56 protein-coding genes and 4 tRNA genes (1 of these 60 cut by a window edge) are annotated in these 55,953 nt (G+C 48.2%); 30 read left to right on the forward strand and 30 right to left on the reverse strand.

Going from position 1 to position 55,953, the window contains the following annotated elements; all coding sequences use genetic code 11:
- Positions 1–277: 277 nt before the first annotated feature.
- The 5 genes from QZZ54_RS07970 (at position 278) to QZZ54_RS07990 (ending at position 1,854) form a co-directional block, all read left to right on the forward strand.
- Positions 278–1,345 carry an AraC family transcriptional regulator gene (locus QZZ54_RS07970; RefSeq protein ID WP_290701263.1) on the forward strand — a complete coding sequence of 356 codons (1,068 nt, stop codon included), beginning with the start codon at positions 278–280 and terminating at the stop codon, positions 1,343–1,345.
- A 126-nt stretch (positions 1,346–1,471) separates the two neighbouring features.
- Positions 1,472–1,562 (forward strand) — tRNA-Ser (locus tag QZZ54_RS07975).
- A gap of 16 nt (positions 1,563–1,578) precedes the next feature.
- Positions 1,579–1,654 (forward strand) — tRNA-Asn (locus tag QZZ54_RS07980).
- A 3-nt stretch (positions 1,655–1,657) separates the two neighbouring features.
- Positions 1,658–1,733: transfer RNA gene (locus tag QZZ54_RS07985), tRNA-Lys, on the forward strand.
- 45 nt (positions 1,734–1,778) lie between these two features.
- Positions 1,779–1,854 (forward strand) — tRNA-Lys (locus tag QZZ54_RS07990).
- 436 nt (positions 1,855–2,290) lie between these two features.
- On the opposite strand, the gene greB is transcribed toward QZZ54_RS07990, so the two are convergent.
- Positions 2,291–2,815 carry a transcription elongation factor GreB gene (gene greB, locus QZZ54_RS07995; RefSeq protein ID WP_290701266.1) on the reverse strand — a complete coding sequence of 175 codons (525 nt, stop codon included), beginning with the start codon at positions 2,813–2,815 and terminating at the stop codon, positions 2,291–2,293.
- 291 nt (positions 2,816–3,106) lie between these two features.
- On the reverse strand, positions 3,107–4,090 hold the full coding sequence (locus QZZ54_RS08000) for a YeiH family protein (protein WP_290701269.1): 984 nt from the start codon (positions 4,088–4,090) through the stop codon (positions 3,107–3,109).
- 128 nt (positions 4,091–4,218) lie between these two features.
- On the opposite strand from QZZ54_RS08000, the gene QZZ54_RS08005 reads away from it, so the two are divergent.
- Together QZZ54_RS08005 and QZZ54_RS08010 are read left to right on the forward strand one after the other, a co-directional pair.
- Positions 4,219–5,115, forward strand: a complete 897-nt coding sequence (locus tag QZZ54_RS08005; protein WP_290701272.1) for a LysR family transcriptional regulator — start codon at positions 4,219–4,221, stop codon at positions 5,113–5,115.
- Between the two features lie 91 nt (positions 5,116–5,206).
- Complete coding sequence (locus tag QZZ54_RS08010) at positions 5,207–5,632, forward strand: hypothetical protein (RefSeq protein WP_290701275.1); 426 nt, start codon at positions 5,207–5,209, stop codon at positions 5,630–5,632.
- A gap of 25 nt (positions 5,633–5,657) precedes the next feature.
- Here QZZ54_RS08010 and QZZ54_RS08015 read toward each other — a convergent pair whose 3' ends face one another.
- The 7 genes from QZZ54_RS08015 to dapC all read right to left on the reverse strand — a co-directional run bounded on the left by QZZ54_RS08015 (position 5,658) and on the right by dapC (position 11,110).
- The gene (locus QZZ54_RS08015) at positions 5,658–6,044 is read right to left on the reverse strand and encodes a hypothetical protein (RefSeq protein WP_290701278.1); all 387 of its coding nucleotides are present in this window, start codon (positions 6,042–6,044) and stop codon (positions 5,658–5,660) included.
- On the reverse strand, positions 6,037–6,342 hold the full coding sequence (locus QZZ54_RS08020) for a hypothetical protein (protein ID WP_290701280.1): 306 nt from the start codon (positions 6,340–6,342) through the stop codon (positions 6,037–6,039). Before QZZ54_RS08020 ends, QZZ54_RS08015 begins: the two co-directional genes overlap by 8 nt.
- Positions 6,343–6,345: 3 nt before the next feature.
- Positions 6,346–7,182 carry a putative RNA methyltransferase gene (locus tag QZZ54_RS08025; RefSeq protein ID WP_290701282.1) on the reverse strand — a complete coding sequence of 279 codons (837 nt, stop codon included), beginning with the start codon at positions 7,180–7,182 and terminating at the stop codon, positions 6,346–6,348.
- 6 nt (positions 7,183–7,188) lie between these two features.
- The gene (gene dapE, locus QZZ54_RS08030; RefSeq protein ID WP_290701284.1) at positions 7,189–8,340 is read right to left on the reverse strand and encodes a succinyl-diaminopimelate desuccinylase; all 1,152 of its coding nucleotides are present in this window, start codon (positions 8,338–8,340) and stop codon (positions 7,189–7,191) included.
- A gap of 83 nt (positions 8,341–8,423) precedes the next feature.
- A complete protein-coding gene (dapD, locus tag QZZ54_RS08035) occupies positions 8,424–9,455 on the reverse strand; it encodes a 2,3,4,5-tetrahydropyridine-2,6-dicarboxylate N-succinyltransferase (protein WP_290701287.1) in 1,032 nt (343 codons plus the stop codon).
- Positions 9,456–9,537: 82 nt separating this feature from the next.
- Positions 9,538–9,882, reverse strand: coding sequence for an ArsC family reductase (locus QZZ54_RS08040; RefSeq protein WP_290701290.1), 345 nt, complete (start codon positions 9,880–9,882; stop codon positions 9,538–9,540).
- A gap of 10 nt (positions 9,883–9,892) precedes the next feature.
- On the reverse strand, positions 9,893–11,110 hold the full coding sequence (dapC, locus tag QZZ54_RS08045; protein WP_290701293.1) for a succinyldiaminopimelate transaminase: 1,218 nt from the start codon (positions 11,108–11,110) through the stop codon (positions 9,893–9,895).
- 180 nt (positions 11,111–11,290) lie between these two features.
- Here dapC and QZZ54_RS08050 point away from each other — a divergent pair, with 180 nt between their 5' ends.
- Complete coding sequence (locus QZZ54_RS08050) at positions 11,291–11,647, forward strand: PilZ domain-containing protein (RefSeq protein ID WP_290701295.1); 357 nt, start codon at positions 11,291–11,293, stop codon at positions 11,645–11,647.
- Positions 11,648–11,710: 63 nt separating this feature from the next.
- On the opposite strand, the gene QZZ54_RS08055 is transcribed toward QZZ54_RS08050, so the two are convergent.
- Entirely contained in the window at positions 11,711–14,857 is a 3,147-nt protein-coding gene (locus QZZ54_RS08055; RefSeq protein WP_290701298.1) for an efflux RND transporter permease subunit, read from the reverse strand.
- Positions 14,858–14,860: 3 nt separating this feature from the next.
- On the reverse strand, positions 14,861–16,159 hold the full coding sequence (locus tag QZZ54_RS08060; protein WP_290701300.1) for an efflux RND transporter periplasmic adaptor subunit: 1,299 nt from the start codon (positions 16,157–16,159) through the stop codon (positions 14,861–14,863).
- Between the two features lie 173 nt (positions 16,160–16,332).
- Here QZZ54_RS08060 and QZZ54_RS08065 point away from each other — a divergent pair, with 173 nt between their 5' ends.
- The 3 genes from QZZ54_RS08065 to QZZ54_RS08075 are packed head-to-tail and all read left to right on the forward strand — an operon-like array spanning position 16,333 to position 18,888.
- Complete coding sequence (locus QZZ54_RS08065; protein ID WP_290701302.1) at positions 16,333–17,202, forward strand: alpha/beta hydrolase; 870 nt, start codon at positions 16,333–16,335, stop codon at positions 17,200–17,202.
- A complete protein-coding gene (locus QZZ54_RS08070; protein ID WP_290701304.1) occupies positions 17,199–18,197 on the forward strand; it encodes a hypothetical protein in 999 nt (332 codons plus the stop codon). The genes QZZ54_RS08065 and QZZ54_RS08070 overlap by 4 nt, the downstream gene beginning before the upstream one ends.
- Positions 18,198–18,240: 43 nt before the next feature.
- Positions 18,241–18,888, forward strand: coding sequence for a DUF2959 domain-containing protein (locus tag QZZ54_RS08075; protein ID WP_290701306.1), 648 nt, complete (start codon positions 18,241–18,243; stop codon positions 18,886–18,888).
- 71 nt (positions 18,889–18,959) lie between these two features.
- Here the strand turns inward: QZZ54_RS08075 and QZZ54_RS08080 are convergent, their stop codons facing one another.
- From QZZ54_RS08080 to QZZ54_RS08095, 4 genes are read right to left on the reverse strand one after another with little or no spacing between them, the layout of a single operon-like run.
- Positions 18,960–19,664 (reverse strand): hypothetical protein, encoded by a 705-nt coding sequence (locus QZZ54_RS08080; RefSeq protein WP_290701309.1) that lies wholly within the window; start codon positions 19,662–19,664, stop codon positions 18,960–18,962.
- On the reverse strand, positions 19,664–22,306 hold the full coding sequence (locus tag QZZ54_RS08085; protein ID WP_290701312.1) for an MlaD family protein: 2,643 nt from the start codon (positions 22,304–22,306) through the stop codon (positions 19,664–19,666). The genes QZZ54_RS08080 and QZZ54_RS08085 overlap by 1 nt, the downstream gene beginning before the upstream one ends.
- Positions 22,303–22,968: a paraquat-inducible protein A gene (locus tag QZZ54_RS08090; RefSeq protein WP_290701315.1), complete on the reverse strand. Its 666-nt coding sequence runs from the start codon at positions 22,966–22,968 to the stop codon at positions 22,303–22,305. Before QZZ54_RS08090 ends, QZZ54_RS08085 begins: the two co-directional genes overlap by 4 nt.
- Positions 22,961–23,596 carry a paraquat-inducible protein A gene (locus tag QZZ54_RS08095; protein WP_290701318.1) on the reverse strand — a complete coding sequence of 212 codons (636 nt, stop codon included), beginning with the start codon at positions 23,594–23,596 and terminating at the stop codon, positions 22,961–22,963. Before QZZ54_RS08095 ends, QZZ54_RS08090 begins: the two co-directional genes overlap by 8 nt.
- Before the next feature lie 39 nt (positions 23,597–23,635).
- Here QZZ54_RS08095 and QZZ54_RS08100 point away from each other — a divergent pair, with 39 nt between their 5' ends.
- From QZZ54_RS08100 to QZZ54_RS08120, 5 genes are read left to right on the forward strand one after another with little or no spacing between them, the layout of a single operon-like run.
- Entirely contained in the window at positions 23,636–24,514 is an 879-nt protein-coding gene (locus tag QZZ54_RS08100; RefSeq protein WP_290701321.1) for a fructosamine kinase family protein, read from the forward strand.
- 28 nt (positions 24,515–24,542) lie between these two features.
- A complete protein-coding gene (gene pdxH, locus QZZ54_RS08105) occupies positions 24,543–25,196 on the forward strand; it encodes a pyridoxamine 5'-phosphate oxidase (RefSeq protein WP_290701324.1) in 654 nt (217 codons plus the stop codon).
- Between the two features lie 38 nt (positions 25,197–25,234).
- Positions 25,235–25,930: a dienelactone hydrolase family protein gene (locus QZZ54_RS08110; protein ID WP_290701327.1), complete on the forward strand. Its 696-nt coding sequence runs from the start codon at positions 25,235–25,237 to the stop codon at positions 25,928–25,930.
- Positions 25,931–26,395, forward strand: a complete 465-nt coding sequence (locus QZZ54_RS08115; protein WP_290701330.1) for a peptidylprolyl isomerase — start codon at positions 25,931–25,933, stop codon at positions 26,393–26,395.
- Between the two features lie 24 nt (positions 26,396–26,419).
- On the forward strand, positions 26,420–26,614 hold the full coding sequence (locus QZZ54_RS08120) for a YqaE/Pmp3 family membrane protein (protein WP_290701333.1): 195 nt from the start codon (positions 26,420–26,422) through the stop codon (positions 26,612–26,614).
- A 232-nt stretch (positions 26,615–26,846) separates the two neighbouring features.
- Here the strand turns inward: QZZ54_RS08120 and QZZ54_RS08125 are convergent, their stop codons facing one another.
- Together QZZ54_RS08125 and QZZ54_RS08130 are read right to left on the reverse strand one after the other, a co-directional pair.
- Complete coding sequence (locus tag QZZ54_RS08125) at positions 26,847–27,104, reverse strand: hypothetical protein (protein ID WP_290701336.1); 258 nt, start codon at positions 27,102–27,104, stop codon at positions 26,847–26,849.
- A gap of 423 nt (positions 27,105–27,527) precedes the next feature.
- Positions 27,528–27,716 carry a hypothetical protein gene (locus tag QZZ54_RS08130; protein WP_290701340.1) on the reverse strand — a complete coding sequence of 63 codons (189 nt, stop codon included), beginning with the start codon at positions 27,714–27,716 and terminating at the stop codon, positions 27,528–27,530.
- A gap of 276 nt (positions 27,717–27,992) precedes the next feature.
- Here QZZ54_RS08130 and QZZ54_RS08135 point away from each other — a divergent pair, with 276 nt between their 5' ends.
- The gene (locus QZZ54_RS08135) at positions 27,993–28,115 is read left to right on the forward strand and encodes a hypothetical protein (RefSeq protein ID WP_290701343.1); all 123 of its coding nucleotides are present in this window, start codon (positions 27,993–27,995) and stop codon (positions 28,113–28,115) included.
- A gap of 74 nt (positions 28,116–28,189) precedes the next feature.
- On the opposite strand, the gene QZZ54_RS08140 is transcribed toward QZZ54_RS08135, so the two are convergent.
- Together QZZ54_RS08140 and QZZ54_RS08145 are read right to left on the reverse strand one after the other, a co-directional pair.
- Entirely contained in the window at positions 28,190–29,302 is a 1,113-nt protein-coding gene (locus QZZ54_RS08140; RefSeq protein ID WP_290701365.1) for a GGDEF domain-containing protein, read from the reverse strand.
- A gap of 219 nt (positions 29,303–29,521) precedes the next feature.
- Positions 29,522–30,064: a carboxymuconolactone decarboxylase family protein gene (locus QZZ54_RS08145; RefSeq protein WP_290701367.1), complete on the reverse strand. Its 543-nt coding sequence runs from the start codon at positions 30,062–30,064 to the stop codon at positions 29,522–29,524.
- Positions 30,065–30,187: 123 nt separating this feature from the next.
- Between QZZ54_RS08145 and QZZ54_RS08150 the strand changes: the two genes are divergently transcribed.
- The 5 genes from QZZ54_RS08150 (at position 30,188) to QZZ54_RS08170 (ending at position 34,397) form a co-directional block, all read left to right on the forward strand.
- A complete protein-coding gene (locus QZZ54_RS08150; protein ID WP_290701370.1) occupies positions 30,188–30,775 on the forward strand; it encodes a TetR/AcrR family transcriptional regulator in 588 nt (195 codons plus the stop codon).
- Positions 30,776–31,084: 309 nt separating this feature from the next.
- Positions 31,085–32,191: a GGDEF domain-containing protein gene (locus QZZ54_RS08155; protein ID WP_290701374.1), complete on the forward strand. Its 1,107-nt coding sequence runs from the start codon at positions 31,085–31,087 to the stop codon at positions 32,189–32,191.
- Between the two features lie 124 nt (positions 32,192–32,315).
- Positions 32,316–32,819, forward strand: a complete 504-nt coding sequence (locus tag QZZ54_RS08160; RefSeq protein ID WP_290701377.1) for a hypothetical protein — start codon at positions 32,316–32,318, stop codon at positions 32,817–32,819.
- Between the two features lie 198 nt (positions 32,820–33,017).
- Positions 33,018–33,935: an SPFH domain-containing protein gene (locus QZZ54_RS08165; RefSeq protein WP_290701380.1), complete on the forward strand. Its 918-nt coding sequence runs from the start codon at positions 33,018–33,020 to the stop codon at positions 33,933–33,935.
- 3 nt (positions 33,936–33,938) lie between these two features.
- Positions 33,939–34,397, forward strand: a complete 459-nt coding sequence (locus tag QZZ54_RS08170) for an NfeD family protein (RefSeq protein ID WP_290701383.1) — start codon at positions 33,939–33,941, stop codon at positions 34,395–34,397.
- Between the two features lie 151 nt (positions 34,398–34,548).
- On the opposite strand, the gene QZZ54_RS08175 is transcribed toward QZZ54_RS08170, so the two are convergent.
- Entirely contained in the window at positions 34,549–35,007 is a 459-nt protein-coding gene (locus QZZ54_RS08175) for a group 1 truncated hemoglobin (protein WP_290701386.1), read from the reverse strand.
- Positions 35,008–35,136: 129 nt separating this feature from the next.
- Complete coding sequence (locus tag QZZ54_RS08180; protein ID WP_290701389.1) at positions 35,137–36,063, reverse strand: LysR family transcriptional regulator; 927 nt, start codon at positions 36,061–36,063, stop codon at positions 35,137–35,139.
- A 114-nt stretch (positions 36,064–36,177) separates the two neighbouring features.
- Between QZZ54_RS08180 and QZZ54_RS08185 the strand changes: the two genes are divergently transcribed.
- Entirely contained in the window at positions 36,178–37,479 is a 1,302-nt protein-coding gene (locus tag QZZ54_RS08185) for a cytochrome c peroxidase (protein WP_290701391.1), read from the forward strand.
- A gap of 163 nt (positions 37,480–37,642) precedes the next feature.
- On the forward strand, positions 37,643–38,587 hold the full coding sequence (locus QZZ54_RS08190) for a DUF6635 family protein (protein WP_290701394.1): 945 nt from the start codon (positions 37,643–37,645) through the stop codon (positions 38,585–38,587).
- Positions 38,588–38,608: 21 nt separating this feature from the next.
- Here QZZ54_RS08190 and QZZ54_RS08195 read toward each other — a convergent pair whose 3' ends face one another.
- The 3 genes from QZZ54_RS08195 to QZZ54_RS08205 all read right to left on the reverse strand — a co-directional run bounded on the left by QZZ54_RS08195 (position 38,609) and on the right by QZZ54_RS08205 (position 42,384).
- On the reverse strand, positions 38,609–41,029 hold the full coding sequence (locus QZZ54_RS08195) for an EAL domain-containing protein (RefSeq protein WP_290701397.1): 2,421 nt from the start codon (positions 41,027–41,029) through the stop codon (positions 38,609–38,611).
- 33 nt (positions 41,030–41,062) lie between these two features.
- Positions 41,063–41,809, reverse strand: a complete 747-nt coding sequence (locus tag QZZ54_RS08200) for a transporter substrate-binding domain-containing protein (RefSeq protein WP_290701400.1) — start codon at positions 41,807–41,809, stop codon at positions 41,063–41,065.
- 206 nt (positions 41,810–42,015) lie between these two features.
- Complete coding sequence (locus QZZ54_RS08205) at positions 42,016–42,384, reverse strand: YacL family protein (protein WP_290701403.1); 369 nt, start codon at positions 42,382–42,384, stop codon at positions 42,016–42,018.
- A gap of 481 nt (positions 42,385–42,865) precedes the next feature.
- On the opposite strand from QZZ54_RS08205, the gene QZZ54_RS08210 reads away from it, so the two are divergent.
- Entirely contained in the window at positions 42,866–43,999 is a 1,134-nt protein-coding gene (locus QZZ54_RS08210; protein WP_290701406.1) for a DUF6765 family protein, read from the forward strand.
- A 68-nt stretch (positions 44,000–44,067) separates the two neighbouring features.
- On the opposite strand, the gene QZZ54_RS08215 is transcribed toward QZZ54_RS08210, so the two are convergent.
- Positions 44,068–44,682 carry a dienelactone hydrolase family protein gene (locus tag QZZ54_RS08215; protein WP_290701409.1) on the reverse strand — a complete coding sequence of 205 codons (615 nt, stop codon included), beginning with the start codon at positions 44,680–44,682 and terminating at the stop codon, positions 44,068–44,070.
- A 349-nt stretch (positions 44,683–45,031) separates the two neighbouring features.
- Here QZZ54_RS08215 and QZZ54_RS08220 point away from each other — a divergent pair, with 349 nt between their 5' ends.
- On the forward strand, positions 45,032–46,090 hold the full coding sequence (locus tag QZZ54_RS08220) for a cytochrome-c peroxidase (protein WP_290701412.1): 1,059 nt from the start codon (positions 45,032–45,034) through the stop codon (positions 46,088–46,090).
- Positions 46,091–46,283: 193 nt separating this feature from the next.
- On the opposite strand, the gene QZZ54_RS08225 is transcribed toward QZZ54_RS08220, so the two are convergent.
- Positions 46,284–47,447: a twin-arginine translocation pathway signal protein gene (locus tag QZZ54_RS08225; protein WP_290701414.1), complete on the reverse strand. Its 1,164-nt coding sequence runs from the start codon at positions 47,445–47,447 to the stop codon at positions 46,284–46,286.
- 158 nt (positions 47,448–47,605) lie between these two features.
- Here QZZ54_RS08225 and QZZ54_RS08230 point away from each other — a divergent pair, with 158 nt between their 5' ends.
- A complete protein-coding gene (locus tag QZZ54_RS08230; RefSeq protein ID WP_290701417.1) occupies positions 47,606–48,067 on the forward strand; it encodes a MarR family winged helix-turn-helix transcriptional regulator in 462 nt (153 codons plus the stop codon).
- A gap of 109 nt (positions 48,068–48,176) precedes the next feature.
- Here the strand turns inward: QZZ54_RS08230 and QZZ54_RS08235 are convergent, their stop codons facing one another.
- Positions 48,177–48,623 (reverse strand): hypothetical protein, encoded by a 447-nt coding sequence (locus QZZ54_RS08235; protein WP_290701421.1) that lies wholly within the window; start codon positions 48,621–48,623, stop codon positions 48,177–48,179.
- 554 nt (positions 48,624–49,177) lie between these two features.
- Between QZZ54_RS08235 and QZZ54_RS08240 the strand changes: the two genes are divergently transcribed.
- Positions 49,178–49,351, forward strand: coding sequence for a hypothetical protein (locus tag QZZ54_RS08240; protein ID WP_290701424.1), 174 nt, complete (start codon positions 49,178–49,180; stop codon positions 49,349–49,351).
- 133 nt (positions 49,352–49,484) lie between these two features.
- On the opposite strand, the gene QZZ54_RS08245 is transcribed toward QZZ54_RS08240, so the two are convergent.
- Positions 49,485–52,355: a valine--tRNA ligase gene (locus QZZ54_RS08245; RefSeq protein WP_290701427.1), complete on the reverse strand. Its 2,871-nt coding sequence runs from the start codon at positions 52,353–52,355 to the stop codon at positions 49,485–49,487.
- Between the two features lie 368 nt (positions 52,356–52,723).
- Here QZZ54_RS08245 and QZZ54_RS08250 point away from each other — a divergent pair, with 368 nt between their 5' ends.
- Positions 52,724–53,065: a four helix bundle protein gene (locus QZZ54_RS08250; RefSeq protein ID WP_290701430.1), complete on the forward strand. Its 342-nt coding sequence runs from the start codon at positions 52,724–52,726 to the stop codon at positions 53,063–53,065.
- A 74-nt stretch (positions 53,066–53,139) separates the two neighbouring features.
- On the opposite strand, the gene QZZ54_RS08255 is transcribed toward QZZ54_RS08250, so the two are convergent.
- A complete protein-coding gene (locus QZZ54_RS08255) occupies positions 53,140–53,574 on the reverse strand; it encodes a DNA polymerase III subunit chi (protein WP_290701433.1) in 435 nt (144 codons plus the stop codon).
- 148 nt (positions 53,575–53,722) lie between these two features.
- Positions 53,723–55,228, reverse strand: a complete 1,506-nt coding sequence (locus QZZ54_RS08260) for a leucyl aminopeptidase (protein ID WP_290701437.1) — start codon at positions 55,226–55,228, stop codon at positions 53,723–53,725.
- A gap of 178 nt (positions 55,229–55,406) precedes the next feature.
- On the opposite strand from QZZ54_RS08260, the gene lptF reads away from it, so the two are divergent.
- Positions 55,407–55,953 carry the start of an LPS export ABC transporter permease LptF gene (gene lptF / locus QZZ54_RS08265; RefSeq protein ID WP_290701440.1) on the forward strand. Its footprint extends 557 nt past the window's final position, so the window shows 547 of its 1,104 coding nt (coding positions 1–547); it begins with the start codon at positions 55,407–55,409; the stop codon falls past the right edge of the window.

Consider the following 55,953-nt stretch of genomic DNA (forward strand, 5'->3'; position numbering starts at 1 on the left):
ATTTTTGTCGTTCAGCTAATCCGGTTGGGCCGGAGTCACTTGTCTTCTGATCTGTACTTATCTGGCCAATCATCAGAGCAGGAGAACACTCGTGAATTGAATATAAGGTAGGATAGATAATCCTTTATCCGTAGCTATATTCACAATAACAATAGCTGTCATTTTTACTGACAAAAAATGTCTTGGCTGTTTTTTTGCTTTTTAATGATATAAGTTAAAAGAATAGCTTATAACTGTATTCTAAATACAAAAACAATAACGAAGCAGAGTGTAAACGATGGAAAAAACCATCACAGTGCCGACTGGCTATGTCAGATACCTTCTCTCACAGGTTGAGAAACAGGGGTATAATCTGGAGGAGTTGTTAGCAGAAGTCGGCATCGATCCTACCGAAATTGAGCAGCGAACAGAGTTTTCTGCTATCAAATTCGGTCAGCTATATCAGCGAATAATGTGGACAGCTCAGGATGAGTCCTTCGGTATGGTGTCAGGAGGACGGGTGCCAAACGGTACTTTTAGAATGATGTGTCATTCTATAATCCACTGCCCAACGCTGGAACGGGCGATCTATCGTTGCAGTGCTTTTTATGAGATCTGCCGCGGCACCAAGGTAAAACCCTACCTGGTCCGTAAGGGGCGCTATGCAAAGCTCTCTTTTGCTCCCATCAGTTCTGTACCGGGGAAGGAGGTACGGGAGATGTTGCAGAATGAGGCGCCGGCTATTGTTCGAACAGGTTTGTCGATGTGGCATCATTTTATTAGTTGGCTAATCGGTTCTCGATTGGATTTGAAGGCCGCTTATTTCACCTTTCCCAGGCAAGAAGACAGTTATCATTATGAGACACTGTTCCAGTCAGAAGTTAAATTTGATCAGCATGATAATGCGATTGTGTTCCCGGCTCGTTTTCTCGACTATCCCATTATTCAAAATGATGAAAGCTTGCGAGCCTTTCTACAGACTGCGCCTTATCAGTTAATCGTTATGGTGGATAACGATCAGAGTCTGCGTTCCCAGGTTAAAGTGATGCTGGGTAAGGACTTTAGCCGGGAACTGCCTGGCGCCGAAGAGGTGGCTTTTAAACTTAACATGTCTGTTTCTACTCTGCGCCGGCGTTTGGCGGATGAAAATAGCTCTTATCAGAAGATTAAAGATGATTGTCGTAAGAAGGCGGCAGTTAACTATATGGACTCACCTCAGCTATCGATTAATGACGTGGCTGCCCTGATGGGCTTCGATGAGCCGTCGGCTTTTTTTCGATCATTTAAAAAGTGGACCGGGATGACCCCAGGGGAGTATCGCAGGAGTGAAACCTATGGTCAGAAGTACAGTTTGGGAATGAACTGACAGCCGGATAGATGGCAGGGTATATACTCAGTGATTACTATCTGAGAAAAAGCGGTAGTTTTTTAAATTTTCCCTTTCTAAGCTATTGACACAAACACGGAATCCTTTAATATACGCCACCTCACTGGAGGGGTGGCTGAGTGGTCGAAAGCACTGGTCTTGAAAACCAGCGAGGGTTAATAGCCCTCCCAGGGTTCGAATCCCTGCCCCTCCGCCATAAGTGAGAATAGTGTTCCTCGATAGCTCAGTTGGTAGAGCAGTAGACTGTTAATCTATTGGTCGCTGGTTCGAGTCCAGCTCGAGGAGCCAGAAGGGCCGTTAGCTCAGTTGGTAGAGCAGTTGGCTTTTAACCAATTGGTCACTGGTTCGAATCCAGTACGGCCCACCACTTCCTTTTAGGAGGTCGTGGACAGGGGAAAAAGAAGTTCGGCGTGGGCCGTTAGCTCAGTTGGTAGAGCAGTTGGCTTTTAACCAATTGGTCACTGGTTCGAATCCAGTACGGCCCACCACTTCTTTGCATAAGCCGCTTTATTGCGGTTTTTTTGTGCCTGAAATTTGTGGTACGGATAGGATGAGAGCTAAGCTCTTATCGAGAGTGAGTTTGATTCGAGTCTGCGACGACGGCCCGAAGGGCAAGCGCCTGGCGCGCAGTAATTCAGTACGGCCTACTACTTCTTTGCATAAGCCGCTACTCTTGATTAGAGATTAGGCGGTTTTTTTGTGTCTGAAATTTGTGGCAGAGATAGGATGAGAACCAGCTGGTTTGATTCGAGCCTGTTTTTTGGCGACAAACGTCGGAGCCTGCGACGACGGCCCGAAGGGCAAGCGCCTGGTGCACAGTAATCCAGTACGGCCTACTACTGCTTTGCATAAGCCGTTACTCTTGATTAGAGATTAAGCGGTTTTTTTGTGCCTGGAGTTTGTGAAAATAATTGCCGTTGCTCGTTAATTCTTGGGCTGGCTGTCTTCTTCCCGATACTCTATACCGATAATCTCGTACCAGGTTTCGTTGCCGTCGGGGCGCTGGATATAAAACTCATCACCGGGATGCTTTTTCAGTAATTGGCGCGCCATAGGGGAATCCATACTGATATATCCAGGGATGTCGCCGATCTCATCTGGGCCAACAATACGGTAACAGGCTTCTTTGTCGTGTTCATCCAGCACTGTCACCCAGGCACCAAAGAAAATCGTGTTGCGGTCTTCTGGTAGTCGGTCGACAACGGTTAGTATGTCCAGTCGTTTGGATAGGTAGCGAACCCTTCCGTCGATCTCTCGCAGCTGTTTCTTACCGTAGATATATTCAGCATTCTCGGAGCGATCACCCTGTGCTGCCGCTTCTTTAACCGATTGAGTGATAGCCGGACGTTTCACCTTCCACAGATATCTCAATTCATCATCCAGGCGCTTTGCCCCAGGAGCAGTGATATAGGGTGATTTAGGTTGGCCCGGAGGTCGATATCGTCCCATCTTAGGTTATTAGCTCTCAGAAAATATTAAAAAAAGGTAGTTGAACCGACATACGCTGATTCTACTTTAATTCGTATCAGAGGGCTCGGGAACTCGTGTGTGGAAATGGCTTTCTGGAGGGGAAGGGGAGTGTAAAGCTACTATTTTAGCGTATTCATTTAATCAGCCGCGTTAATTTTCTTAATTATTGGGTGCCAAGTATCAAGATTAAGACGACTAAACCCTAGTTGCTCTGCGCAGAGGGCGTGGTTTTGATAGCCTAAGCCAGCTGATCAGCTGGGCTCTGAGTAATTAAGTGGTGATCAGTAACAGGTTGAGAAAGTATCCCCCAAATATCAGCATCAGGAATAGTATCAGAGCGAGTATTAGTGGTTTAGGCCCCGCTTGTTTGATGGTGTGCCAGCGGGTTTGTAGACCCAGAGCGGCCATCGCCAGTGCCAGACAGAACTGGCTTGCCAGTTTTAGCAGGTTGAGCAGAGGCTCAGGTAGTGCCACCAGGCTATTGATGCCTGTCGCAGCGATAAAGCCCAGCACGAACCAGGGGATGATGATGTTTCGGCCTGATGTATCGTTGGCAGTTCTGCTAAGGTGCGAGCTTAGTAGCAGAATGAAAGGCGCTAGCATCATCACCCGAATCAGCTTTACTACCACGGCGGTTTGCAGTGTTTCTCCGCTGATCGCTTCACCGGCGGCAACGGCTTGTGCCACTTCATGTACAGTGCTGCCGATATAGATACCGAAGGCCTGCTCGCTCATTCCTGAAAATTGATAGATTAGCGGGTAACTGAACATGGCCAAAGTGCCAAACAGTACCACTGTGGCGATGGCGACGGAGACATGTTGCTGTTTTGGTTTAAGTACTGATTCGGTGGCTAGTACTGCTGCAGCGCCGCAAATAGCACTGCCCACAGAGGTCAGAATGGCGACATCTCTGTGTAATTTAAACACACGTACGCCAATCCATGTACCAAGGCTGAAGATAGTACAGATCATTAGCGCATCCAGCAGTAGAGCTTGCCAGCCCACAGCGAAAATCTGCTCCATGCTGAGGCTAAAGCCGAACAGAACGATACCACTGCGGAGTAATCTTTGTTGGCAGAATAGCGTAATCCGGGTATCGCTATTGCTGAGGGGGCGGTGGTCGAAGTGTCCCCAGATCATGCCTATGAGAATTGCCAGGGGTAGTGCGCTCAGACCGAACTGTGCAATGGCTTCTAGGCTGGATAGTCCGATCGCGAGTACGGCAATAATTGGCAGTAGCATGAGTCTGGACATAGTCGCGGCCTTGTTCTGTGCTGGTCAATCAGATTGATATGAGTTATCGGGAACAGGGTTATCTTCCATTTTTTATATAGTTAAGTAAAATGGATGTTTTTAACATCTAATATAAGAAAAACCGAATAATGAGTCTGTCCCTGAAACAACTGAAGATCTTCGAGGCTACCGCCCGTCTGGGCAGGCTGACTGCGGCTGCCGATGAGCAGGCTCTAAGTCAATCGGCTGCCAGTCAGGCGCTAAAGGAGTTGGAGTCGTCGCTCGGGTACCGATTGTTCAGCCGCAGTGGTCGTGATCTGGTCATTACCGATCTGGGTCAGGATGTGCTGCCTCGTGTGCGTGATATTCTGAGTAATGTAGAGAGCCTGAGTGCGCCCTACAGTAGTGGCGTTAGCGGAGCGTTTCGGGTTGCCGCCAGTGTGACTATTGCCAGCTATCTGTTTCCTGCGATCATGGCCGACTTTTTAGCACGCTATCCTGATGTGGAGCCGGATCTGCAGATCAATAATACCGGTCAGGTTATCGAGCGTTTGGAGAAGCAACAGGCGCATGTTGGCCTGATAGAAGGGCCTGCTTCTCATCATCAATTACAGATTATTCCCTGGCGTGATGACTCGCTGCAGATTTTTTGTCATCACAGTCATCCACTGGCACAGCGGGGTGTGCTGGGTATCGAACAGATGGCTCAACAGCGCTGGATTCTGCGAGAGCAGGGCTCAGGTACGCGAGCGGTCTTTGATAGGGCGATTCAGCAGGCTGGTGTGAACGTTAATACGGTGATGGCCCTCAATCGCCAGGAAGCGATTAAGCAATCGGTAAAGGCCGGCCTTGGTATCGGCTGTCTGTCCCAGTTAGCGGTTGTTGAAGAGTTAAGGCGGGGGGAGTTGGTTGAGCTGGAGACCTCGCTTGAGCTATCTCGTCAGTTGTCGGTAGTCGTGCGTCCGGAAACTCGCTCCAGCAAGTTGGTACAGGCTTTTTTACAGCTGTTAGGTATAGAAACGGATCAGGCCATGGTTGGTCGATAAATATCTTTTAAATACCAGAAATTACTCAATAAATTGACCTGCTGGCCGAAGTAGAAGTAGTCCTTACTTAAAACCGGTAGAAAGATCGATAATGCAAATTGAACGGATTGAACAGCGGATAGAAACCTATACGTCGTCGTTGGCCCATGCGGTTAACGAGGGGCGAGGTGCGCAGTTTTCTATGCTGTTAAGTCTGATCAATACCGCTGAGGATCTGGCGCAGAAGAAGCAAACTTCATCTAGTGGCTTTAGTCTGCCGGAAGCTCAGTCGCTTGAATATCCTGATCCGGATAGCCTCTACGACGGTGCCGTGGTGGAACGATTGAATACGGCAGTTCATGATGTGCATCAGGGTGACTTTGCTTATTTGCTAAGCCATATTGCGTTTAAGACCGATACACCGACAAATATTTCGACCACTGAAGATCATTTTGCCAGAATTGGATTAGCTTCTGCAGGGCGATTGATGCTGGATGAAATTGATCGTTCGGGTCAGCAGTTCAGCGCTCAGGCTTAACGGCTAACCTGTTTGTTGGGTAGGATTAGGTCCGCCACTGAATTTTTTCACTTTCTCCCTGCTCTATCTTCCACCACTCATCGGGGTCATCTCCGGTACTCCAACCGCTGGCGATACAGCGAATCTGTGTGTCCAGTTCCTTCGAGGCTTGTATTGCACAGTCCAGGTCTTTAATCCATGGGGTTTGATCTGAATTAAACCAGACGCTGGTCCAGGCTTTGCCAGAAACTTTCTCGTGGACCATGACCGGAATTTCCTGATCGTTCATCAGGCCGATGAAGTGATGTATCTGCCCCTGTGCAAAGTCCCGTTTAAGGGGCTGACAGTGAGTTTCAAGCCATTCGGTGATCCGCTCCAGAGAACGGTCTTTAACATAGATCTCAATATCGGGGTGGCGCTGCTCTTCAGTCATGGCTCTGATCAGGTCGTTTGGTGTCGGTTAATAGAAAACGAAAAATTCGCAGGATGCTAAGGCTAATATAGCCGAATGCGGCGATGATTACCCCGCAAATTGCTAAAATCAGGCCGATCAGTGCTATCAGGTCCCGCTGCAGGCTGTCCAGTAGCAGGAATTGAGCGAGGATAAGGATAACAAAGCCCAGCAGAAAGATGCCCAAACCAATCAACAGAATAATCAGGTTCTGTTTGACCTTATCTGCGCGACGAATCAGGCGTAAGCGCAGATTGTCTCTTAAGCGGGGCTTTGTCATCGTTCAGCGTCGTTTAAAGCGAGCTAATGACACGTCCAGCGTTAGCTCTAAACTGTTTAGCTTAGCTAAGCGATCACGTGCTGCCTGGTTGATACGCCAACCATGGGGGGTCATCGCTAATAGCTGACTGATCTGAATTTCATCGGGTAATGTGAAGGAGTATTTCACCGGTTCCGTGGAAACTAATTCGAACTGCTCTCCCAGTACTGACTCAGGCTTAAAGCCGGAGTGGCGTACCTCATCATAAATGAGATCTCGTAGTTCTATCAGATGATCCTCGCCGGGATAAGCTATTAGCAGTTCTGCGCCCGGTTTCAGGATTCGGCTGAACTCTTCCGGCATTAGCCGGCTAAAGAGGACGGTTAACAGATCCAGAGAAGCGTCAGCAACGGGCATCCGCGCGCCAGAAGCAACCATCCAGGTAAGCGCTTTAGTTTGGTTACAGGCAGCTTTGACGGCATGCTTTGAAATATCCAGTCCGGCTAATTGATAGTCGTTGCCGGTTATTTCAAGTCGCTGCTGCATGCGATGAGTGTAATAACCTTCGCCACAACCCATGTCGAGTATACGGGGTGTATCTTGTTGAGCCGCTAAATCTGCCAGCCGTTCAGCAATCGTATCTGCCAGAGGTTGATAATGACCCAGTGCAAGGAACTTGCGCCTTGCCTGTACCATCTCTGCATTGTCGCCGGGATCTTTAGAGCGCTTCTGGTTTGCTAATAGCAGATTCCAGTAGCCTTGCTTGGCTGCGTCGTAACTGTGCCGGTTAGGGCACTCCAGGTGTTTCTTGTCCCCTTGCAGGGGCTCTAGACAAACGGGGCAATTTAGTTGGAAGGTCATGATTAGTTACCGCACCAGCAGGCGAGCCATGATGTTCTCATACAGTGATGACAAAGTATTGAGGTCATCCGCTTTGACTCGCTCGTTCACTTTATGAATAGTGGCATTAATCGGCCCCAGTTCAATAACTTGTGCACCCGTTGGCGCGATAAAACGTCCATCTGAAGTGCCCCCAGAGGTAGAAAGCTCTGTGTCTAAGCCGGTAATCGCTTTAATTGAATCAACGCAAGCCTCGACCAGATCGCTCCGATCAGTAATAAAGGGGTTGCCGCTGAGGGTCCAGTTAATATCGAAATTCAGGCCGTAGCGATTAAGAATTTCATAGGTTCGCGCTTTGATCTGATCAGCGGTTACCTCAGTAGAAAATCGCAGGTTAAACTGTACGTCGATATGTCCAGGAACAACATTGGTTGCCCCGGTTCCAGCGTGAATGTTGGAGATCTGTAAGCTGGTTGGAGGGAAAAACTCATTACCTTCATCCCAGAGTTCAGAGGCTAGATCGTTCAGCGCAGGCGCTGCCAGATGGATCGGATTTTCAACCAGATGCGGATAGGCCACATGGCCCTGCACGCCCCGGATGATCAGATCACCACTGATTGAGCCTCGACGCCCATTTTTGATTACATCGCCGACTTTTTCAGTACTGGACGGTTCGCCCACGATGCACCAGTTGATCTTTTCGTTACGGGCTTCCAGGTGGTCTATGACCCGGGTGGTGCCATTAACGAAAGGGCCTTCCTCGTCGCTGGTAATGAGCAGGGCGATAGAGCCGTCATGATCAGGATGGTGCTCAATAAATCGTTCCAGCGCAGTCATAAAGGCTGCGATGCTACCTTTCATATCGGCAGCGCCGCGACCGCAGAGAAAGCCATCTTGGATAATCGGATCGAAGGGGGGGTGATCCCAGTTCTCTTCCGGCCCAGTGGGGACTACATCGGTATGGCCTGCAAAGCAGAATACCGGCCCGGTTGTTCCCCGGCGAGCCCAGAGGTTAGTGACCTCTTCAAACTGAAGGCGTTCGATATGAAATCCCAGTGCTTCCAGGCGTTCTATCATTAGCTCCTGGCAGCCACCATCTTCAGGGGTCACTGATCGACGGGAAATCAGCTCTTTGGCGAGCTCAATGGTAGGGGATAGTGGCGAAGAGAGTGGCGACATTGGATTTACCTTAAAGCCGGATGGCAATGGGTGGAAGCATAAACAGGGGCTGCAATCAGCAGCCCCTAATAACTGACAACCGCTTAGTTGTGAGCGTGTAGCTCTTCATTCAGTTCGATCGCAGACTTGTTAGTCTTTACTTCAACGCGACCGGACTGTGAGTTGCGGCGAAACAGTAAGTCAGGCTTGCCCGCCAATTCCGCGGCTTTTACTGTGCTGACTTCATTGTTTTGATCATCCAGAACCGTCACTTTAGAGCTGGCAGTAATATACAGCCCAGCTTCAATAGTACAGCGATCACCCAGAGGCAAACCCAGACCTGCATTGGCACCTAGCAAGCAGTTTTCGCCTACAGAGATAACCACGTTGTTACCACCGGACAGCGTCCCCATAGTAGAGCAGCCACCACCAAGATCAGAACCGTTGCCAACGACTACACCAGCAGAGATACGACCTTCAACCATGCTGACACCCAGTGTGCCGGCGTTGAAGTTGATAAAGCCTTCGTGCATGACGGTAGTGCCTTCACCTACGTGTGCGCCCAGACGGATGCGCGAGGTTGCCGCCAGACGTGTGCCTGCGGGCACTACGTAGTTAGCCATTTTCGGAAACTTATCAACCGAGTGAACGTCGATAATACGTCCCTGAGCGCGGGCAGCTAGCTGACGTTTAGGCAGGTCAGCCAGAGAGATAGCGCCTTCGTTAGTCCAGGCAACATTGGGCAGTTTACCGAACATGCCGTTCAGGTTCAGGCCATGTGGCTTCACTAAACGATGAGATAGCAGGGATAGTTTGAGATAAACTTCAGCGGTAGTTTCAGGGTCAGCATCGGTTTCCAGAACTGTCAGAATCATTGGCTGATGAGTGCCTTTGCAGATCTCAACGATCTCAGCCTGGTCTTCGGCATCGATCGCCAGAAAAGCCGCTTCAAGATCGTTTAGCTGAGCTGCAGTCAGCTCGATCGCCTGATTACCGCCGCTATAGCCCGCTTTGTCGGCTGCGGCTTTGATCAGTGCGTCGGATGGGTTCAGCAGAGGGGTGTTAAAGTATACTTCCAGTAACTCACCGTCTGAAGACTTGGTGCCGATACCCAGACCGAATGCAAATGTACTCATTGTTTGTAACTCCATAGAACTTGAAATAAAAATTTTATATAAGAGCTTTATATAAAATTTTAGAATCAGAATTTAAATTAATTTATTTGAATAGAGCGCTGTAGTCGCTCTCTTTAAAGCCCACCTGGTAACGTCCCTCGAGGCTTAACACCGGGCGTTTAATCAGCGTGGGGGTCGCAAGCATTTCGCGGACGGCCGCTGCTTCGTCAATACTGTTTTTTATATCATCGTCCAGCTGTCGCCAGCTGGTACTGCGTTTATTTAGCAGGGTTTCCCAGCCCAGGGCTGAGACCCATTCGCGTAACTGCGTTTCGGTCAGACCGTCTTTACGGAAATCATGGAAGCTGAAGTTGATGTTATTTGCGTCCAGCCAGCGCTGCGCTTTTTTCACTGTATCGCAATTGGGAATGCCGTATAGCGTCGTCATGATCTGCTCCTTAATCCTTGAGTGATTCGACATACCGGCGGATCCGCCAAGCGCCTTCGATACACTCATCCAGAGTAGCAACCAGTGCCATGCGTACACGGCCAGCACCGGGAAGGTTACCTTCCTGATCCTCTCTAGAGACGTAACTGCCCGGTAATACGGTCATATTTTGCTGCTCAAACAATCCTTGTGTGAAAAGGTCATCAGCAATAGGCGTTCCTGCCCAGAGATAGAAGCCTGCATCCGGGGATTTAACATCCATGACGGGTTCCAGAATTTCAACCACGGCGGCAAACTTTTCGCGATACATATCGCGGTTTTCCAGCACATGGGCTTCATCGTTCCATGCAGCAATGCTCGCTAGCTGGATTGGCAGAGACATGGCGCTACCATGATACGTCCGGTAGCTGGCGAATGGCTTAATTAGATCGGCATCTCCGGCGACAAAACCAGATCTGAGGCCCGGTAGATTAGAGCGTTTAGACAGGCTGTGGAATACCATGCAGTTCTTATAGTCATGACGGCCCAGTTGAGCACAGACTTCCAGCAAACCAACCGGTGGTTGCGCTTCGTCGAAATAGATCTCGGAATAGCATTCATCGGAGGCGATTATAAAATCATGCTGATCCGATAGTGCAATTAGCTTAGCCAGTGTTGCCGCATCTGTCACTGCCCCGGTAGGGTTGCTGGGAGAGCAGAGAAATAGCAACTGACAACGCTGCCAGACTGCGTCAGGTACTGCGTCAAAATCGGGTACAAAATTGTTATCCGCGGTACAACTCAGATAGTGGGGTTCAGCGCCGGACAGATAAGCGGCTCCCTCATAGATCTGATAGAACGGGTTGGGCGCCAGTAATAGAGGTGTTTCACCGTCGGCTGGAGCCCGGTCTATCGCGCATTGGGTAAAGGCGAAGATCGCTTCGCGGGTACCGAGAACTGGCAAAACATTATCGGCTCCGGTCAGACTGCCGGACTGCAGTTTGAAACGTCGGGTTGCCCAGTCGGCGATAGTTTGGCGCAGCTCTATTGTCCCGGCCGTGGTTGGGTAATTCGCCAATTTATCCAGATTGCGGGTGAGCTCATCCATCACAAAGGCAGGAGAAGGATGCTTTGGTTCACCTATCGAAAAAGCGATATGGTCAAGGTCGGTCGGAGGCGTTACTCCGGCTTTCAGCTTCGCCAGTTTTTCAAAAGGGTATGGCTGAAGCTTGTGCAGATCTGAATTCATTGAAAAGCCTTGTGATTAGCCGCTGTCAAAAGATCGGAAATTATACCGGATGGAAGCCCGCAGGCCAATGAAACCGCGAATCTATTGAAGTTTATCTGAAATGGCCGATCACATAAGTGACAATTTCGAATGAACGTCATAGTCTTAGATTAACTGATTGGTAGTTGGGAGTTGGTAAGCGTGCTTACAGATAGTCGAATACATCCTAGGGTTGAAACTGATTTTGAGGTGAAGGTGGGTATTCCTGGCGACAATAGTGGTGCCCGGATTGTCAGTATGAGTGTGGGTGGGATCGCCATCCTGGGTAACCATCAACTGGAGGATATACTGAAGCTGGATAAGGCGGATGCCAACGGAGTGTTAGAGCATATAGTCAGCTTCAGTATGCCCGGAGGCGAGTTAAGCGAAATCTGCCGGTTAGTTCATGTGCGCAGACTTTCGCAGGAAAACTATGAGTTTGGCCTGAAGTTTATCGACCTGAATCCTCAGGATACGGTAATCATAGCGGATTATGTTGATCGTCATAGGCGTGGATGATTGAGGTTAAATATAAGTAGAAAAGCCCGGCTTAGCCGGGCTTTTCTGTCGTTACAGTCAGTGTTAAGTATTCTGATGGGCTGCTTTTCGGGAGGTGGCAGACTTGAAAGTCGCCTTGCCGTTCTCCAGCATCACCAGCAGTGAGGGCACGACCAACAAAATAAGCAGAGTACCAAACGCCAGTCCGAATACCAGGGAGGTTGCCATCGGGATCAGGAACTGGGCCTGCAGTGAGGTCTCAAACAAAATTGGTGTTAGGCCTGCAATAGTGGTGAGTGATGTTAGCAGAACGGCTCGTAGACGCTGACAGGCGGCTTCTACTATCGCTTTATGCACGCCCATGCCCTGATTGCGCAATTTCTGATAGAAGGTGATTAGTACGATTGAGTCATTAATAACGATACCCGAGAGTCCAAAAAAACCAAAGATAGACAGAATCGTCAGGTTTTGTCCTGTTAGCAGATGCCCCGCAATAGCGCCTGTCAGTCCGAGAGGGATCGCCAGCATGACGGCCAGTGGCCAGCTGTATGATGAGAACACCCAGCTGAGAATAATAAAAATCAGCAGCAGTGCGATCAGTAATCCCATTTTCATATCGGCCAGGGTTTCACGCTGGTTTTTATTACGACCTTCAAAACTGGCCTGTACGCCAAACTCTGAGATGATCTCTTGCAACTTGCCTGCACTCAGATCGGCGATTATCTCGTTGGCATTGGCGACTGCTTCGTCCAGATCTGTGGTGACTTTAATGGCCAGCTGTCCGTCGACCCGCTGTAGTCGATCTAGACCCTGTTTATCAGAGAATTTGATCACGTTTGCGAGTGGCGCGCTGCTGCCATCGGGTAGCAAAATGGGTAAGTTTTCCAATGCACTGAAACGGTCTCGTTCACTGTCTGGCAGCACCACTCTGACCTCAATTTCGTCTTCGCCCTGGTTAAATAACTGTACTAGCTGGCCATCAAAAGATGCCCGTAACTGACGTCCAACAGAGTTGAGTGTCAGGCCTGAGGTCTTACCTGTAGGGGTCAGCTCATAGATCAACTGCGACTTACCGAACGGCAGGTCATCATCGACATTACTGACACCGTTATACTGTCGCAAGCTGTCCTGTACGGCGAGAGAGGCCTGCTTCAACTTTTCTACATCAGAGCCAACTAATTTTACCTCAAGCGATTTACCCGGAGGGCCGGAACGGTTTAGGTCGATGGTGAACTTTTCAATGCCCGCAGGGAGAATTACTTTACTGCGCCATTTTTTGATAATTTGACTGTTAGTGACTTCACGGCTGTCGATGGTGGTGAGCTGCACATAAAGTGCGCCAAATTCATCGCCCTGACTGGAGCCCTGGCTGGTACGGCTACTATTGGTTTTACGATGTATCTGCAATGCCATCTTAACCAGGTTGCCACCTAATTCTTCTTCTGTCTGCCGCAGAGTTTGGTCCAGATGCTGGAGGAAATTATCGACCTGATCCGGGCTGCTACCGGAAGTGAACTGAATATTGGCGTTCAGGGTTTCCATCTCAACCGCAGGGAAGAAGTTAAATTTTATCCGTCCACTGCTGACCAGGCCGATCGCAATAATGAAAGCCGCCAGGGCGATGGTCACGGTTATCCAGCGAAACTCGATGGCATTTTCAACCCACCGGCGAAAGCGGCCGTTTTTAAAGTTATTGAAAGCGGTATCTAGTTTAACCCGGGTTTTGGATGGGTGAAGATCAGTGGCTTTGTGCAGACTATGGTGTAGATGGCCGGGAAGAATCAAAAAGCATTCCACAATTGATGCGGCAATGACACAGATAACCACGGTGGGAATGTCGATCAGAATATTACCGATGGTTCCGCCAATTAACAGAAGAGGCAGAAAAGCAGCAATGGTGGTGAGGGATGAAGCCATGACCGGTGCAAGCATTCGGTGCGCGCCACCGATAGCGGCCTGAAGCCCCGGTTCACCCATCTGCAGGTGGGTTAGTGTGTCCTCTCCCACCACGATGGCGTCATCAACAATGATACCCAGAGCCATGATCATGCCGAACAGGCTGATCATATTGATACTGCCGCCAATGCCGTAAAGTACCGCCAGTGTGGCCATAAATGAGATCGGGATGCCCACGGTAACCCAGAAAGCAACTCGGGCGTTCAGGAATAAAAAGAGGGTGGCGATGACCAGTACCAAACCGCCCAGCCCGTTTTTTACCAGTAGATTAATACGGTCCTGAATCGCGACATAGCGCTCATCGAATGCGATCAACTGAATGTCAGGGGGCAACGTTGGCTGACGCTCTTCCATCCATTCACGCATTAATCCGGCTGCTGTAAGGGTGTCGTCGTTTTCAGTCCGGCGTAACAGTAGCTGAATAGCGGATTGACCCCGATAGGTGAGAAAGGTTTGATTATCCTGGTTGCGCCAGTCAATAGATGCAACATCCCCCAGGCGAAGTAGCTGACCATCCTTATTGGTAATTAGCGGTAGTTGACTGAAACCCTCAACATCCCGTTGCTGGCTGAGGCTGCGAATCTGTCGCGAGCCGTCGCCCTGTGCGGCAGTACCGGCAGGCAGATCAACGCTGCGCTGATTGATAATCGTAGCAACGTCACTCAGGCTGAGTCCCAGTTCATGTAATCGGCCGGATGAGATCTGAATGGCGATCTCTTCTGCGGGCAGGCCGACAAAGTCGATCTTTCGAATCCCTTTCTGTAGCAGTTCCCGCTCGAATTGACGGGCCAGAACCCTTAGTTCCTGTTGAGTTGCGGCGGTGCTGGTGATTAGTATTCTGGCAATATTATCGTAACGGATCACCTGTTGAACGATTGGTTTTTCAGAATCGGCTGGCAAGTTGGTAATGCCATCGACTTTCTGTTTTACCTCGTCAAGGATGTAGGCGATATCGCTGTTCTCTTCCAGCTCGAGACGGATTGAGGCAGATCCCTGAGTCGCTGTTGAATACAGGGAATCTATCCCATTAACCGATTTCAGTTCCCGTTCAATAGGTAGAATTATTGAGCTTTCTACATCCTCTGCTGCCGCACCGCTCCAGGGCACGGCGATGGTGATAATGTCCAGTTCAAAGCTGGGGAAAAACTGAGTGTTGAGTTTTTTCAACCCCCATATTCCGGCCAGAATCATAAGCATCATCAGAAGGTTAGATGCGACTCTGTGTTCAGTAAACAGGGTGATCAGGTTCTTGAGTGGCCCATGGCTTTGCGACATAACTTACTCCGCCCCAGCTGCAACAGGGACGGGTTGGCGGCCTGCAACTTCAACCAGAAGACCGGTGATGGCATTGGGCAGCTGAGTCACCAGAATTTGATCGCCGGGTTGAATGACAGTACTACGCACCAACACTTTTGACTGACCGTTGCTGTCACGGATATCGCCTACTCTTTCTACAGTACTGGCCTGTAGCCGGCTTTCATTCAGGGTATAGACTCTCTCTGTTCCAAAGATGGCCTGGGGCGGCAATGCTAGAAGGTTTTCCTGCTCGGGCATGGTCAGATTAAGGGATAAAGCGCGTCCTGGCTCGCCGCGATAGTCATCGGAATTGATACGAAACAGTGCATCAACGCCAGCACTGCCGCTATTGACCGCAGCGGCAAGGCGCTCGAGGGTGAGAGACAGGGGTTGGCCGTCGAGTATCGCGGTGGCGATAATCTGTTCGCCTTTATTCAGTTGTTGATGAATTTGTGGCAGGTAGCGGCTTGGAATCTGGGAACGTACCTCCAGAGAGCTAAGATCATAGATCGTTAGTAGAGTATCACCACTACGAACTCGCTCACCTGCGGCCACTTTGATCTCTGCTATTCGCCCGGTAAACGGAGCTTTTATCTGGCTCCGTTCCAGATCCAGTGCCGCACTGTCTCGTTGTGCCGTCGCTTGTTTAAGCTGAGCTGCCAGTTGTGCCAGCTGATTGGGGTGATCATTGATGGACTGTTGGCGGCTGTTTAGGGAAAGTGCCTGCTGTTGTGATGTTCTGCGGGCATCATCCAGCTGATTCTGGCTGGCTAATTTGCGCGTGCTAAGGTCCTGATAACGTTCTAGGGTTCGTTGCGTAAGACGAACCAGTTCCTTCTCGATCTTGAGCGCTTTAAGATTAGACTGGTAGCGTACCTTTTCGGCTTCAATGGAGGCTTCAATACGATCAACATCGGCTTGTTTTTGGGTCAGTGCAAGAGAAGCATCACGGTTATCCAGTTGTATGAGCAGTTGTCCAGCGGCTACTTTTTTGCCTTCTGAGGTATGACGGCTTTCAATATAGGCATTTATCGACGAAGAGAGAGTGCTACTGGAAGGGGACTCTATTCGACCATATAGTGACAGTTGGGGGGAGAACGTTGCGAACTCTGCTTCAATAACTTTTACAGTCCATACTTTTTCTTTTATGGGCTGGGATGGCGCGGTGGGCTTGGTTGCCTTTAATGCGATAAATATCAGCACAGCACCCATTATTATCAGTATTGGGAGCATCCAGTGCTTATTGCTGTGGTAAAAAGATCTATCTGTCTGTTCAGCCATTACTTGTCCATCTGTATGCCGGAATTAGGTACATTCAGAAATCATAATACATATCTTTGAGCGCGTAAGTAGAATTGTTCGTCCTTTACAATTCTTTACTAGATGGTAGCGTTAGGGACTTACATCTACCTTCCTTACGTAATAAGCATGATTTCAGATGACAGGAGATTGCAATGCGAACCAGATCGGTGATGGCGCTCGACCCTCTTGGATTTCATCGGGTTGTATATCACGAATGGGGTAGTGCAGATAATGACCGGGTGCTGGTCTGTGTGCATGGCCTGGCCCGTAATAGTCGTGATTTTGATGAACTGGCGCGGGCTCTTTCCCGTGATTACCGGGTGATCTGCCCTGATATGCCGGGGCGGGGAGAAAGCGATTGGCTTTCTCCGGGAGTTAATTACGACATCCCCCGCTATATGAGTGATATGGCTACTCTGTTAGCTCGCCTGGATGTAGATCAGGTGGATTGGATCGGTACCTCTATGGGAGGCATTATAGGCACCTGCCTGGCAGCTCTGCCAAACTCCCCCATTCGAACGTTGGTGCTGAATGATATTGGCAGCTTTATCAGTAAGGAGTCATTACAAAGGATAGCCGGCTATGTTGGTGATCATCGTTTCGGCTCATTGGCAGAACTTGAGCAGTATATGCGCTCGACCTATACCGCATACCGGAATTTAAATGATACTCAGTGGCAACATCTGGTTAAGTATGGTCACAGAGTGACTGGCGAAGGGGAGTTTGGTCTGCATTATGACCCTCGTCTGGCAGAGGGTACTCAGGAAGCACAGCATCAGGATATAGATCTGGAGCCTTTATGGGCGCAGGTGAAGTGTCCGCAAATGCTGATTTGGGGAGATCAGTCAGACGTATTAACCGCTGATACAGTTGAGCGGATGCAAACCTTGCGTCCCGATCTTGATCTTTATCAGATACCGGGAATAACTCATGCTCCTTCGCTGATGGAAGCTGAACAGATCGTAGCGATACAGCAATGGCTACGTAATAACCGAGCCCACAAGCCGGATGAGGTGTCATGAGTTCATTGACCCGATGGCCTTCTGATCAACTATGCCTGAGCGATGAAGAACGTGAGCAGGCAGTAAGTAAAGTTGAACAAGCGTTCGCTTCAACTCTTGAATCTCTTAAGGTCGATATTGGACTGGTGGAGATGCTAGAGTCGATTTATGTACCTTTAGGTGCCTGGCTAGTGGCGCAAAAGAATCAACATCAAGGTCCGCTGGTGGTGGGCATTAATGGTGCTCAGGGGGCAGGAAAATCGACGCTGTTTAACCTGATAGAGGTGATACTTGAGGAAGGGTTTGGTCTGAAAGTGGTGGGTTTGTCTATAGATGACATATACAAAACCCGCAGTGAGCGTGAAGAGATGGCTCATTCGATTCACTCTTTACTGAAAACCCGGGGTGTTCCCGGTACCCACGATGTTGATCTGGGTATTGAATTGATTCGCGGGCTTAAAGGTGAGTTCGGTGAAGAGGGACGTAACGTAAAGATACCGGTTTTTGATAAGTCGATAGATGATCGTTGTCCTACGGCGCTTTGGCAGGAATGGACCGGTGAAGCGGATGTGATTGTTTTGGAAGGCTGGTGTGTCGGTGCTACGGCACAGGATGAGAGTCAGCTGGCTGAATCGGTTAACGATCTTGAGCGTAGCGAGGACCCTCTGGGTGTTTGGCGCAGTTATGCGAATAAACAGTTAGAAGGCAGTTATAAAGAACTGTTTGGGCTGATGGATGTACTGATTATGCTGAAAGTACCCAGTATGGAATCAGTATTCGAGTGGCGCTCTCAACAGGAGAAAAAACTCGCAGAGAGAGTGCGTTATTTCTATGATACCCAGCAACCCACCCAGCATCTCCGGATTATGAATGAGCGGGAGATCAGGCGCTTTATTCAGCATTATGAACGACTTACCCGTAATATGCTGGAAGAGATGCCGGGCCGTGCAGATGTCTGCCTGGAGCTGAATGAGAACCATAAAATCGGTAAGATCCGGATTAATAAACCGCTGTAAGTCTGTGTAAACTCGTAGATAAGCTCTTATGTAAGGAATTTTGATGAAACGTATTGTTTTAGTCTGTGTGATGTTGCTATCCATGCCGCTGATCAGTGGTTGTCAGAGTGCATACTATTCAGCGATGGAAAAAGTGGGTGTCCATAAGCGAGACATTCTGGTGGATAGGGTCGAAGACACCCGTACGGCTCAGGATGAAGCTCAGGAGGAATTTGTATCTGCTTTAGAGCAATTCCGAAAAGTGGTGGGTTTTGAAGGAGGTAAACTGGAGTCGGTCTATAACGATATGCAGTCTGCGTACGATGATAGCGAAGCGGCGGCAGAATCGGTCAGTGATCATATTCGTCAGGTTGAAGATGTTGCAGAGGCTCTGTTTGATGAATGGAAAGAAGAACTTGATCAATACAGTAGTGCAAAATTGCGCCGTCAGAGTGCTCAAGCGCTTAAAGATACCCAAGCCCGCTACCGCTCGCTGCATACCAGTTTGAAACGTACGGAGGCTAAGATGCGGCCGGTGTTGTCTGCGTTGAAAGACAACACACTATTTCTCAAACACAATCTCAATGCCCGTGCGATAGGCTCGTTGAAAGGCGAGTTTGGTGGTATTAAAAGGGATATAGATCGTTTGGTGGTAGAGATGAAACGCTCGATTCAGGCCTCGGATAAGTTTATCAAAGAGATGAAACAATAAAACATCTAGTGGTAGCGGCTTCCAGCCGCGAGATACCTATCGCTGCTGGAAGCAACTCCTACAAAATCCTATCAAATAGGCAGGAAGGTCATTGATGCGGCGCTTTGGACTACACGGGTGATGGTGCGGTTGGTTCGGTCGGCGACTAGCAGTGCCATCATGTCCTGTAGGCTGATCAGTTTGCCGAAGATTCGCTCATAACTTAGATTGCGGATGCCGGTTGCTGAAATACTATTGCTAAGAATATAGGGTTCATTCCGGCTATTCTTTCTATTATTCAACTGCCAGGCGATGATCTCCAAATTTCGGGCGCTGTTATAAAGTTTCTGTTGGTCTATCTCATCTAGTAAGAAAAATTCATCCTGGTAATTATAGGCAGCATTAAGCATGCCGCTGATGCCCACCATCAAAGCAAACACACGATCACCTTGAAATTCCTCATTAAAACTAGTCTGTATAGCCTTGATTTCCTCGGCGCCGTTTAACTCTAAAAATTTTCGGGTTCTGGGGGTGTCGAGTAGCTGCTGTAAACGTTTTTTTACCGTAGTTCCTGGAGGGGCTTTGGCCAGCTCACTTGGGTTTCGTTTGTAGAGCTTGATTGTCAACTCACGGGAGAGTTTACGAACCTGACTAATGTGCATGTCAGTGACGTTATCGATGTCACTTTTAGCCAGATCGCTGATTTTGAAGTCAGAAGGAGTATTGGCGACACAACCTGATAACAACAGGATAAACAGGCTTATTCCACACAGTCGAAGTACCCTTAGTTGATGCATCAGTCCGGCTCCCGTTCCTGCAGCTCAAATCTGTAGCCGGAAGTAACAGGCTGATCCATATCGCCGGGCGTACTGAAGGCGATACCGCCCTGCACAAAGCTTTCTAAATTGGTTGTTTCCACTTTTAGTCCTTTAAAAATGCCAAATTCCGCATCAAAGCCACCGATATTCCAGAACTGGCTGGCTTTGGTCACCAGCTTGCCATAGCGGGCTTTAATATTAATAAACAATCTTACTTTTTGATTATTTTCACTAAGCTCATATCCTGAAACTGATCCTACCGGCATACCACGGAAATAGAGATTGCTGTTGACCTTCAGTGATCCCAGTTGTTGAGTCTCCAGAATGATATTCAGGCCGGGTAGATCACGATTGGCTGGTCTTTCAGGTAGGCCATTGAAACTGAGTTGTGGTGCGCCGTTACCGGGCAAGGCTTCTATATGGTTACCCACAAGCAGGGCCTCTGGATAGTCCACACCGGAAAGGTTAATACTCGGCGCTGCGATCCAGAAGCGGCTGCCTTTCCGGGCAAGTAGCTGCCCCTCACCGGTCAGGGCTATCTCGGCTTCCACAGAGCCCTGACTGTCGAGCAGGTGGATCTTTTCCACCTCACCCATTTCCAATCCTTTAAATCGGACCTTAGCGCCTACAGCGATATCTGGCCCTGCAGGGAAGGTGACACTGACATTGGGTCCCTGTTGCAGTGCTTTTTCGCGTTTGCTGTACAGCTCAAATAGTTGACGGTTTTTAGCTGCCCGGCCTTCGTCCTTAAGATTAGCGAAAGCGACTCCGCCGCGCAGTAGTGTTTGGAAAGACTCAGTGTGAATCGTTATGCCGCGGCTGCTAAGGCTCGCTTCGACACCGCTGGCATTCCAAAAACGGCTCTGGTCCGTCACCAGATGACGATAGGGCTTGTCGATCAGCAGGTGGATGATGACACTGTTATCCTCTGCGGACAGCGCGTAATGGCTGATGCTCCCCACTTGCAGTTGTTTGTAAAGCACCGGAGCGCCACTGGTGATTGAGCCCAGTGAATTCGCTTTAATTCTGATAGGCAACTTATCCGCGTTTTCTTTATATAACAGTCGCCCATGTTGGCTGGCATTATCGAAGTTACGGAATAAGTGGAACCTTTGTGTTTTTCCGATAGGTTTTTGATCGCTGATATCCGGTGTGAAAAAACCGATACCGCCGTTGATGACAGTACTGAGTGAGCCGCTTTCCAGTTGAACCCCATCAACTCCTGCTTTGAGTTTAATGCCACTCTCTTCCCAGAACCGACTGCTCTGTTTTACCAGTGCGGCGTACTCCTGTTTGATGGTTCCGTGGATCAATACCTTGGAACCGTCCCCGGTTAATTCGTAGCCACGTACCTCACCTACTGGTATCTGCCGATACATAATAGGTGAGCCGAAGTTGATTGAGCCAAGCTGTTCGCTTTCAAAGCTGACGTCGAGTCCTTCGGTTCCGGGTCTGCGGGCAGGTGCGCTATCAAGCGCTGAAAATTCAAACTGTGCAGCCCCAGGTCCGGGTAATAGTTGAATAGCCGAGCCTCGTATCAGTTCTCCAATGTTTTGTAGCTGGGTCAGAGAAAACTTAGGCTTGGGTAGCCAGAATTGGCTACCGCTTCGTAGTAATGGGCGGGCGCGGGGGTCGATCAGCAAGCGGGCGTTGAGCGTAGACAGATCGCTGCTTAACTCGATATTCTGTACCCGGCCAATCTGTATTCCCTCGCTCATCACCCGAACCCCTTCATGCATGTCGGTACGGGCGGGGAACTTTACGTTAACAACTATGCCATCTTCAGCGGCTTCGAAGTCAGGGAATAGACTGAATTCATGGTCTGGACTCAGCCCGCTTTCATCGTCCGGTGGAGTATAAAAGCTAATGCCGCCGGCGATAATGGCTGCTAGTGATCCGAAACGCAGGTTTACCTGCGATAGGTTTGCTTTGAGGCTGATACCACTGGCATTCCAGAAGCGGGTACTATCACTAATCAGATGGCTATAGGTCGGTTCAATAAAGAGCTCAATACGGATCTGATTGGCTTTATCGGTCAGGCCGAAATTGATCACTTCCCCGACCTCTATCTGGCGGTAGTATACTTTTGCTCCGCGCTGTATCGATTGGGCTGAGTCAGCTAAGAGAGAGAGGTAAAGGCCCTCTCGGTCTTTGAGGGGAGGTGGTGGTTCATTATCAGCGATAAAGCTTAAGCGCTCTTCGCCGTTGCCTGGCTGAAGTTCTATGTAATAGCCGGATAGTAGGGTATCTAAGCCTTTAACGCCGCTGAGGGAGATCTGTGGCTTGACCAGCCAGAAGCGCGAACCCTTAACCAGGATTTCGGCCGCCTCTTTCTCCATTTCGATCATCGCAGTGACGCTTTTCAGATCCTCATTGAGCTTTAGGCTCTTGATCATTCCGGTTGGAAGCCCCCGGTACATCACTTTAGTGACATTGGCTTCCAGTCCTTCGGCAGTCTCAAACTGCACCTCGATCATAATACCGGCATCCTGATAACTTTTAATGACCAGCCAGCCGGCAATTAATGCAGCAAGAAAAGGCAGCAGCCAGACGACGGAAGGGCCTTTATGGCGCTTAATGATCGGTGTTGCGGCACTGTTGTCTGAATCAGGGGTACTCATTGGTCATCCTTATGATCAGTACTGTCGGGTGGACAATCCGAAATTCCATTATCCCATATCAGCCGGGTATCAAAAGCTATAGCAGAAAACATGGTCAATAATACTACGATGGCAAAAGCGGTGGCGCCATGATTACCCTCAATATGCGCAATACTACCCAGTTGTACCAGCGCCACCAGAATACCAATAACAAAAATATCCAGCATCGACCAGCGGCCGATCCACTCGACGATACGAAACATCATCGTTTTTTGGCGCAGATTGGTCTGTAAGCCAAACTGTACCGTACAGAGCAAAATGGTCAGGGCGATCATTTTTAATACCGGAACGACGATGCTGGCGGTCAACACAATCAGGCCAATCATCAGCATATCCTCTTCAAGCAGGTGAAGTACCCCTCCAAGAATAGTACTGGGTTCGCCCTGGCCAAAGGTTGTAAAGGTCATGATCGGCAATAGGTTTGCCGGTAAGAACAGCAAAATCGAGGCTATTAGGCAGGCCCAGCTGATACTCATTGAGTTGGCAATTCGGCTATGAAGGCGAGCACCGCAGCGGTCACAATGCAGCCCTTCCTGGCTCAAATAGTGCAATTTCTCGCAGTCGCTGCAGAGCAGGTAGCCGCTGTCACGGGCTGAGCGGAAAGCTGTTGGTGAATCAGTCATAGAAGCGGCTCTGTTTACGGTGCAAATCGATCTGATGCCAGATCTGGTGCGGATTAAAAAAGATACCACTCAGGGTAATGACGATGATGAGTGCGGCCAGACTATAGAGTCCCAGGCCAACCTCAAGATCGGCAATATCTTTGAGTTTAATAATGGAGATCAGCACGCCGAGCAGGAATATCTCCAACATGCCCCAGCCACGTAGGTGTTGATAGCTATGCATCGCCTGGCGCAATAGTCTGCCTTCCCAGCGGTAGTGGAGAGTGAAGCTGATATAGAAAAGAGCGATCAGTTGTATCAGGGGAACGACAATAGCGAACAGTAGGATAAGCAGAGCAACGACCTCTAGCCCTCCTTCGTATAAGGACAGTGCGCTCTGTAGGATGATTTCACTCTGACTCTGGCCAAATACATGCAAGCTGAGAATTGGAAACAGATTGGCCGGAATGAACAGTATAAGTCCTGCTATCGAGAGAGCTAGTAGCCGCTCTATACTGTTGAGGGTGGTGTAATATAAAAGGGCATGGCAGCGAGGACAGACAACATCCTGATCGGGTTGGTTTACTACCCGTTCAATCAGCAGATCACATTCGTGACAGGCGATCAGGTGTTTGGGTGTGCCTTGCATTGTTATATATAGTCCCTAATTGAAAGCTGAAAACAGAGTATGCCAGATTTAATACCTCAACCCATAGTTGAATGGCTGGAACAGCAGTCCCTGACGCTAAACGCAATACAAACGCTCAGCGGAGGCTGTGTTGCCGATACCTGTAAACTTAGTCTGCAAAGCTCAAAAGGTGCCAGGCTTGAACTGGTATTAAAGCAGATGCCAACGGGTTCCTCCGAGTCGTTAGCAGCAGAGGCTACCGGGCTTCAGTTCCTGCGGTTGTCGGAAGCTGGGGCTCTTCGTGTTCCAGAGGTGATTCTGCAAGAGGAGAATTGCTTATTACTGGAATATCTTTCACCGGCTGCGCGTTCGGTGGATTTTGATGATCAGTTAGCGATTGGGTTAGCGTTACAGCATCGGCATCAAAATACCCGCTTTGGCTTTTCCCTGGATACCTTCTGTGGTGGTACCCGCCAGCCAAATCAGTGGCAGGGCGACGGGTTCTGCTTTTATGCTCAACAGCGTTATCAAACATTGGCTCAGCAGTGTTTAGAGCAGGGTTTGATGACGCCAGAGCTGTTTGATCGGTTATTGATCTTGAGCGAGTCCCTTTCCCGTTGGGTGCCACAACAGTCAGCGGTGCTGTTACATGGCGATCTTTGGTCGGGTAATGTGCTGAGTGGGCCTCGGGGTGAGCCTGCTCTGATAGATCCCTCGGTCTATTATGGCTGGGCTGAGGCTGAGTTGGCGATGACGCAGATGTTTGGTGGATTTAGCCAGCGTTTCTATCAGGTTTATCTACATCATAGCGAAATGCTGCCGGACTGGCGGTCGCGTGTGGATCTTTATAATCTCTACCACTATCTGAATCATCTGCTGTTATTTGGCGGCGCTTATCACCGTGATGTTGAGCGCATTGTGCAGTACTATAGCGGCTAAATATTATGTACTAACGTTCAGGTTATCTATGAGTCAATCCGATCAGGGTGATTTTAAAGCCCTGCGCCGTGAATATGTGGCGCAACCTCTTAACCGGTCTGACCTTTCGGCCGATCCGCTGCAGCAGTTTTCTGACTGGATGCAGACTGCAACTGAATACAGTCCTGATGATGCCACCTCAATGACGCTGGCAACTGCTAATGCTTTGGGGATGCCATCGGCACGCATTGTGTTGCTGAAGCACTTTGATGCAGAAGGATTTGCCTGGTATACCGATTATCGTAGCCGTAAAGGTCAGGAACTAGCTGAAAATCCTCAGGCTGAGCTTATGTTTTATTGGTATGGTCTTGAACGACAGGTCCGGGTTCAGGGGCGTGTAGAGAAGCTTTCTGCAGAGCAAGGTCGAAAGTATTTCAATGAACGCCCGGTGGGAAGTCGACTCAGTGCTGCTGTATCCCATCAGAGCGCGGTGATTGAAAGCCGTGAATCTCTTGAGGAATCTGTAAGTGACCTGCAACAACAGCATCCTGATGGCGATATTCCATACCCTGAGTTTTGGGGTGGTTACCGTCTGATTCCCACTCATTTTGAGTTTTGGCAGGGGCGGGAAAGTCGGTTGCATGACCGATTTAGTTATACCGAAATAGAGGGGCAGTGGCAGGTTGACCGCCTTTCTCCTTGAGTTAACACTAAAAAAAGAACTGAAAACAGAGCGAACTAATGACAGAACAGATAACCGGGCAACTACTTTCCTGTGTAGAGGTAGAACCTTCAAAACCAGCAAATGCAACAGTGATCTGGTTGCACGGTCTGGGTGCTGATGGCCATGACTTTGAACCGGTAGTACCCGCTTTAAAGCTACCGGAATCACTGCCAGTCAGGTTTGTTTTTCCTAATGCTCCGCATCAACCAGTAACCGTCAATGGCGGCATGGTAATGCCTGCCTGGTACGATATTCTGGAAATGAGTATCGAGCGTAAGATCGATGTTGATGGCTTATTAAAGTCGGTGCAGCAGATTGAAGCACTGATTCAGCGAGAGATTGATCGAGGAATTGCTTCGGATAGAATAGTCCTGGCAGGCTTTTCTCAGGGCGGTGCTGTGGCCTATCATGCCGCACTTTGCTACCCCAAGCCGCTGGCTGGTTTAATGACGCTATCAACCTATATGGCAACAGCGGAGTTGATCGAGCAGCAGCGCAGTGATGTTAATCGGAATATCCCTGTGGTGATTCATCACGGTACTGCTGATGATGTGGTACCTATAAGCTTGGGAACCCAGGCAACAGAAAAATTACAGCAGCTGGGGTATCAGCCCCAGTGGCATAGCTGGCCGATAGATCATGGTCTCTGTCTTGAAGAAGTAGAGTCCATTGGCGAGTGGCTGGTTCGAACTTTAGAAACGGAAATTAATTGAATGAATATCAGCAATGACTGCTATGTCGAGATCCACTACGCTCTTTTTAACGAGGAAAAGGAAGTAATGGATGGTTCACGTGGTGGGGAGCCTCTTCCCTATCTGCATGGTCGGGGTAATATTATCCCGGGCCTGGAAGCGGCGCTTGCCGGAAAGATGAAAGGCGATATCTTCACCATAACTGTAGCGCCTGAGCAGGGCTACGGAGACCGTGACGAGAGTAAAGTCAGCATTATTGATGCGGAATCTTTTGCCGGATTCGATAAGATTGAAGAAGGTCTGTTGTGTCAGCTAGAGGGCGAAGATGGTGAACCGCAACTGGTTACTATTACCTTGATTGATGAGGATGAAGTCACTATCGATGCGAACCACCCGTTCGCAGGCAAAACTCTGAATTTTGAGGTCGAAGTAGTGACTGTGCGTGAAGCAACAGAAGCTGAACTGCAAGATGGTATTGTTGGATAAATTGAAAAATAAGGAGCGTTACAAATGCGTTTGATTTTAGCCCTGCTGTTACCCTGGGTGCAGTTTTTTACTATCGGTAGACCGATTGCCGGAATAATCTGTTTGGTTCTTCAGCTCACACTGGTTGGCTGGGTGCCTGCAGCTATCTGGTCTGTGTATGCTTTAAGCCAGTATAAGACCGACAAAAAGATAGAAGCCGCTATTAGCGGGAAAGAGTAATTTTTCCTAGGTAAGCGGCTTATTTATACAGCCCTTAGCTAACGTCGTTATTTCTCTGAACCGGTACTTCTTTATTTATTACTGAAGTGCCGGGCAGCATACCCCCAACGATCTTCCTTTCTTCAGCGCGTCGACTTTTGTCTGCCGAACAGGACTTCTATGCCTGTATTTTGCACGGCATTTACCATTCCCGGTGCTTACTCTTCTAACGCGCTACGCTCACAGTGGTTGATTAAACCTTTTCCTGCCATTCCATATCGCCAATCTGCACGTTTAACCATTCAAAGCCGATTCGCCGGGCCACGGCTGCGGCGCCATCCAGGCTTTTGAACTCTCGTTCCTTACGGGAACGCTGCAGATCAAGTGTCATCACTTCTTTTTGCTTTGTAATGAATTTCAGTCGCCAGCCCCTGGCAATAGAGACCGGTGCTGCCTGGCATGAATCAAAGACGCCTGCTTTAAAAAGAAGTTTTATTTCTCGCTCTTGCATAATCAATACCTTTTTAATGAAGGTTTTTAATTCTATTAAGATAAGTATATATCATTTAATGATTAATCAAAAGTTAACAGAGATAATTTTGTGAATGTAAGTGTTTGTTTTTATAGGGTTTTAATTAATAAATTGTATTGTGATAGATGATAAGTGGGTTTTTATATAACTGCTTGATAAATAAGGAGTTATATAAATTGTCTGGTGATTATATTTTTCTATAGAGGGAGGGTAATTAAGAGAATCTATCTATCATAATCAAGATAATGATTACTCGAAACTTTGTTTTTGATTTTTAGTCTGAGTATTTTAATCTATGGCTTTTGAAAGTACGTAGCTCAGTGTTGTATGCCAGGAAAGGGTTATAAAAAATGCCCTCAGAGGGCATTTGGGATTAGTTTTGTTTTTCAGCCTTTCAGCCTTTCAGCCTTTCAGCCGCTCGCTAAGCATCGCTTCGACAGTATCCAGTTTGCTGCGCATCAGTTTGACAGAACTATCACTGCTGTCAGTGGTAGGAGATATCTGAATCATATCCAGCAGATCAACCAGAAATGCTTCCTCATTCATCTGCTTTAGCTGCTCGCTGTTCCATGTTTTGTGTAGTTGAGCCATAAGGATTCTCGCTCTACAAATTGTTCGGAATCAATAGGAGGGTAGGGACGGTTGATAAGCCATTCCTGATTACCTGTGTCTTTAAGGTATGGGTGAGAAACTTATTTTTATCAAGTAAGGGCTTTTGGGTTGGAGGGGCTAATTTAGTGATGGATGGCTTGTTGTATTGATATATTCAAAAAACAATCCCCCCAACTATTGAGTTATATCAATATTCTCTAATGTGATCAGCGTTATTATCTTTACCAAGTTAGAAACACAAAAAAGGTAACTGTTATGGATCCGTATCTGTTAGAAACACTGTGGCCAAGCCTGCTTGGTATTGCTGGAATGACTGTCGCTATGGTCTGGGGATATTTTAAAATTCGCCAGTTGATGAGCGAAGACGGCAAGAAGTAATTTGCTGTTCAGATATGAAAGAGGCCGCTATAGCGGCCTTTTTGATGTCTGGAATGGGGTTCTCTTTAGGTTTGTTACTGCGATGTTCGGATACAGTTTCGACCACCTTCTTTGGCCATATATACACCGTTGTCGGCTTCTTTAATCAGATTGTCAGGTCCGGTCATTTCTGCTGAGCGGCTGGATACGCCAACGCTTACACTACCTTTCCATTCTCCGTCGTCACCAGCAGGGACTCGCAGGGCGTTAACAGCCTGACGCATTTTTTCTGCAACCAACAGCCCTCCTTTCAGGTCGGTATTAGGACAGATAATCAGAAATTCATCCCCTCCCAGGCGGGCGGTTATATCATCGTTACGTACTGAGTGTTTTAAAGTATGTGATAGTTGTCGCAGGACTTCGTCGCCGGCATCATGACCATAGGTATCATTAATCTGCTTAAAGTAATCAGCATCGATCATCATGCAGCAGAGGGGAGTATTCGTTTTACTGCTTTCATGCCAGAGTTGTTCAAACGCCCGCAGTGCATGGCGGCGGTTTGGTAGGTTGGTCAGGGCATCAGTCAGAGCGATGACTTCCAGTTTTTGATTGGCGTTTTCCAGATCCCGGGTTCGCTCTTCTACTCGCTGTTCCAACGTTTGATTTAATTGGTCCAGCTCTTTGTTGTGCTCAGACACTTGCTGAAAAAGGCCAGTTAGTGCTGATAGCAATGGTCCGGTGGATGACTCTTGATTAAGCTGTTCCTGATCGTAGGCATCTGCAGGAGATACGCCCGCTTCAATCTGGCTTATCTGGCGAGACATCGACTTGTCGGTTCCTAGGATATGATAGGCCAGCCAGTGGATTAAGAATTTCATCACCTTCTCACATCGATCCATCGTCTCCGGGGTAATGGAAGCGCTCATTCTTTGCACTTCGAGAATAAAGTGCTGGTGTGCTTTTTTATGGGGTTCAAGATATCGGGAGTCGATACCTGATTTTTCCATAAAGACTTCTTCTTCAGAAAAATGATAATGGGTGTACTCGGTCAGCTCTTTAAAAAGGGCTTCCACATCAGCGTAGCAAGGCATCTCCCTTCCTGAAATTAACTCGCCGAAGCTGTTAATTACATCGACAAGATGATGGTGCTGCTCATCGACATCAGTAATGCCTGTTAAAAACCCCTGATCCCAATGGAAAGATTCCATACTACAACCTCTGAAGGTATATTCTGAGTAAAGTTAAACAAATCTTACTCTGAACAGAGAGCTGTATATACCCTGCTAAGTCAATTTATATCAATGATTTGGTCGATTTATACTTATTTTGGTGTGTTTTTTTTCAGGCTTTTTTAAACAAGATTAATAAAGCTGTGAGCTTGAGAGAAATATAAAATGGCCAGCCTAAGAGGCCGGCCAGGAAGGGTATTATTCTACAAAGGCAGCAAAACGGTCATCAACCGGAGTATCTGCCAGGTGATTGATATAGTTACTCATCACTTTTTGGGCTAAACCGAGAACAACTTCTAATAGATGCTTCTGCGTATAGCCTGCCGCGTAAAAAGAGGTGATGTCAGCCTCATCTACCCGGCCACGATTGCGTACGATCAGCAACGTTGTATCGTGCAGCGCCTGCAGCTTTGCATTTGGCATCGGTTGTCGATGGCGCAGTGCGGATGTTAGCGCATCATCAACCTTCATCATTTTTGCGATAGCGGCATGGGCCGGAACGCAGTAGTGACACTCATGCTCAACATTAATAGTCTGCCAAACGACTGTTAGCTCGTCGGCATCAAATGAACTCTCCTGAAACCATTTATGCAGCATCTGGTATGCCTCAAGTACTACGGGTGACTCAGCCATAACGCCATGGAGACTTGGAACAGAACCGAAATTTTTGATTGAGTTTTGTAATAGCGGCTGGCTGGCTTCCGGGGCGGTGTCCAGGGTATGTACCTGTAAATTGTTCATCTGAAAATCCTCGATAGAGTGAAATTAGTTAATTGAGCGATTGTTCAATAATTTAAGATTATTTGATTTTGATCGTTTGTTCAAGTTAAAATTTGAGCACCTGTTCAAATTAAAGAGATCTATATGGCAAATGTTGCAAAGTACAATCGTGAAGATGTTATTCGCAAAGCGATGTTGCTGTTTTGGGAGAAGGGCTTCAACGGAGCGTCTACACGGGATCTGCAACAGGCAATCGATATGCGACCTGGGAGCATCTATGCTGCGTTTGGTAGTAAGGAAAAGATCTACAGCGAGGCGTTGGAGTGTTATTCGAAAGAGATGTCCAACATTCTTAACAAACATATAGCGGAGCAAGGTTCACCATTGACGGGACTGGAGGCTTTCTTTCGCAATGTAGTTATTGATCGGCGGGATTCTAATCCCAGTGAGGTTTGTATGCTGGTCAAAACGTTGTCAGAAGTTAATGAGCAGCATCCTGACTTGCTGGAATTGGCGCGTGATCTGCTTAAGCGTGCTGAAAATCGTTTTGCAGAGATTTTGCAGCAAGCTCGGGCACAAGGTGAAATCCTGCCTGCCTCAGATACTGGAATATTGGCCAAGCATCTTCAGGTACAGATGATAGGGTTACGTATCTATATGAAAACAAGTGGTAATTCACAGGCAGTGAGTGAGTTAATCAGTAGTGTGTTCAGAGCTATCTCTATTAAGTGAGCGATTACTGTTCTTTTCAGTGGGTTCTTTGCTATGCAAGCGGTCCGTTCACTTAAATCCAGAGCTTAGGTGCATACTAAGCTGTAAGGGATTTGAGCGTACTCTCCCTGAATCGGTCTCATAATAGGAAGAATTATAGGCTTAGCTTAGGTCCTCGCTTTGTTTTTTTGCGTTCCACAGTGCTTAGATTAAGCTATCCTGATACTTATCTACGTCGAGATAAGCTCTCTATCGTATATGGAGCACTCCAATACTACAGTCTGTAAGCGTTAAAATGGCTTATCGAACTGTCTGCCTTTGGGAGGATGAATGCTGAAAAAGGATCCCAAGGTGTTATTTAATGGCGCAGCGCTGCCTACAGAAAACGATGCAAAACGCTCAAAAGCTATTCTGATTGTTGCCCCACTAGCGGCTCTGGTACACCTTCTATTAATTCCTTTTTTCTTTTTTGCCGGGATAGATATTCTTGCCTGGGTTAATGTCGGCAGTGTTCTTATATGGGGGGTGGGACTCTGGTTAAGTTGCCATGACAAGGTTAATCTGAGTATACAAATTTTTGCCGTAGAAATTTTAGCTCACTCACTACTCGTCTGTTATTTTTTAGGGTCGGCCCCAGGGTTTCAATATTACCTCTGGGCTATAGCGGCGCTTTGTGTCATGGATACCAGCGCCAGCCTGCTTCGGGTCTGCGTGACTTCGTTTACGTTGATTCTTATATTTGCAGTGCTGAATGCGGGTTTTTTCGAGCCTTTGTACCCGTTTCCGTTTCCAGAATATCTGCTCTATATGAATCTGGCCAATATCCTTGTCGCGGGGGTGATTTCAACCTTAGCCATTATTATTATGCGAAACTTTCATCTTTCTCGGGAGAGGGTGCTTAAAAAGCAAGCAGCTCGAGATAGTCTGACTGGTTTGTATAATCGAAGAGAAGGGCTGCTATTACTTGAACAGTCTTGTCTGAATGCTGCCCGGAATAACGAGCCTTTGAGTGTTGTGATGGCCGATGTTGATTACTTTAAGCAGATTAACGATTGTTTTGGGCATAGTGTAGGTGATGATGTTCTCTGCCAGATAGCTGATCAGCTTGCCGATAGCATTCGGCGAAGTGATATAGCAATCAGATGGGGAGGCGAGGAGTTTCTTATTCTGTTCCCTGCAGCATCGATGGCTGCCGTTCAAGAAATATTGAATGCTACTCGCCTTCATTTTGCGAAATCAGACTTAATTGAATCTCTATTGGGAAAACCGGTGACATTGAGCTTCGGTATTGCTCAGATGCTGCCGGGTGAATCGATTCAGCAGGTCATCGCCCGTGCAGATGAGGCTTTATATTCGAGTAAAAAAATGGGCCGTGACCAGATTACCATAGCGAAAAATCGGCAGGTAGATAGTTCGGTAACATCGGATGACCGCTAGCCAGATAAATTCTTTTATCGTAGAGATGAGTCTTATTTTGTGCTCAAAATAAGTACACCCATGGATTGTTCATAAAAGGGGGCTGATATAGTAAAAGTATGATCTTGTAGGTTTGAGTGCCGTTATGTCAGTCTCTATTTTTCGCCCCGCTTTAATGTTGTTTACCACGCTGTTATTTCTACCGTTGTTGTCAGGCTGCAGTGACGAGCCCGAAGTGAGAAAGGTGGTAGATGCGCCTCTTCAGGCCTTTCATCTGAATTCTGAAAATCATTCTGAGTTTATTGTGCTGCTTGTAAATGACTATTTGGATAGTAATGAAAAGCTCATCCAGCATTATGCCGAGTTTCGTAAAGCAAATGATGTGCAGGGGTTTATTGCCTACCGTAATGAGAGCTGGACTCCCGAGTACATGAGGCGAAAAGAGTTTTATCAGCAGATGCTGCACCGGAATAAGGCTTATGCTTATCGCCATCAGATTAATGGTCTGTTTGATCGCTTTATGGGTCTGCAAAAACTTTCACTGCATCTTAAACACAGCCTGCAAAACAGCGATGCGAATTTGGCAGCGCAAGTGATGGAAAAACTAACAGCCGATGAAAAAGCCGTTACAGCAAGTTTGAGTAATTAAAGTGTTGTTTGTCAGACCTTATGGCGCATCAGGGTAGTACTACACTGGTTAACCTTAATCCCCTGGCTGAAGAGCGGGCTGTGGATAATTTGTATAACTCACAGACTGTTACTCGGTAAGTGATTTGCATATATTCATGGATAGAAGCTGCTAGACTAAATGTTACGTTGCCACGTTTTAATTTAAGGAAGAATGACCATGTACGGCTTTGAAATTTCAATTGTTGTAATTGTGCTTTTTGCTCTGGCTTTGATTTTCGCCGGGGTGAAAATGGTGCCACAGGGACATTGCTGGACAGTGGAACGGTTTGGCCGTTATACCCGGGCTCTGCATCCAGGTTTACATCTGGTGATTCCTATTATCGATGCTATAGGCTCAAAACAGAACATGATGGAACAGGTTCTGGATGTTCCCCCTCAGGAAGTGATTAGTTCCGATAATGCGATGGTAACAACCGACGCCGTGTGTTTCTTCCAAATACTGGATGCAGGCAAAGCGGCTTATGAAGTGAACAACCTGCCACTGGCGATGCGTAATCTGGTGATGACCAATATTCGTGCGGTGTTGGGGTCAATGGAACTGGACGAAATGTTGTCCAATCGTGACGCCATTAATCTCAAACTGCTTGGGAAAGTAGATGAAGCGACCGATCCCTGGGGTATCAAAATAACCCGGATTGAGATTCGCGATATCTCGCCACCGCAGGATCTGGTTGATTCGATGGGTAACCAGATGAAAGCCGAGCGGGATAAGCGGGCCACGATACTGGTTGCCGAAGGACAGCGTGAAGCGGATATCAAAGTTGCCGAAGGGCAGAAGCAGGCCGAGATTCTGCGGGCCGAAGGTGCTCTGCAAGCTGCGATTTTGAACTCTGAAGCCCGGGAACGTCAGGCGCAAGCTGAAGCTCTGGCCACCAAAGTGGTATCTGAGGCGATTAGTGAAGGCGACCCGCAGGCGATTAACTACTTTGTGGCACAGAAATATACTGAGGCTCTTCAGGCTATTGGCGCCGGAGAAAATAGTAAAGTGGTACTGATGCCCCTGGAGGCCAGTAGTCTTATCGGGTCTATTGGCGGAATTTCCGAGTTATTTAACAATACAAAGGCGAAAGACTAAGATATGGCTGATTGGTTTAGTACCCTGACCCAATGGCACTGGCTGAGTCTTGGGCTTGTGTTGTTTATTCTGGAGATTTTCGGCGCTTCAGGCTTTCTGATTGGATTGGCTCTGGCCAGTTTTGTATTGGCAGGCCTTACCGCAATGGAACTGGTGACAAACTGGCAGTATCAACTACTCTGGTTTGCGCTGTTAGGCGTTGTCTTTACGGTGCTCTATTGGCGTGTGTTCCGCTCATTTAACCGAAACACCGATGAGCCGTTACTGAATGATCGGGGGGCACAACTGATCGGGCGTAAATTCCAGCTGGAGCAAAACCTTGAAAATGGTCAGGGGCGGGTACAGTTGGGTGATACTCTTTGGAAAGCTGAGGCTGACACTGAATTGGCTGTAGGGACCAGGGTAGAAGTGTATGCCAGTGAAGGAATGATTCTTAAAATTCGTCCTCTGCAGGATAATTAATATTCCTACGGGTCTCTTAAGCACCGCTTTAATCGGGTACTCCACAGAGAGTATGCCATTCGCAGGCGGTGCTTTTTATGTGAATTATTTGTAGAGAATAAAACGCCAGCAGAAGCCGGCGTTGATGGGAGATAAATAGTCTTGAGATTAATTAACTTTTCTCGACGATATCTTCTTTAGTGCTGTCAAAAAACTCAAGGACTTCCTTACTTTCTTGAGTGGGGACTTTAAATTTAAGCAAAGTATTTTGCAGAGCAGAAATTAGAATTTTCCAGTCTTTCTCATCAATCCGCATCCCAACATGCGACTCTTTCATCTCACGGCCACCGTAGTTGAGTGGGCCTCCGGATTTTGCCACGATAAAGTCCACAATAAACTGAACCTCGCGGGTGATACCATCGTCTCCACGATGTGCCCAGAAACGACCAAGTTTTTCATCGACAACCAGTTGGCTGACAACATCGTCCACTACAGCCTTAATTGCATCATAACCGCCTAAGCGTTGATACAGTGTTGCATCGTTGCTTGCCGCGCTGGCCATGGATGTGCTGAACATCAGTATTAAGGTGAGGGTGAAATAGCTAATAGCGTTGTTGATACCTGATTTCATTGCAGTTCCCCTTGCGGAAATTAAATGTTTTTTTGAAGCTGCAAACAACATTAGGTATTAGATGATTTAAAGAGAAATTCTATTTCTGAATCATATTGATATGTTTTTTGAATAAGTTGAGCTGCTTGATTACATAGTATTGCTGAACTCTGGACTAAGGCCTTGAATCAGTGAGGGTACAGTGGTCTGGATATAGTGTAAGAGTTTTTCCAGGTGAGAAGATCTGTTTTCTTCCGGATTCCAGATCCAGTAGTAATCGAAATGAGCGGGCTGATCACGTTGAATAAACAGCGGGAAGCTGGAGGTTTTATCCTGAGAGATTTTACCTTCTGGCAGAATTCCTGCGCCTATCCCCAGCTCTGCCCACTCCTCGATAACCTGATAACTGATCGCCTGTCCGGGATAAGAGTTCATGGTTATTCCTTCAGCCGAGAACAGGCCATTAAGTGCGCCATTTAAACCACAGCCGCCACCGGTGAGAATAATCGGAGTGGTGGGAAGTTCAGCCAGCCTGAAAGAGAGGTAATTGCTTAGGTTATTTTCATGAGCAGGAATGTATCGTAATGGATCCTGATAAAACAGATAACAGTTTTCTGTTTCAGGTTTAGTAATCGTCGGGATAATTTGAATATCGATTTGCTGTTGATTGAGTCGTTGTTCCAGGTCGTCAAGAAAGCACTCTTTAAAAAACAGCGTAATGTCAGGATTTGAATACTTGAAAGGTTCTAGTATTCGATTAAGCCGCTGTATGTCCACTAAGGGTGAAAAACCGATACGCAGTATCTTATGTTGGGGGTTGTGGAAGGTATCGGCAGCGCTCAAAAGTTCGTCACGATTGTGAAGAACTTCCTTAATGCGAGGTAGCATATGCTCCCCAAATGCGGTTAGTTCTACGGTGCGGGTCGTCCGGTTAAACAGACGTCCCCCCAACTCCCTTTCTAGCTGGGCGATGCCGTTAGACAGTGTTGGTTGAGTCGCAAAGCTAAGTTCGGCGCCGCGACTAAAAGAGTTTGTTTTAGCGACATTAGCAACAAATTGCAGTTGTTTGAGGTTCATAATCGATATATTTCAAAATTGAATAAGTGATATTAATAATAAGAATTTATTAATTAGTGTGCACTAGCTTAGTCTGTCTCCTGAGTTTTTACCACTGAGGGGAGCAACAAACGGATGGATAGCTCAGGCAAAATAGAGTTGGTTGGTTTTGGCTTGCTGTTTACGATTGCCGCCATTTTAGTGTTAGTAGGATTAGTAAGAGAACTTGCGCCGGCAAAGCGTTATAACTGGTTGCTGGGCGTAGGTCTGGGTACCGGTGTCGTCAGCTTTGCTATGAAAATAGGCTTGGTAGTCTTGTTTGGTAATTCGACGTTGTTACAGGCATTCATTCCTGAACCAAAATATGGAAACATCGGTTCTGTCGGCACGGCAAATATCACTGCTTATCAGCCTGAGAAATTGTCTGAACGCTGGACGGCATTACCTCTAATTGCTCCTGTTCCTGAAGATAACCCTCAAACCCCGGCTAAAATAGCGCTGGGTAAATCACTATTTAATGATAAACGGCTCTCCTACGATGGTTCGCTCTCTTGTGCTTCCTGTCATGAATTATCCTTAAAAAAAGGGGGGGCTGATGGTCGCTCATCTTCAGTTGGGATAGCACAGCAGAGGGGTGATCGGAATGCGCCTACAGTACTCAACGCCGCCTTTCAGCGGGTGCTGTTTTGGGATGGACGGGCGGGTTCTCTGGAAGAACAAGCATTAGGCCCATTACTAAACCCGATTGAGATGGGCATGCCCTCACCAGATGCTGTTGAGAAACGGGTGGCGGGAATAGTGGAATACCGGCAACGTTTTGCAGAGGCCTTTCCAGGTGAACGAAATATTACTGCAGGAAATGTAGCTAAAGCGATAGCGGCTTTCGAGCGAACATTGATTACACCGGAATCACCCTATGATCGCTTTGTAGAAGGAAACCTTGCTGCTTTGACAGTACAGCAGCGTCGAGGCATGGCGCTCTTTGATACGACAGGATGTACTCATTGTCATTCGGGACCCAACTTTAGTGAAGCCAGTGTGTTTAGTGATAACTCGGCGTATCGAATTTTTCCTGCAATCTCGAATGAAGAGTTCGAGCAGCGTTATAACCTAGTCGCTGATCGGGGGTTGGCCAATACTAATCCGCTTTTTGATAAGGGAATCTGGCGGGTGCCTTCGTTGCGAAATGTGGCTCTGACCGCCCCTTATTTTCACAATGGTTCGGTTGATACTCTGGACGAAGCCGTCAGGGTGATGGCAACGGTTCAGCTGGGTAAAGTGTTAAGCGATGCTTCTAATGATGACCGGGCTGTATACTGGTTGAAGGATGACAAAATGTTTAACGTTTCGGCCAATCAGGCACTGAGTGATAGCGAAGTTAATGATATCGTTGCTTTTCTAGAATCTCTCAGTGGTAACCTTCCAGGCGAGTTGTAAAAAACGTTGAAAAAAGGGGTATGAAAAATCAGTCCAAATGCGTTGTTTTGTCATTCTGAATGGTTAAACTGCTAAGGCTGGAAGCATCGGTGACTTACCGGCTTAGTTAAACAGTATCGAGTGAATTTCAGGCTGCATGCAATCATCAGAATCAGATAAACAAATGAATCAGTCGCAGCTGCATGAAGATATTCAGCAGGCGGTTGTCAGTGGTATCAGTCGGTATTTTGACTGCTGCCGACAACGGGTGCCCGGGTTTGTTAAACAGCACTTTAGTTATCCTGCTGCTTTAGCTACCAACCGAGTCGCTTTTGGTTTCGATGTTTTACGGGCACCGGTAAATCTGTTTTGGGCGCCCCTGTTTGCCCTGGTTAGTATGATTCGCTTTTTAGTTGGACGCTTCCCTCGGCTGGGGTGGTTACATCAGTTATTAGGGCGTTTTCCGGCAGGTTTCACCACCCAGGTGCAGACCCATATTAGTGAACTGGTTCTCAGGGATCTATTACAACATAGCCAACCGCAGCGCTCTTTGAGTTGGTTTATTGCTGAAGAGCTGCGCGCCCTGTATCAGAAAAATGAAAAGACAGATATCGATATTGCGCAATTCCATGCCCAGGCAGAACCTATTGTTGAGGAAGCGCTGGCTCAGTATCGAATTACCCGTACCGCCACTGCTGATATTACTAATACGCTTTCCTGTACTGTGCTGGGTGCGTTCGCTTTTCAGAAATTTACCCCCGGTGGCATCGGTATCGCACTGATGTTGGCAGCGACTATCAGTACACAGCTGGCCGCCACTGATTTTTTCTTAGGTGAACCCTTAGGGCATATTTATTACAGTGTTTTTCCACCGACCCCCTCATTCGGGATGACGTTGGTAACTATTGCCGGCGTGCTATCTTTGCTGTCCGCTTGTGCTGCACTATCCGGTGTGATTTCAGACCCTATTCAAGCGGCAACTGGCCTGCATCGTTACCGTCTGAGAAAAATGCTTAACCATATGGAGCAAGATATGCTCCGCCAGAGTAGCAATAGCTTTCGTCCGAAGGATCAGTATGTCGCCCGGATTATGGAATGCTTTGATCTGATTCGATCCGGGTTGTTCTGAAACAGTAGATTGACGGTTGTATTAAATTAACGAACTTTGGGTGGATTCTTGTAGTTTATCGTAGAACACTTCAGGTATTACTGGCTTGGAGAACAGGTAGCCCTGAAAACAGTGACATCCCAATTCCATCAGGGCGCTTCGCTCACTCAGTGTCTCTACGCCCTCACCGATAACTGTAAGATTAAGTCGGTCAGCGGTTGCGATAATAACCTCAACAATAGCGGCCAGCTCAGAAGAGGGGCGCAGACCGGTAACGAATGATCGGTCTATCTTGAGTATATCCAATGGCAGGTAATGCAGGTATCTGAGCGACGAATAACCGGTGCCAAAGTCGTCAATGGCAAAAGAGATACCTCTCTGTTTTAGTAGCTTCATCTTATTGCTGGCAATATCAAAGTTATTAAGCAGCATGTTTTCAGTGATCTCTAACTCTACCAACTGCCCCGGAATGCCTTTTTCGTTCAGCATTTCCAATAAACGATCGACAAAATCGACCTGCATAAATTGCAAAGGGCTGATGTTGATTGCCAGTCGTTTGAATGTCTCGGGTAAGCCCTGTTTATGCCAGTCGGAGAGTTGTGCTATCGCCCGCTTCAATACCCAGTTACCTATCTCAACAATCTGACCGCTCTCTTCAGCAATACTGATAAAACTGCCCGGCAAAATGATCCCTTTTTCCGGGTGACGCCAGCGTAACAGTGCTTCAGCGCCGACAATCTGATCATTACTTTCTACCTGAGGCTGATACCAGAGCTCAAACTCATTGTTCTTAAGTGCCTGATGAAGTCCTTTTTCCAGTTCTAGCCTTTCCTGAGCAGTCGATTGCATCTCCGGATCAAAGAATTGGAAGTTTTTTCTTCCCTGAGCTTTTACCCGGTAGAGCGCAGTATCAGCATGACGCAGTATATCCAGTGAGTTGTTGGGCTGGTCTGGGAAAACGGCGATGCCGATACTGGTACTGCAATAGAGCTGATGACCGGCAATATTGAAAGGGGTGGTCATCTGCTCGAGAATCTTTAAAGCGGTGGTGGTTGTGCTTTCTGCGCAGAGTTCGGCAGATTTACCTGTTTCTGTGAGTAGAACAACAAACTCATCCCCACCAAATCGGGCGCAAGTGGATGTGTCGGGCAATATCTGGGTGAGGCGTTTGGCGACTTCGCAGAGAATAGCATCACCGATGCCGTGGCCAAGTGAGTCATTAATCGTCTTAAAACGATCCAGATCGAGATAGAGTACCGCGCCGAAATTCTGACTTTCCTGATGCTGCTTTATAGCGCTATTAAGGTGATCAATAAAGAGTCTGCGGTTTGCCAATCCTGTCAGTGTATCAAAAAAAGCCAGTTCAAAAATTTGCTGCTCGGCCTCTTTGCGCACGCTGATATCCCGCGCGAGAATCAGAATGTAATCTTCATTCTGCAGGTGCATTCTGATACAGCGGGCCTCGATAGGAAAGTGCTTTCCCTGGGTATTGATCTGTACGTCTTCCAGGGTACTAACCTGTTTTTCGCCAATGCTTGAAAATAAAGCTTCTAGCTCAGAATTGGTGTGGTTCTTACTGAAATGTGCCAGTGGTTTACCCAGGAGTTCGGTACTATCGATTGCTAAAGACTGCGCTGCCTGATTATTGACCTGAACAATAGTGCCATCCGACTGGCAGAGGAACATCGCATCGCCGGCGTTTTCCATCAGAGAACGGGAAAAGTGTTCACTTTTAGATAGGTCTTGAATAGTCTCGTTCAGCTGGTCTGTCATCTGTTTACGTTCATGCCATAGCCGATCAAAACTGGAGACTAAATCGCCCAACTCATCCCGCTGGTCATAGGGGGGAGCAACGACATTATCGCTTTTACCCAGTTGGTCAACCCAATGCGCAATGTTAAGAATAGGTTGTGACAGATAACGGTAGAACAATAATAAAAAGATACTGGCCAGGGCTATGTTATAGAGTAATCCCAGCGCCATGCTGTTAAATGTCCGGCGGACAAAGTTGCCAGCAATAAGTGCGGTATCAAGATCAATAATCAGGGTGGCAGAACCACTCTTTGATTCTTTAATGTTAAGAGGGGTTTCAATATGGCTTTTGAAACGGAATAGATTGCTGCCCACCACGGCAAGGGATGACGGTTGGACTTTCTGGCGGCTACTTTCTGCCAGAGTGTCGCCAAAATCATCAATCAACTGGGCGTGATAAATCTCTGAAGTCGTCGTTAAGACTGTCGTAATACTTTCAGCCTGTTTTGGATCGAGGTTGTATACGGCCTCAATAGCAGCATCGCAATGTAGGGCAATGGTTTGCTCTATTCCGGCGGTGAAGTTACTCCTCTCTTGTTTAAGGTCCAGGTAAATCTGTACGCAGGTAGAGATTAGCCCTAGTAACAAGGAGACTGTTAGTACGATAACCGCTTGCTTAAACGCAATTCTGTGGCGGAAATTAAACTTCATCGCTGTGCCTTGCTTATCATTCTGATGATCTGTTTAGAAGTAGCTTGCATATATGGCATCCAACTCACCAGAAGCTTTTATGCGCTCAAGGCCTGTGTTGAATTGTTCCAGCAATTGCGTGTTACCCGGATAGGCTTTGCTTAAGCAGAGGTAAAAATTGACGCTCTCTTTGTCAGCGAGGCGCTTTGTCTTGATCTTATCTTGTAGTCCAAGCTGATGAACTCGATAGAGCGCTGTCAGTTCACCGATATAAAACACTTCGATATCGCGGAAAACAACAGAGCGAATACCACTATCTATATCCTGAATTTTACTGTGGGGGATATCTTTACTCTCAAGTTCCTTCTGCATAGCCCAGGCCTCAACCGCATTGACCTTGTAATGGCTGAGATCTGCCAACTTAGTAAGTTTACTGTCATCAGTATCAACAGCCATCAGTGCGACCTGATTGGCTTCACTCACTTTATCGCTGAACAGAATATAAGCTTCCCGTGCAGGCCGTCTTGCGCAACTGGTAAATCCGGCGATATAACCATGTTTAAGGTTTTTGTTGATTCGCTCAAAGGGGGCGGTACTGAATTTCACCTCAATACCTACCTTGGTAAAAGCTGCCTTGACGACCTCAATATCGACTCCACTGAGATTATTCTGTTCGTCAACAATGGTATAGGGTGGGTAGTCTATGGCGAATATCTCAATCGGTTTTTCATCGGCAACAGCAGGCCCAATGAAAGCTATAAACAGAATTACAACTGATCGTTTTAGAATAGACGAAAACACTACGAGTCCCTCTGAGCATTGTTGTTGAGAATGATCGATAGGGGCAGCATAAAGTGACCCGTTATGAAGACATTGTTTTCAAAATAGTCAACCAAAGCAATAGCTAGCTGGTTGTTTAGTGACCATTCTGAGAATAATTAATGGGCGGTAGATAAGGGGTGTAAAAGAGATCGGGCTAATTCGTTGACAGGACTAGAGCTGCAGCGTTAATTAGCAGTAAAATCCTGCCAGCCTTCCAGAATCTCAATAAAATCATCTAAGCCGCAGCTTGCCGTAGATTCTTGATCGTAGAACTCAAGATTATCTTCCGGGGCATCTTCTTCGAACTCTGAATCCAACGCATGGGCGCGTACTTCGGCTTCATCCCTGTTTAACCGCAGATTGTACTCTGCACCTTCCATCAGATAGTCCACTCGTTGTCGTTGTTGCAGCTCTGATACAACAGTGATTAGTTCGGCAATAACAGTCTGACGACTACGTAGTTCATAGGTAATCCAGTAGCCCAAAGCTTCATGGCCCATGGAAAATTCAGCCCGAAAAGCGCCGTATATATCATGGGTGAAGTCATAGTCCATCGTAGCGCTCCGAAAGTTTAGCGTTTTAAGTCAAAGGGGCGCGGAGCATAGCATAGGCTTGGTTAATAGAGCAGTGATTAGAGGTCACCGTAGCTCGTTGTTCAAAAATGCAAAAGCCTATATCTCTCTTTGAAATACGTTAACAGTTGAGATAAGTCTGATACCCAACTACATTGAGACCATACTTATTCACCAGAGTTCGTCACCCGATTGCACTTGCAGTCATGTTGTAGGTCAGGACGACCCGAAGCATTAGTGTGCTTTGTATGCCTTTTATTGCCAGGGACTGACAATGAAAATGTATTGTGACAGCGACCGTTCGTTGTATCTCGCTCGAAAGAGCGCTGCCCCCATCTCTTACTAATAGTCTTTACCCAAATGACTTAGTTTTTTATGACTGAGGTCTCTACGTCTTCAACTTATCAACAGGCAGATCATATTAAAGCGCGTTAACTTAAATCGAATTAAGGAAGATGACAGCATGCAGACTGATATGCATTACTACGCAACGTACGCGATGGCCCGGGCTGCGGGCTTATCAGAAGAAGATTGTTATCTGATAGCCTATGCGGCTCAATTTGTTGATGATAATGCGGCAGGGGAGTTTGTTGAGTTTGATGATGGCGCTCGTATCGATACTGAAGCTACCGCTCATCACCCTGTGGATATTAAAAATGTGGGCCAGTTTGACCCCGAAGATCAGCGCAAGGTATGGGTTCCGTTTCACTTTTTGCCGGGTAATGAAGGGGTTGAATACAGCGAACGGCTACGCTGTGTAAAAGACAGCCTGCCAGCCCAGGAGATGATTCAGAATCATGCTGATCATGTGGATAAAGCCTTCGGTTTATATCTGGTCGGAATCGCGGCACATGTGTACGCCGATACTTTCTCCCATTATGGATTTTCCGGTATAAGCTCAGAGGGCAATAAAGTCGACCAGAACAGTATTGAGCTGAGAGATATAGATGCGCCGATCAGAGAGTATATTGAAGGCAAGGCTGAAAAGTTTTTTGAGAAAGAAACTGCCCGTGTAGAAGGTAATCCGTTTAAAAAACTATATAACGCGATTTGTCGCAAGCTGGATATGGTGCAGGCAAGTGTTGCAGAGTTAGGTGGTGCACTGGGGCATGGCCCCGTAGCGACCTATCCGGATCGGCCCTTTCTGACCTGGCAGTTCAACTATGAACGGGAGAATCAGGCCTCAGGGGTACGGAATAACTCTGCCACTTTTCTTGATGGCTGTAAAAAGCTGCACCAGATATTCGCCTATGTGAAGGCCAGAGTTGAGCGAGATACCGGAAGAGGAGGCAGCGGCAAGTCGTTCGAATACATTCAAAGCAGTGTCGAGACTATTCTGAAAACCGAGGCTGGAAAGCAGGGCCGGATCGATGCCTGGCAAAAAGCTGCCCGCTCCGGTGCGTTCGGCATTACGGCGCCTATTCCTGAATACCACCACAACCACTGGAAAAGCCAGTGGGAAGATCTGAAAGCAAACCATACCCGTAGCAACCAGGCGATCGATACCGATATCTTTAAGTTTTACTGTGCTGCGGCCTATCACCGGAATTATGTGATTAGAGACCTGCTGCCCAAGTATGGGCTGATTATAGATTAAGGGCCGTAGCTCGAACGTCGCTGCGCGACTTGCTCGTTGTTCGTGGCTCGGAAAAGCAAAAAAGCTCGTTAGATAACCTTTTGGATGAAATCTGTCACTAGCGGATACATCGCCTGGGTTATTGTGTGTGGGGTATCTGGCATCAGGTGCAGTTCGATGTTGATTCCCAGCTCGGATAAACGCTGGTGGCTCTGTTGTGACTGGGTCGCATTGATCACCTGATCCGCATCGCCATGAATCAGGCAAACGGGGATAGGGCAGCCAGGTGTTTGTAGTGGCAACTCTGCAAAGCGGCCGGCGATGCCGATAATACCGGCAACAGACACACTGCACTGTTTCAGCCATTCCAGGGACATAATCGTGCATTGTGAAAAGCCCAGTAACACCACCTTGTCGAGTGGAACCCCAGCCGACTCTGCTTGTTCCTTAATCAGCTGATCAAATGCAGGCATCGCCTGCTGTATTCTCCCGGGCCGGTTCGCTTCGGTCACGCCGACCATATCAAACCACTGAAACCCCACAGCAGAGATGGTGGAAGGGGAAAAACCTGCCGGAATCTGAATCTCAAACCCCGGGTTGAGTTGATGCAGATACTCGCCCAACGACTGCAGCGATTCCGGGCTGGCACCCACACCATGGAATATCAGTATCAGGGCTTCAGGCTTGGGGCTTTGAGACTGCAATTGGATAGAGTGCCTAGAACGGAAACTTCGTTTCCTGCTAGTGGCTAGATGCGACTGCGTCGCTTGCTAGCAAAAGCTAAAGACAGAGGTGTTATCTAGGTATTTGTAACATATATAGGGGTTAGTCTTAGGTGCGACGATTTAGTTTCCAGCTGGTATGTATCTTAATACTGGTATTAAAAGTAGGGGTATAGGGGAAGGCTATTAACGGCATAGTCAAAGCTAATCAATATCGTTGATCCAAGTCAGATCAGCCCTGCGGTGTAAGGCTTACTGTGGTCAACGTCGACTAGCTCGGCAGTTATTTTGACTTACGCGATAATTCAGTCGCTAACAGAGGAACCCACAGATGACTCAGTATTCTTCTCAACTTGCTGGCTGCGGAGAATACAGCGCCACCGTGCGGGCTCACAAGGAGATTTATACCATGAAACGACTATCCAGTCTGGCCTTAATTGGTCTGATAGTTTCATTCTCAAGCAGTGCAGTAGAACCAATTCAGCCGATTGCCGCTTATCAACCTACAGACCCGGCTAAAGCTGAGCTGGGCAAACAGTTGTTCTTTGATCCACGACTGTCAAAGTCAGGCTTTATCTCATGTAATTCATGTCACAACCTTAGTATGGGAGGCAGTGACAATATGCCAACCTCTATCGGCCATAACTGGACGCTGGGGCCAATCAATGCACCGACCGTATTGAACAGTAGCCTGAATGTGGCGCAGTTTTGGGATGGGCGAGCTAAAGATCTGCAGGAGCAGGCAGGTGGGCCGATTGCGAATCCGGGAGAGATGGGATTCAGCCATCAGCTAGCCGTCGAAGTACTGGAGACTATTCCCGGTTATAAACAGACTTTCAAAGAAGTGTTCAAAACTGAACAGATCGGAATCGATCAAGTAACTGAAGCGATTGCTGCCTTTGAAGAGACACTAGTCACGCCAAATTCTCCTTTTGACAAATATCTGCAAGGGGATAAGGACGCCATCTCTGCTGATGCGCAGGCGGGCTACGCGTTGTTCACGTCAGTGGGTTGTACTGCCTGCCATAATGGCCAGGCGGTAGGTGGAAACTCGTTCCAGAAAATGGGCTTGGTAAAACCGTATAAAACAACCAGTAAGGCTGCAGGCCGATCGGCGGTGACCGGTAAAGAGATTGACAGGTTCAATTTCAAAGTGCCGACACTACGAAATGTTGAACTAACTTATCCTTACTTCCATGATGGTGCCGTCTGGAATTTGGAAGAAGCGGTCGGCGTGATGGCTGAGCTACAGTTGGGTAAGCAGCTTCAAGAGCAGGAGATCGCCCAGATCGTTAGTTTCCTGAAATCCCTGACCGGCGATCAGCCCAATTTCACTTTGCCTCAGTTGCCGCCTTCTACAGCGAATACGCCTCACCCAAATCAGAGCTGATTCTGTATAAAAAAGCGGGCTGCTGACAGGCTAGGCTTGCAAGTAGGTATAAAAAGAAAGGAGGCGAAAGCTTCCTTTCTTTTTTATAAAGCTGATTCGCTAGTTGAGAGTGACTAGACGCGACTGCGTTGCTTACTAGATAAAAGCCGTCGCTCGAAATAGCGTCGGCAGTTCTGCAGTCTCTTTACTTTTTCTAGCTACTTATTATTTGAGTGATAAGCCGTCTTGGCCCATGGGGTGTCGCTTCAGCTCTGCCTAAGCGGAACAACATCTGCACAGTGTCGCCTGCATCTATACCGAAGGTCTTTTTGAATTTGGCCTGTAGTGGCAGCATTTGAGGGTATTCCTGCAAGACTTGGCTCATTGGGTGCTGTGCGAGCCCCATCGCTGTGGTCTTCAGGTTGATACGGCAGTAGTCGCGGCCAACTTTTACCTGGTCAAGTCGGCTGTTTCCTGAGGTGGTAATCCAGGCGAAACTGGCGGTGGACGCGGCTGCTTTCTGGGTCATCGTCACGGCCTGTTCACCGAAGGTCGTTGGGTCTTTTTCAGTACTCTCCCGCGAAAGCATGAAATTTTCGACGATAAACTTTTTTACCCCGCTAAGCCCTGCCTGTGATAGCCCGAATCCGTCGCGATGTTGTTTTACCTCATCCTGATTGAAGCGAAACATCTCGATGGTTTCAAAATCGCGCCCTTTATCACCCACCTCGATCTGCATCGCCTCGGTGAGTATCTGCTCGAAATGCTGCTTGGCTTCGGCAGAGCTGACGATGCTCAGGGGGTGATTGTTATCCTTGCCGTGAAAGCTTTGTAATGTCTCGGTTTCTGATGGGGTCAGGCGGCGGTTGTCATACTCCCGCTTATTGGAATGTCGGGTTAACAGCTGAGCGAATAGTGGGTCGGGAGTGATCTCTGGCCGTTCAATCAGTTCGATAGAGGCAATGGGTTTCTTGAGTAGCTCCGTATTGCTGTACATACCCTGTGGAAAGTAATCAATTTTGGCTTCATGACCAAGCCCGCTGGCGGCAATAGCCAGGGTTTCCAGAAAGGTTCCCTGGCCGATATGTATCTGCCGGTAAAACGGGTCAGTGGCGGGCAGTAAACGCTCAGGGTCAACGTAAAGATCGAAGCTATGTGAGCCTGTTAAGTTGATAATCCAGGGTTGTTTGTTGTGGGGGTTAGGGCAGAGGATGGCATAGGCTAACACCTTGAAGCGGATATCCTGCTCTGCTGGATCGGGCCCGTTCCAGCCAAAGTGGTCGGTGGGGGTGACGTCACTGCAACCTACGATTGTGCTGCCTAAGGCGGCCGTTCCGATACCCAGGCCAGTAATCTTAATAAAGTTTCGACGGTTCATTACGCTCTTCCTTCTGTAAGTTAGAAAAGGAATATATATTCCATGGAATGTATAATAGTTTGATTCCCGGGAATGTAAAGAGTATTCTTTGGAATATTATTTGAGTTGCTTTTTATGGGTGCTTTTAAGATGCAGCTTTATTGGTTGGAGAGATGCGCATGAACGCAAGAGAACAAACGGAAGTCGGGCTCATGGTGCAGCTGGGTATTGTTCGCCAGTTAATGGCCACCCGCGAAGCCAAACTATTTGCCAATGTGTCGTTAAATCCATCTCAATTTGGCGTGCTGAACCACTTCACCCACAATCCTACTAGGAGCTGGACAGTGACTGATCTGGCGGGCGTGATGGAGATGAATCAGCCCGGCATCACCAAAGTCGTCACGGTGCTTTTAGATAAGAAGCTGTTGGAGTCTGGCTCTGATAAAGAGGATAAGCGCCGACGGCATTTGAAAATAACCCCGCAAGGGCTAAAGCTCTGCGATGAAATTATCGGCTCTCTACTGCCTGATATTTCACACATCTTCGAGAGCTGGGAAGACGGGGAAATATCCCAAATGCACCAGCACATGGAGAAATTGATGCGTTGGCTGGATGAGCACAGGGAAGATATAAAAACGTGAGTGGCTAGAACGGAAACTGCGTTTCCTGCTAGTGGTTAGACGCGACTGCGTCGCTTGCTAGGAAAATCCGTTGCTCGAACGCCGCTCTCGCGTTTTCTGTCGGTGGTCTTTAAAGAGCCTCACTATCCTCAATAAATTCCTTCAACATCGCCAGACAAGTCCCAGTGTCGACATCTGTCATCTCATTACCTTCGCGCAATACATAACGAGCATCGTCTAGGTCGGTGCGGTGGGAGAAGTAAAACGTATCTTTCCAGAACTTGCTTGGCAGGGGTTCCTGCTTCAGGTGTTCACGGGCGATGTTTGCATCGTTTACGCTGGGCAGCACCGCCAGTGCTTTATGCTTGTAGATTTTAACCACAACGCCTTCAGGCCAGTGCTGTAAACGGACATCCAGATCGCACTTGATATCAGCGTTTTCTTTCTTGATATAGACCTTCTTTACTTCAAACGAGCCGCGCCATTGAGCGAATTGCTCACCGCTGAAAATCTGCTGCTCGATACCGTCAAAGTAGGTTTCGATCTGTTGGGTAATCTGGTTGATATCGTTAGACACTGAAAGACTCGCTATCGCTTAAAACAAAGCCGATAGGTTACTGGCTTGATGGGCAGAGATCGATTGAGTAATTCTTATCAAAAGATAAAAAAAGTTGCTAGAACGAGCGCTCATTCTCGGTTAGGGGCTGTAAGAAAAAGTGGGTGAGATTTATTTCTTAAAGAATAAATAAGACTAATTCATCTTTTGTATAAAACCAGTCCGTCCCTGTTACTCCCTCGGTGCACTCTGTGTTCTCAGTGGTAAAGCCATACATCAAGTAAAAATGTTCACCACAGAGGACACTGAGTTCACAGAGAAAAAGCTGAGTATCACTGCCGGGTTTTTGTTTATTCGAGCGACGAACTACGAGCAAGTCGCGAAGCGACGTTCGAACAACTCTCGCGTTTTATGCGAGCCGCGAAGCGACGTTCGAACTACTCTCGCGTTTTATGCGAGCTGCGAAGCGACGTTCGAGCCACTCTCGCGTTTTCTGCGAGCCGCGATTGGCGGAAAGTCGCAACTGATGGTAGTTTAACTTCTTCGTCTAGCATCAATTACACATGAGATTATGTATGAAAATATTTTCGGCCGTTGTAGCACTGGGCCTGGCTGTGTTCTTATTCTTTCAAGCGCACGATATGGAAGGTATAAGCCTGCTGCGTATGGGCTATATAGTAGGCGGTGTTAGCTTACTTACACTGACTCTCTTTATGTTTGTACCGCCAAAGACGGACGAGCCAGATTAAGCGACTGGAATGGTTGGGGCTAACCTAATATCTATCAAATACAAAAAAGCCCGGCATCACTGCCGGGCTTTTTGTTTTTTCGAGCGACGAACTACGAGCAAGTCGCGAAGCGGCGTTCGAGCAACTGTTGTTGCTAAAGCGCCTCTATCTTGGCTGACTGCTCAGTCAGTTGCCCCAGCTGCGCTTTGAATTCACCCAGCTTCTCTCGCTCTTTAGCAACGACCGCTTCAGGTGCATTAGCAACAAACTTGGCGTTGTTCAGCTTGCCTTCCAGACGACCGGCTTCTTTCTGTAGCTTATCCATCTCTTTCTTCAGACGGGCCAGCTCAGCATCTTTGTCGATCAGGCCAGCCATCGGTACCAGTACCTGCATATCGCCAACCAGCTGTACGGCGGACATAGGGGCTTCGTCGCCTGGGTTCAGCCAGGTAACGGATGCCAGAGACGCCAGCTTAGCCAGGAATGCCTGGTTAGCTTCCAGACGAGTCTTATCGTCGGCGCTGCCGTTCTGAATCAGGATATCCAGCTCTTTCGCTGGAGAGATACCCATCTCACCACGGATGTTACGTATACCGGTAATGACGCCTTTCAGCCAGTTGATATCGGCTTCGGCGGTGGCATCGTGCTTGGCTTCATCGGCAACCGGGAAGGGTTGCAGCATGATGGTGTCACCTTCGACGCCAGCTTCTTGCTTGATGGACTGCCAGATCTCTTCGGTGATGTACGGCATGATTGGGTGGGTCAGACGTAGTATCACTTCCAGTGCACGTACCAGTGTGCGGCGGGTACCGCGCTTGGCTGCATAGGATGCATTGTCGTCCCACAGGACAGGCTTAGATAGCTCAAGGTACCAACCACAGTACTCGTTCCAGATGAAGTCGTAGAGACACTGTGAGGCCAGGTCGAAACGGTATTCATCCAGATGCTTTGTTACTTCAGCTTCGACTTTCTGCAGCTCGCTGGCGATCCAACGATCTGCCAGGGATAGCTCAACCTCGCTGTCTTCTCCGCTTACAGAGAGTTGACCGCAGTCTTCGCCTTCGGTATTCATCTGCACGTAACGGGCAGCGTTCCAGATCTTGTTACAGAAGTTACGGTAACCTTCCAGTCGCTTCACATCCCAGTTGATATCACGGCCGGTAGAGGCCAGTGCTGCCAGGGTGAAACGCAGGGCGTCGGTACCATGGGCGGCGATGCCTTCCGGGAACTGCTTCTCGGTACGCTTGCCGATCTTCTCAGCCTGCTGGGGCTGCATCATGTTGCCGGTACGCTTTTCCAGCAGTTCCGGCAGGCCGATACCGTCGATCATATCCAGTGGGTCGAGTACGTTACCCTTAGACTTGGACATTTTATCGCCGTTCTCATCACGGATCAGACCGGTGACGTAAACGGTTTTGAACGGTACCTGTGGCTTGTCGTTTTCATCTTTGATCAGGTGCATGGTCATCATCATCATCCGGGCAACCCAGAAGAAAATGATATCGAAACCGGTAACCAGTACATCGGTCGGGTGGAACGTCTGCAGACGCTCGGTGTTTTCCGGCCAGCCCAGGGTACCAAAGGTCCACAGGCCAGAGCTGAACCAAGTATCCAGCACGTCATCGTCCTGACGTAGCTCGGTTTCCAGATCCAGGTTGTATTTTTCACGGGCAGAGGCGGCATCTTTAGCAACGTAGACATTGCCTTCGTTGTCGTAGAACGCCGGAATCCGGTGTCCCCACCACAGTTGACGGGAGATACACCAGTCCTGAATGTCGCGCATCCAGGCGAAGAACATGTTTTCGTACTGCTTAGGTACGAACTTGATGTCGCCATTTTCAACCGCTTCAATCGCCGGGCCAGACAGTGTCTTGGCATCGGCAAACCACTGATCGGTGAGCATCGGTTCGATAACTACACCACCACGGTCGCCGTAGGGGATAGTCATATCGTTTTCTTCGATCTTAACCAGCAGACCGGCTTCTTCCATATCGGCAACAATTGCCTTACGGGCGGCGAACCGCTCCATGCCCTGGTATTTCTCCGGCAGGGTTTTGTCCAGGTCGTGATTTTCGCTGCCATCGGTGTTGAAGGTTTCTGCCTCATGACGGATATCGCCGTTGAGGGTCAGAATGTTGATCATTGGCAGCTTGCAGCGTTTACCCACTTCATTATCGTTGAAGTCGTGGGCCGGCGTGATTTTCACACAACCGGAACCTTTTTCCATGTCGGCGTGTTCATCGGCAACAATCGGAATGCGACGGCCAACCAGCGGTAAGATGATCTCTTTACCGATCAGATCTTTATAACGATCATCTTCAGCGTTAACCGCGACGCCGGTATCACCCAGCAGGGTTTCCGGACGGGTAGTACCCACCACCAGATAATCGTCACCGGCAGCGGTTTTAACACCATCGGCCAGTGCATAACGCAGATACCACATCTTGCCTTTAACATCGCGGTTCTCTACTTCCAGATCAGAGATCGCGGTGTGCAGCTTAGGGTCCCAGTTCACCAGACGTTTGCCACGGTAGATCAGGCCTTCGTCATACAGACGGATAAACACTTCCTGTACGGCGGTGTAGAAACCGGAATCCATAGTGAAACGTTCGGTTGGCCAGTCAACAGAGTCGCCCAGGCGGCGCATCTGATTGGTGATCATGCCGCCGGACTCGCCTTTCCATTCCCAGATTTTCTCGATAAAGGCTTCACGGCCAAGATCGTGACGGGTTTTCTGTTCTTCAGCGGCGAGCTTACGCTCGACTACCATCTGCGTGGCGATACCGGCGTGATCGGTACCCACTTGCCACAGGGTGTTTTTACCCTTCATGCGATGGTAGCGGGTCAGGGCATCCATAATAGTATGTTGGAAAGCATGACCCATATGCAGGCTGCCGGTGACATTCGGCGGCGGGATCATGATGCTGTAGGCATCGCCTTCGCCGGACGGGGCGAAGTAACCGTTATCTTCCCAGGTTTTGTACCAGGATTTCTCGATCTCGTGTGGCTGGTAAGTGGTATCCATTAAATAACCGTGCTCTCAACGCTTGAATTAGGGCAAAAAATAGTCGGTCATTATACCCGCCGGGTACTTAAGTAGCTAGACGTGCTCCGCACTTGCTAGTGGTTAGACGCGACTGCGTCGCTTGCTAGTGAAAGAGCCGTTGTTAGAACGTCGCTTCGCTCCTTGCTAGTGGTTAGACGTGCTTCACACTTGCTAGAAAAAGAGAAGAGCATTTGTGCTGCTGAACTGAAATGTTTTTCTAGCTACTAGTCAGCGGCGAAGCCGCGTCTAGCGAGTCGCGCAGCGACGTTCTAGCAACTTTTTCCCCATTGTGAACTACGTGTTTTTTTGAACTAGACTAACTCCCAGAAACTACAAAAGGATTTGTTATGAGCTATGAGGATTTGGATGTTTGGAAGCGTGCATGTCGGATGAGTTGCGATGTATACACGACTTTGTCTCGCTGCAGGGATTTTGGGTTCAGGGATCAGATAACGCGGAGCGGTTTATCGGTTCCGAGTAATATTGCCGAAGGCTTTGAACGAGGGTCGAAAAAGGAGAAACGACAATTTCTTTATTATGCGAAAGGCTCTTTAGCTGAGTTGAAAACACAGGTCTATATAGGTCAGAGAATCGGCTACATTCATAATGAAAGAGGAAATTCTTGGCGGATGGAGCTGGATGAAATCCAGAAAATGCTGGCAGCGCTTATTAAATCAATCGAACCTTGAACGCTTTTGTTTTTGCTAGCTACTAGCAAGCGGCGAAGCCGCGTCTAACAAGTCACGAAGTGACGTCTAGCGACTTATGAGGCCTTCGGCCTCATATCATGCATCTTGGGCGTTACTCCGTTGCTTTTGAATAGCGCGAAGTTTTTCCGGGTGGCGGCGAGGATATCGGGCTGTTGGATGACGATTTCGAGGATTCTATCGAACTTCAGGGTTTCCTCTGAAGCGTCCAGTGCCAGGTTGATGTAGACATCACGGTGTTGGGGGAGTTGATCGCCCCAGCCTATCTGCACCGGTGCGTCAGGTTTACTGTTGAGCAGACCGTGGGGAATAAAAGCATCGGCCCGGTAATCCCAGAGTAGCTGGTCCAGACGTTCTGCTTCGTGCTCGCTGGTGACGTGAATATAGACGTTTAGGCCGTGGCCTAATACTTTATCCGCCAGTCGACAGAGGAAAGCGGTACGGCTTTCCGGTTCGGCATCAGGAAGAACATAGAAATCAGCTTGGCTCATATTGTGTAATTCCGGTCAGGGTTTGAATGCGTCAGTGGGGCGTTATATTTTTCTCAAAATGTTCACTTACTGTACGTAGGTTACGATTTTTCAAAAAAGTGCCTTGCTCTGACACATTCATTTACCTGACTCAGTGGCCCTGTTTTATTTAGATTTGCTCGTCGTCAGCCAGATCATCAACCTGTGCTAGCAAATGCTGACACAGCAGTGGAACGCAACGTCCGGTTGCGCCTTTGGCTTTACCTGCACTGTTCCAGGCAACGCCGGCGATATCCAGGTGTGCCCAACGGAATTTCTTAGTAAAGCGCGACAGGAAACACGCTGCAGTGATGGTGCCGCCTGCAGGTCCGCCGATATTCGCGATGTCGGCAAAGTTACTGTCCAGCTGTTCCTGATACTCATCCCAAAGCGGCAGACGCCAGGCTTTGTCACCTGAGAATTCACCGGCGGCTAGCAGGTCATCGGCTAGCAGGTCGTCATTTGACAGAAGGCCTGTTGCCTGATGTCCCAGCGCGACGATGCAGGCACCAGTAAGGGTGGCAACGTCAACGACGGTTGCAGGTTCAAAGCGCTCGGCGTAGGTGAGTGCGTCACACAGAACCAAGCGGCCCTCGGCATCGGTGTTGAGAATTTCAACCGTCTGGCCAGACATGGTGGTGACAATATCACCCGGCTTGGAAGCGTTGCCCGCAGGCATGTTCTCAGCAGCGGCGACAATAGCGACAACGTTCATTTCGAGATCTAGTTGTGTCAGTGCTTCCATAGTGCCGATTACGCTAGCAGCACCGCACATATCAAACTTCATCTCATCCATCTTGCCGCCTGGCTTCAGGCTGATACCGCCGGTATCAAAGGTGATGCCTTTGCCAACCAGTACATGGGGCGGTTGATCGGGCTCGCCACCTTTGTATTCCATGACGATCAGTTTGGAAGGCTCAGAGCTGCCTTTACCCACAGACAGCAGTGAATGCATGCCTAGCTGTTCCATCTCGTCTTCTTCAAGAATCGTGATTGTGAGCTCTTCACAGTCTTCAGCCAGTGCCAGAGCTTGTTCTGCAAGATAGGATGGGGTGCAGACATTACCCGGCAGGTTGCCCAGTTCGCGGGCAGTATCGACTCCGTTCGCGATAGCTGAACCGTCGCTGATAGAAAATTCGCCCAGTTCGGCGTCATCTTTACTGAGGAGAAAACCGATGCTTTCCAAGCTCAGCGGCTCGGCTTTCTTGCTCTTAGTCGCGTCGTATTCATACAGCTCTGCGCTGGCCCATTCAGTGTTGTGACGCAGCTGACGATAGAGATCTTTATCAGCGCTTTCCAGTCCGTCCAGTGCGATCACGGCTGATTCGCAGCGGATCGATTTCAGGTTAGACATGATGCTCTTGATGATTTTCAGTTGATTGCGATCGCTGCGCTCATCGGCTTTACCGATACCAACCAGCAGAACACGAGCGGCACTGATGCCTGGAACTTTGTGAAGCAATAAAGCTTGTCCAGCTTTACCCTGATGGTCACCCACAACATCTTTCAGATAACCAGCAGATGCTTTATCGATCAGATCTGCAGACGGAGCCAGCTCACCATCAGGTGCAACGCCAACGATTAAACAGTCAGTTTCCAGAGATTCAACCGAACCGGTAACTATTTCAAATTCCATGCTTTCTCCACACGAGACATCGTGCCTGGTTTATAAGATAATGACGCACCGATTCAGCCTAGAGTGTTGCGTCGGTTTTAAATGTATTCCCGGATTTTATCCTAATGTCACAGAAACAAAACCCCGTTTTCGGTATCAGAGAGAATTCTTTACCGTTAATTACACAGGATACGGCAGTTTGATTATCTTTCGCTACCTGGCCAAAGAAGTTCTGATCAGCATGATCGCGGTTACGACAGTACTGTTGCTGATTATTATGAGTGGTCGTTTTATTAGTTATCTGAGTATAGCAGCCGCCGGTGAAATTCCGATGAAAGCGGTGTTCTATTATCTGCTGTTTCGTCTTCCAGGCTTTCTTGAATTGATTCTTCCGCTGGGCTTGTTTCTGGGTATTCTGTTGGCCTATGGGCGTTTATATCTTGAGAGTGAGATGGTGGTGCTTCAGGCGACCGGTATGAGCCAGAAACGCCTGACTATGTATACCCTTGGGCCGGCTCTCATCACCGCCTTACTGGTGGCGTCGATGAGCCTGTTTTTATCCCCATATGGTGCAAATCAAACTGAGATCATGTTGCAGAAGCAGCGCAATGTCGGGGAGTTTGATCTGATCACTGAAGGGCGCTTTCAGGCGATGTCCCGGGGTGATCGGGTGACTTATATTGAACACTTAGATAGTAACAGCGGTACGATGAAGGGTGTTTTTATCACCGAAAAAATTAAGAAAG

The sequence above is a fragment of the Amphritea sp. genome (genome assembly GCF_016744155.1).
Taxonomy (GTDB): Bacteria; Pseudomonadota; Gammaproteobacteria; order Pseudomonadales; family Balneatricaceae; genus Amphritea.

What these genes read in the sequence shown, in the direction of transcription:
- QZZ54_RS07970 (WP_290701263.1), top strand. Translation starts at nt 278, where the DNA reads ATGGAAAAAACCATCACAGTGCCGACTGGCTATGTCAGATACCTTCTC.
- greB (WP_290701266.1), bottom strand. Translation starts at nt 2,815, where the DNA reads ATGGGACGATATCGACCTCCGGGCCAACCTAAATCACCCTATATCACT.
- QZZ54_RS08000 (WP_290701269.1), bottom strand. Translation starts at nt 4,090, where the DNA reads ATGTCCAGACTCATGCTACTGCCAATTATTGCCGTACTCGCGATCGGA.
- QZZ54_RS08005 (WP_290701272.1), top strand. Translation starts at nt 4,219, where the DNA reads ATGAGTCTGTCCCTGAAACAACTGAAGATCTTCGAGGCTACCGCCCGT.
- QZZ54_RS08010 (WP_290701275.1), top strand. Translation starts at nt 5,207, where the DNA reads ATGCAAATTGAACGGATTGAACAGCGGATAGAAACCTATACGTCGTCG.
- QZZ54_RS08015 (WP_290701278.1), bottom strand. Translation starts at nt 6,044, where the DNA reads ATGACTGAAGAGCAGCGCCACCCCGATATTGAGATCTATGTTAAAGAC.
- QZZ54_RS08020 (WP_290701280.1), bottom strand. Translation starts at nt 6,342, where the DNA reads ATGACAAAGCCCCGCTTAAGAGACAATCTGCGCTTACGCCTGATTCGT.
- QZZ54_RS08025 (WP_290701282.1), bottom strand. Translation starts at nt 7,182, where the DNA reads ATGACCTTCCAACTAAATTGCCCCGTTTGTCTAGAGCCCCTGCAAGGG.
- dapE (WP_290701284.1), bottom strand. Translation starts at nt 8,340, where the DNA reads ATGTCGCCACTCTCTTCGCCACTATCCCCTACCATTGAGCTCGCCAAA.
- dapD (WP_290701287.1), bottom strand. Translation starts at nt 9,455, where the DNA reads ATGAGTACATTTGCATTCGGTCTGGGTATCGGCACCAAGTCTTCAGAC.
- QZZ54_RS08040 (WP_290701290.1), bottom strand. Translation starts at nt 9,882, where the DNA reads ATGACGACGCTATACGGCATTCCCAATTGCGATACAGTGAAAAAAGCG.
- dapC (WP_290701293.1), bottom strand. Translation starts at nt 11,110, where the DNA reads ATGAATTCAGATCTGCACAAGCTTCAGCCATACCCTTTTGAAAAACTG.
- QZZ54_RS08055 (WP_290701298.1), bottom strand. Translation starts at nt 14,857, where the DNA reads ATGTCGCAAAGCCATGGGCCACTCAAGAACCTGATCACCCTGTTTACT.
- QZZ54_RS08060 (WP_290701300.1), bottom strand. Translation starts at nt 16,159, where the DNA reads ATGGCTGAACAGACAGATAGATCTTTTTACCACAGCAATAAGCACTGG.
- QZZ54_RS08065 (WP_290701302.1), top strand. Translation starts at nt 16,333, where the DNA reads ATGCGAACCAGATCGGTGATGGCGCTCGACCCTCTTGGATTTCATCGG.
- QZZ54_RS08070 (WP_290701304.1), top strand. Translation starts at nt 17,199, where the DNA reads ATGAGTTCATTGACCCGATGGCCTTCTGATCAACTATGCCTGAGCGAT.
- QZZ54_RS08075 (WP_290701306.1), top strand. Translation starts at nt 18,241, where the DNA reads ATGAAACGTATTGTTTTAGTCTGTGTGATGTTGCTATCCATGCCGCTG.
- QZZ54_RS08080 (WP_290701309.1), bottom strand. Translation starts at nt 19,664, where the DNA reads ATGCATCAACTAAGGGTACTTCGACTGTGTGGAATAAGCCTGTTTATC.
- QZZ54_RS08085 (WP_290701312.1), bottom strand. Translation starts at nt 22,306, where the DNA reads ATGAGTACCCCTGATTCAGACAACAGTGCCGCAACACCGATCATTAAG.
- QZZ54_RS08090 (WP_290701315.1), bottom strand. Translation starts at nt 22,968, where the DNA reads ATGACTGATTCACCAACAGCTTTCCGCTCAGCCCGTGACAGCGGCTAC.
- QZZ54_RS08095 (WP_290701318.1), bottom strand. Translation starts at nt 23,596, where the DNA reads ATGCAAGGCACACCCAAACACCTGATCGCCTGTCACGAATGTGATCTG.
- QZZ54_RS08100 (WP_290701321.1), top strand. Translation starts at nt 23,636, where the DNA reads ATGCCAGATTTAATACCTCAACCCATAGTTGAATGGCTGGAACAGCAG.
- pdxH (WP_290701324.1), top strand. Translation starts at nt 24,543, where the DNA reads ATGAGTCAATCCGATCAGGGTGATTTTAAAGCCCTGCGCCGTGAATAT.
- QZZ54_RS08110 (WP_290701327.1), top strand. Translation starts at nt 25,235, where the DNA reads ATGACAGAACAGATAACCGGGCAACTACTTTCCTGTGTAGAGGTAGAA.
- QZZ54_RS08115 (WP_290701330.1), top strand. Translation starts at nt 25,931, where the DNA reads ATGAATATCAGCAATGACTGCTATGTCGAGATCCACTACGCTCTTTTT.
- QZZ54_RS08120 (WP_290701333.1), top strand. Translation starts at nt 26,420, where the DNA reads ATGCGTTTGATTTTAGCCCTGCTGTTACCCTGGGTGCAGTTTTTTACT.
- QZZ54_RS08125 (WP_290701336.1), bottom strand. Translation starts at nt 27,104, where the DNA reads ATGCAAGAGCGAGAAATAAAACTTCTTTTTAAAGCAGGCGTCTTTGAT.
- QZZ54_RS08130 (WP_290701340.1), bottom strand. Translation starts at nt 27,716, where the DNA reads ATGGCTCAACTACACAAAACATGGAACAGCGAGCAGCTAAAGCAGATG.
- QZZ54_RS08135 (WP_290701343.1), top strand. Translation starts at nt 27,993, where the DNA reads ATGGATCCGTATCTGTTAGAAACACTGTGGCCAAGCCTGCTTGGTATT.
- QZZ54_RS08140 (WP_290701365.1), bottom strand. Translation starts at nt 29,302, where the DNA reads ATGGAATCTTTCCATTGGGATCAGGGGTTTTTAACAGGCATTACTGAT.
- QZZ54_RS08145 (WP_290701367.1), bottom strand. Translation starts at nt 30,064, where the DNA reads ATGAACAATTTACAGGTACATACCCTGGACACCGCCCCGGAAGCCAGC.
- QZZ54_RS08150 (WP_290701370.1), top strand. Translation starts at nt 30,188, where the DNA reads ATGGCAAATGTTGCAAAGTACAATCGTGAAGATGTTATTCGCAAAGCG.
- QZZ54_RS08155 (WP_290701374.1), top strand. Translation starts at nt 31,085, where the DNA reads ATGCTGAAAAAGGATCCCAAGGTGTTATTTAATGGCGCAGCGCTGCCT.
- QZZ54_RS08160 (WP_290701377.1), top strand. Translation starts at nt 32,316, where the DNA reads ATGTCAGTCTCTATTTTTCGCCCCGCTTTAATGTTGTTTACCACGCTG.
- QZZ54_RS08165 (WP_290701380.1), top strand. Translation starts at nt 33,018, where the DNA reads ATGTACGGCTTTGAAATTTCAATTGTTGTAATTGTGCTTTTTGCTCTG.
- QZZ54_RS08170 (WP_290701383.1), top strand. Translation starts at nt 33,939, where the DNA reads ATGGCTGATTGGTTTAGTACCCTGACCCAATGGCACTGGCTGAGTCTT.
- QZZ54_RS08175 (WP_290701386.1), bottom strand. Translation starts at nt 35,007, where the DNA reads ATGAAATCAGGTATCAACAACGCTATTAGCTATTTCACCCTCACCTTA.
- QZZ54_RS08180 (WP_290701389.1), bottom strand. Translation starts at nt 36,063, where the DNA reads ATGAACCTCAAACAACTGCAATTTGTTGCTAATGTCGCTAAAACAAAC.
- QZZ54_RS08185 (WP_290701391.1), top strand. Translation starts at nt 36,178, where the DNA reads ATGGATAGCTCAGGCAAAATAGAGTTGGTTGGTTTTGGCTTGCTGTTT.
- QZZ54_RS08190 (WP_290701394.1), top strand. Translation starts at nt 37,643, where the DNA reads ATGAATCAGTCGCAGCTGCATGAAGATATTCAGCAGGCGGTTGTCAGT.
- QZZ54_RS08195 (WP_290701397.1), bottom strand. Translation starts at nt 41,029, where the DNA reads ATGAAGTTTAATTTCCGCCACAGAATTGCGTTTAAGCAAGCGGTTATC.
- QZZ54_RS08205 (WP_290701403.1), bottom strand. Translation starts at nt 42,384, where the DNA reads ATGGACTATGACTTCACCCATGATATATACGGCGCTTTTCGGGCTGAA.
- QZZ54_RS08210 (WP_290701406.1), top strand. Translation starts at nt 42,866, where the DNA reads ATGCAGACTGATATGCATTACTACGCAACGTACGCGATGGCCCGGGCT.
- QZZ54_RS08220 (WP_290701412.1), top strand. Translation starts at nt 45,032, where the DNA reads ATGACTCAGTATTCTTCTCAACTTGCTGGCTGCGGAGAATACAGCGCC.
- QZZ54_RS08225 (WP_290701414.1), bottom strand. Translation starts at nt 47,447, where the DNA reads ATGAACCGTCGAAACTTTATTAAGATTACTGGCCTGGGTATCGGAACG.
- QZZ54_RS08230 (WP_290701417.1), top strand. Translation starts at nt 47,606, where the DNA reads ATGAACGCAAGAGAACAAACGGAAGTCGGGCTCATGGTGCAGCTGGGT.
- QZZ54_RS08240 (WP_290701424.1), top strand. Translation starts at nt 49,178, where the DNA reads ATGAAAATATTTTCGGCCGTTGTAGCACTGGGCCTGGCTGTGTTCTTA.
- QZZ54_RS08245 (WP_290701427.1), bottom strand. Translation starts at nt 52,355, where the DNA reads ATGGATACCACTTACCAGCCACACGAGATCGAGAAATCCTGGTACAAA.
- QZZ54_RS08250 (WP_290701430.1), top strand. Translation starts at nt 52,724, where the DNA reads ATGAGCTATGAGGATTTGGATGTTTGGAAGCGTGCATGTCGGATGAGT.
- QZZ54_RS08255 (WP_290701433.1), bottom strand. Translation starts at nt 53,574, where the DNA reads ATGAGCCAAGCTGATTTCTATGTTCTTCCTGATGCCGAACCGGAAAGC.
- QZZ54_RS08260 (WP_290701437.1), bottom strand. Translation starts at nt 55,228, where the DNA reads ATGGAATTTGAAATAGTTACCGGTTCGGTTGAATCTCTGGAAACTGAC.